This window comes from Clostridium beijerinckii, assembly GCA_003129525.1.
In the GTDB taxonomy this organism is placed as follows: Bacteria; Bacillota; Clostridia; order Clostridiales; family Clostridiaceae; genus Clostridium; species Clostridium beijerinckii_D.
In genome coordinates, this window is sequence record CP029329.1 from 1,262,843 (window position 1) to 1,320,513 (window position 57,671).

Below are 57,671 nucleotides of genomic sequence, written 5' to 3' on the forward strand. Positions count from 1 at the left end.
TTTTAAGAAAAGCTCTGGATTCAGAAGGTCCAGTTCTTATAGATTATTTAGTAAATAGTGATAAAAAAGTTTTTCCTATGGTTGCACCTGGTGCACCAATTAATCAAATAATAAGTGAAGAAGATATCAATAATAATTAGGAGGTCATTAAAATGCCAAAAATGTATTATGAAAAAGACACGGATTTAAATTTATTAAAAGGAAAGAAGGTTGCCGTAATAGGTTACGGTAGCCAAGGTCATGCACATGCATTAAACCTTCATGAAAGTGGAATAGATGTTACTGTTGGTTTATATAATGGAAGTAAATCATGGGCTAAAGCTGAAGCAGCTGGACTAAAGGTTGCAACTGTTGCAGAAGCATCAAAAGCAGCTGATTTTATCATGATTTTATTACCAGATGAAAAACAAGGGAAAATCTATAACGAAGAAATTGCTCCAAACTTAGAAGAAGGAAATGCATTAGTATTTGCTCATGGATTTAACATTCATTATGTACAAATAGTTCCACCTGCATTCGTTGATGTATTCATGGTTGCACCAAAGGGACCAGGACATTTAGTAAGAAGAACATATACTGAAGGCGCTGGAGTACCTTGCTTAATAGCTATACACCAAGATGCATCAGGAAAAGCAAAACAATATGCTTTAGCATATGCAAATGGAATTGGTGGAGCAAGAGCTGGTGTTCTTGAAACTACTTTCAAAGATGAAACAGAAACAGATTTATTTGGAGAACAAGCAGTACTTTGTGGTGGATGTGCAGAACTTATCAAAGCAGGATTTGAAACTTTAGTAGAAGCTGGATATGCTCCAGAAAATGCTTACTTTGAATGTATGCATGAAATGAAATTAATTGTTGATTTATTCTACCAAGGTGGATTAAGTTTAATGAGATATTCAGTATCAGATACTGCTGAATATGGAGATTACCAAGTTGGTAAGAGAATCATCACAGCTGAAACTAAGAAAGAAATGAAAAAGGTTCTTTCTGAAATTCAAGATGGTACTTTTGCAAAGAATTGGTTATTGGAAAACCAAGTTGGAAGACCAAACTTCAATGCAACTAGAAGAATGGAAGCAGAACATCCAATTGAAAAGGTTGGTAAGGAATTAAGAGGAATGATGAGTTGGATTGATACAGCTAAAGTAGATTAGTATTATTATAAATAATAGCTATAATTTTAAAAGAAGACGAGGATTTAGATTTAAATACTCGTCTTCTTCTTTTTAAGGTATAATAGAAATGTAATAATGTATAAATGAGAGGTAATAAATGAATTATGTATATATTGTAGAATGTTCAGATGGGACATTTTATACAGGATGGACTAATAACTTAGAAAAAAGAATTCGTATGCATTCGATTGGAACAGGGGCAAAATATACAAAAGGAAGAGGACCTGTGAAATTGATGCATTATGAAGAATTCGAAGATAAAAAGGATGCAATGAAAAGGGAATATGAGATAAAGAAATTAACAAGAAAAGCAAAGATATCATTAATTAGGTAGGCTATGAAAAAAATAAATTGTCAGCAACTTAATAATAATCTCAACAAAATTTTTAATAGTCATATTCAATAAATTCTAATGCAAACGATTTTATTAAAAAAGCTCTATCTTAGAGTAAATCATAATAAATATAAGAAAATTCATTAAATATGGTAAAAATTAAGAAAAATATCACTTGTAAAAGTTTTCTTAGTTTGATATACTAAAAATATCAAAGAGATGAATAAAGAAAAAGATTAATAAGAAGTCTGAATAGAGGTAGAAAACTATAAAGACTAAATTTTTGCAACTTTCCGCAAACGGTTGCGAAAACGATTTTTTGGTAGAAAGTATATTGGTATTAAGTTTTTATGCAGATTATAAAAGAAGAGCATATATCAAATATTTCAAGTATAAAACCTTTAATATATAATATATATAACTGTTAATAATATATTTAGAATTACTATTTTGAATATATATTATAAATTATAATATTTAAAATTTTTAAAAAATGTCTTAAAAAATTAAATAAATTTTAACGGAGGGGTATTAATATGAAAACAAAAAAGATATTATCAACTATTCTAGCTACTACATTATTAGTTGGAACAATGGTAGGTTGTGGAACAAGTACTAGTTCAGGAAATTCAGCTAAAACTGAAAGTGGAAAAGCGGTTAAAATATTTCAATTAAAAGTTGAAATTAATGATCAACTTCAAGCACTTGCTAAAAAGTATGAAGAAGAAAAGGGTGTTAAAGTTGACATTCAATCAGTTGGTGGAGGTGCTGACTATGGTGCATCTTTAAAAGCAGAATTCGCAAAAGGTGCGGATGCTGAACCTGATGTATTTATGATTCAAGGTGCTGGAGACTATGGAGTTTGGAAACATAAAATTGATGATTTAAGTTCAGAGTCATGGATAAAGAATGCTGTTAAAGGAACACTTGATACAGTAACTATTGATAAAAAAGTATATGGTATGCCAGCAGCAACAGAAGGATATGGATTAGCATATAATAAAGCAATCTTAGATAAGGCTGGAATTGATCCTAAATCTATAGATACATTTGATAAGCTAAAAGCTGCTTTTGAAAAATTAGATAGCAAGAAATCAGAACTTGGACTTGACAATGTCTTATCTTATACAACAAAAGAAACTTGGGTAACTGGTAATCACACATTCAATATACCATTTGCAACACAAGATAATCCTGCCCAATTTGCAAAAGATTATATTGATAAAAAAGCAGATGTAGTAAATAATAAGCAATTTAATGACTGGATGAATTTAGTTGAATTAATGTGTAAATATAGTGGAGGAAAAACATTAGATACTATTGATTATAGTACTCAAGTTGGTAATTTCGCACTTGGAAAGACAGCATTTATTCAACAAGGTAACTGGATTGCTTCAGATTTAAAGAACTTAGAAGCTAATTTTGATATGGGATTCGTTCCATTAGCTATCAATAATGATACAAAAGTAAGTGGATCTATTCCAGTAGGAGTTCCAATGTATTGGGTAGTTAATAAGGATTCTAAAGTTAATAAAGAAGCTAAGGAATTCTTAGATTGGATGGTTACTAGCCCAGCTGGTCAAGAGTCATTAGTTAAAGATATGAATATGATTCCTGCATTTACAAACTTCACAACTGAGAGCGATAATGCATTAAACAAATCAATATCTGAATATAACAAAGCTGGGAAGACTCTTCCATGGGCATTTACTAATTTCCCAGATGGATTCTCTATGAACAATATAGGACCTTTATTCTCTAAATTCCTTTCTACTGATATGGGTGCACAAGCTAAGAAAGATATGTTACAAGGAATTCAAGATGCAAAAAGAGAAAAATAGAAATTAAAATTAATTCATGAGGAAAGTAAAACTTTCTCATGAATATTTTAAACAGAAGATTAATTTGGTACACAATAGTAAGTATCATTAGGAAAGGAGTAATTGTATGAGTAAAAAATCAACAGACAGTAAAAATTTTTGGATTTATGTTGGACCGGCTTTATTTGCTATAATAATGGTTGTATTTATACCATTTATAATTGGTATATATTATACATTCACAAATTACAATGGTGCGAATCCACAATATGATTTTGTAGGAATAAGTAATTATATAAGTCTTTTTGATGATGACCAATTTATATATTCTTTAAAAATAACTATTTTATATACAATTGCAAGTGTAATAACTATTAACATAGTAGGATTTGGATTAGCATATGCTGTTACAAGAAAGTTAAAAACAAGTAATTTCTTAAGAACAGGTTTCTTTATGCCAAATTTAATTGGAGGATTAATCCTAGGATTTATATGGCAATTTATGTTCAATTCAGTATTCACAGGAATAGGGCAAAATTTAGGTAGCAAAGTGCTTGCAACATCACTATTACAAGAACCAACTACAGCAATGTTTGCAATGTTAATTGTTTCAACATGGCAATATGCAGGTTATATAATGGTTATATATGTAGCTGCTCTTGAAACTGTTCCAGCTGATTTAATAGAAGCAGCTCATATTGATGGAGCTAATGGATGGCATACATTTAGACATATAACAATACCTATGGTAAGACAAGGAATGACAATTTGTATGTTCTTAACTTTAGCAAACTCATTTAAATTATTCGATTTAAACTTCTCATTAACACCAGCAAAAACAACAGAAATGTTAGCTTTAAATATCTATAAGGAAGCATTTGTAGTAAATAATATGGGAATAGGACAAGCTAAAGCAATTATATTTTTTATACTTGTAACTGCTGTTTCTTTAATTCAAGTTTACTTTAATAAGAAGAAGGAGGTAGAAGCATAATGGAAACAAATACAAGTGTTAATAATGCAACACAAAGTAGATCACGTAAAAAACTAAAAACAATGGATAGTTATACTAGTAAACTAAAAATATTAGAAGTTTTTGCATGGCTATTACTAATATTATATATGTCACCATTTTATTTAATGTTTATAAATTCATTTAAAACAAGAAGAGAAGTTTTTGCTAATACCACAGGATTACCGGATGTATGGAATTTTCAAAACTATATAGACGCTGCTAACAAAATGGACTTGATAAGTTCTTTTGCTAATTCTATGATAATAACTGTTGGGAGTGTAATATTAATACTTCTATTCTCTTCAATGGCAGCTTGGTTATTAGTACGTGATAAGACAAAAAAAAGTAAAATACTATTTTATGTATTTACAGCAGGAATGATTGTACCATTCCAAGCAGTAATGATACCACTTGTAAAGTGGATGGCTAAAATTCAACTTGGACCAATTAAAATGATAGGAACACGTTATGGTTTAATATTTATGTATATAGGATTTGGTGTAAGTATGAGTATATTCTTATATCATGGATTTATTAAAGGTATACCTCAAGAAGTTGAAGAAGCTGCAACTATTGATGGATGTAGTAAATGGCAAACTTATACAAAGGTAGTATTACCATTGCTAAAACCTACTACTGTTACAGTAGCTGTATTAAATAGCATATGGATATGGAATGATTTCTTATTACCTTTCTTGACATTAGATAAAAATATGAGAACTATACCATTAGCTATGAATAATTTCTTTGGAGCGTTTTCAAAACAATGGGAACTTGCTATGGCAGCATTAATATTAGCTATAATTCCAATCATTATATTCTACTTCTTTGTTCAAAAACATATAATTGCAGGTATTGTTCAAGGATCTATAAAGTAATTTATTTAGATGAATTTATAGACATGTTAAAAGTTTCATTATGTGATTTAATGAATAAGGGTTTTTAATCAAAATTTAATATACAGAATAGATATTTTAATAGTATCATGCATCATAACAAATAATTAGATTTTTAGTTAATTAACCCTAATTTAAATTATATTTTTAAGATAGTGTCTTAATTTTTAACTATGATATATATAATTTATACATAAGTAAAAGTTAAATTATAAGCTGTTATGCAAGCGATTGACCCTAAAAAGACAATATTGTATAATACAAATTTAAAATAAGAGTAAGAAAATGGGAGGAAGATATGAATAGAGGTAGTGGTATTATCATGCACATTGCTTCTCTGCCAGGAAAATATGGAATAGGAACATTTGGTAAGGAAGCTTATGAATTTAGTGATTTTCTACAAAAAGCTGGTCAAAAGTATTGGCAAATATTGCCAATAGGACCTACAAGTTTTGGAGATTCACCATATCAATCTTTTTCAGCTTTTGCTGGAAATCCTTATTTTATAGATTTTGATACTTTGAGAAAAGATGGATTATTGAATGAAAAAGATTATGATTCAATAAATTTCGGAAAAAATTTAGAAAATATAGATTATGGATTAATATTTAACGAAAAATTAAAAATACTAAGAAAAGCATATGAGAATTTTAAATTAAATAAAATTGAAGATTTAAAAGAATTTCAGAAGAAGGAAGCATATTGGCTTGATGATTACTCATTATATATGGCATTAAAAAGTCATTTTGCATTAAAAAGCTGGCAAACTTGGGATGAGGATATAAGATTAAGAAAAAAAGAAGCTATAAGTAGATATGAGGTAATATTAAAAGATGAAATAAATTACTGGAAATTTTTACAATATGAATTTTATAAACAATGGAAAGCATTGAAGTCATATGTGAATGATTTGGGTATTGAAATAATAGGTGATATGCCTATATATGTAGCGGAAGATAGTGCCGATGTATGGGGAAATCCTGAAGCATTTTTACTTGATAAGAAGACATTAAATCCACTACAGGTTGCAGGATGTCCGCCAGATATATTTGCAGCTACAGGTCAACTATGGGGAAATCCAATTTATGATTGGAACTACATGGAGAAAACAGATTATAAATGGTGGGTTGAGCGTATAAGGCAAAGCCTTAATTTATATGATGTGCTTAGAATAGATCATTTTAAAGGATTTGAATCATATTGGTCAATTCCTTATGGTGATCCAACTGCTGAAAATGGTGAATGGGTGAAAGGGCCTGGAATAAAAATATTTAATGCAATTAAAGATGAACTTGGAGATGTAAATATAATTGCAGAGGACTTAGGAACATTAACTGAAGAAACTATAAAACTTAGGGATGATACAGGGTTCCCTGGTATGAAAATATTAACATTTGGATTTGATACGGATAGCTCTAACCCTTTTTTACCTCATAATTATGAGAAAAATTTTATAGTTTACACAGGTACTCATGATAATGATACTGTCAGAGGTTGGATGGAAACAACTGCTCCAAAGGAAGAAGTTAAAAATGCAATAGAATATTTAAGTTTGACTAAGGAAGAAGGTTATAACTGGGGCTTCATTAGAGGAGCATGGAGTAGCATTGGCGATATATCAATAGCACAAATGCAAGATTTCTTAAACCTAGGGAATAAATCAAGGATTAATTTACCATCAACACTTGGGGATAATTGGAGATGGAGAGCAAAAGAAGACGTATTAACTGATGAATTAGCTAAAAGGATTTATAGAATAACTAAAATTTATGGAAGATGCAAATAAGATTAAATAAAGGGACAATAAAATATCAATAGTAAGGCACAGAAATAAATATAATTTCTGTGCTTTTTTTAAAAACTAAATAAGCAATATACTGTTTGTAACATCAAGTTAAATATGATAATATTAGCATTATTAGTGTGTTGTGGTTGTATAAAAATAAACTAAGGCCATATGATTAAAAGAATAGTATAAATAGAAGTTTTAATAATTTCACAATAGATTTCAAAACATAGAATAGGAGGAAATCATGAAAGTTACAATTAAAGAAGTGGCAAAAGAAGCAAAGGTTTCTACTTCAACTGTGTCTAGAGTTATATCTGATAGTCCTCAAATAAGTGAAAAGACAAAGGAACAGGTTAGAGAAGTAATAAATAAACTTAAATATAAGCCCAATGCGATAGCTAGAAGTTTAGCAAATAGTAAAAGCAGAATTATAGGAGTAGTTCTACCCAATGAATCACAAGATTTAATAACAAATCCTTTCTTTATACAAGCGATGAAAGGTATGAGTGGTTATGCTCAAAGTAAAAAGTATTATATTATGTATGCATTTAGTGAAGATGAAAAAAGTGAATCAGATTATATAAATAATTTTATAACGAGCAATTTAGTTGATGGAGTATGTTTATTACGTGCAAGGTCAGATGATAAAAGTATTAAAGATCTTAAAAAATGGGGATTTCCATTTGTCGTAATAGGAAGACCAGAAGAATCTGAAGATATGCTTTGGGTAGATAATGATAATTTTCAAGCTACATATAACTTAGTAAATGAGTTCATAAAAAAAGGACATAAAGACATTGCGTTTTTAGGTGCAAAGAATGAATGGAATGTAACAAAAGACAGATTAAAGGGATTTAAAGTTGCATGTGAAATTAATGGAATTTTAGTACAGGATAAAAACATCGCAACGCGAAATGAATTTAGTGAACAAGAAGGTATTGATGGTGCTATTGAATTATTAAAAAACAGTAGTCCAACAGCTATAATAGTAGAAGATGATATATTAGCTTTTGGTGTACTTAAAGTGCTTAAGCAAAGAAATATTAAGAATATAGAAGTTGTAGGATTTAATAACAGTCCCTTAGCTGAATTTCAGACTCCTCCATTGTCATCAGTTGACATTAATGCGAAAGAGCTTGGATATTATGCTGCAAAAATTTTAATAGATTCATTGGAAAGTAATGAAATAGCAATAAACCATTATATTATTGACTCTAAACTTATAAAAAGAGAATCATTTAAATAGAAACTATACAAAGTTTCCGATTGAATGATTTGTATGATTGCAAGCTATTGCATGGGTTGCTGCTAAAATATGAAAGAAAAAATTTGCACGTTTGAGTATTTAGAGTTTAATAATAAATAAAGGGATTCTATTTAAATTAAAAAAAATATTTTTTTGACTTAAAAGAATTCTTTTTTCTTTATAAATTATCTTAATTAATTATAGTAATTGAAGAAACCATGAGTTATAATTATGTTAACGTTTAACATAATTATAAAAATAAGTAATAAGTTTAAAATAAAAAGTGAAGGAGAGTAATAATGAGAATAACTAGAGAAAAAAGTGTAGTAAAAAAAGATAAGAATAAGGGGACTAGTCTTAAAAGGAAAATAATAATTAGTTATATGATAGTACTAAGTTTCATGCTCATTATTGCAAGCGTTTGCGTAAACCAAATGAAAAATGTTATAACGAAACTTGGAACAACCCAAGATATTATAAATAATGCAGCTGTCCAAACAATGACTAAACAAAACATGAGAGCGTCCATTACAGAACTTGAGGCTTCGGTAAGTAAATTTACAAGCATAACTATCGTAGTTTCAATTATTGGATTCGTAGTTACACTAGGTTTAGCAGTATTAATAATTAGAAGGATACTCAATCCTCTAAAGGATTTAAGCAGACTTGCACAGTCATTAAGAGAAGGTGATTTAACTGCTAAACTTGAGGGAAAAAAATATGATAGGGAAATAGGCGATGTTGTAGATAATTTAAATAATGCGATGAATGCTAATAGATCAATGGTAGGGAATATATATACATATTCAAAGCTAGTAATAAAGTCAAGTGAAGATCTTAATGAAATAGTTAAGTCTATTAATGATAGAATAATAGAAGTTAATTCTGCTACTGAAGTAATATCTAGTGAGGTTGAACAATTAAGTGCAATTTCAGAAGAAGTTAATGCTTCAACATTAGAGATAAAATCTACTATGTCAAGTTTAAATGAAAAAGCACAAATAGATAATAATTCAGCAGATGCTATCAGAAACAAAGCGATTAAAGTTAAAGAAAAAGGACAAACAGCAGCAAAAAATGCAAGAAGAATTTATGCAGAAAAAATTGATAACATCACTAATGCAATTGAACAAGGAAAAGTAGTAAAAGACATTAAAATGATGGCAGATATAATAGCTGGAGTTTCAGAACAAACTAATTTATTAGCACTTAATGCTGCAATAGAAGCAGCTAGAGCAGGCGAACAAGGAAAAGGATTTGCAGTAGTTGCTGATGAAGTGCGGAATTTAGCAGAACAAAGTAAAGAGACTGTTGATAAAATTAAAAAAGTTATTAGTGAAGTACATGGCGCCTTTGATAACTTAAGTGAGCATAGTAAAGATTTATTGACTTTCATAGAGAAAGATGTTGATGGTGATTATGAACTTTTAATTGAAACAGCAACAAGTTATGAAAAAGACTCTAAATTAATTACTAATATGTCAGAAGAGATACAAAATAGGAGTAAAATTATTGAAGATGTTATTAGTCAAATAACTGAGGGTATTAACAATGTAAGCTCAAATGCAGTTGAAACTTCAAGTAAGTCTCAAGATATACAAACAAGTGTAGAAGAAGTTACGAGCCGAGTTCAAACTATTGTTGAAGCAATTCAGCAACAAACTGAACTTGCAGAAGAACTTAAAGATGTTATTAATGTATATAAGATTTAGATATATTAATTTGTTATCATAGTAAAAAGGTAACAAATTTAGAAAAAGAATAGTGTTTTTAAGAGAAAATTCTTATACAAGACATTGCCATAATGTGATATTATTTTGTATATAAACAACTCGAAATTTAAAAATTAGGAGATCTATATATGAAGAAGAGAAACTCCTGTAATAAGCATGAGAAAAAATATCAGGATGGTACAAAAGACAAAAGTAATAATTTATTTAAGAATATTTCTCTAATTATTGTAAGTGCATTAATAGTATGTGGAGTAGCATTCTATCTGAAAAATATAAATAATTCAAAGTTACAAAAAAGTGAAGCTAACAATCAATTGACTGAGGATAATAATGATAAAAATACAAGTGAAAAAAATATAAATCAAGAAGAAACAAAAAAGGAACCTGTTAAAAAGGAGATTATAATTTCAGTAGCAGGAGATTTTACTTTAGGAACAGATACTAAATTTGCATATAATGGTAGTTTGCCAGCAGCATTTATAAATAGTGGAAAGAACTATTCTTATTTCATGCAAAATGTATCTGGCATTTTTACTAAAGATGATTACACCTTAGTGAACCTAGAAACAACATTTACAGACTCAGATGTTAAAATTCATAAAGAAGGAGAGATATTTTATAACTTTAAGGGACCTAAGGAATATGTAAATATTCTCACTAACGCATCTGTTGATGGTGTTACAATAGCTAATAATCATATTTATGATTATGGAAAGCAAGGAATAAATGATACTATAAATACACTAAAGGAAAATAATATAGATATATGTGGAGAAGGTTATCAAATTTTAAAAGAGATACAGGGAGTTAAATTTGGATTTTTAGGGTATACAGGTTGGGAATATTCTAATGGATTAAAAACAAAAATAGCCACTGATATTAATGAACTTCGAAATAAGGGAGCAGAAGTGATTATCCCATATTTTCATTGGGGAATAGAGAAATCATATGAACCATATGAGGTTCAACAAAACTTAGCTAGGTTTGCTATTGATAATGGTGCAAATGCTGTTATAGGTTCACATCCTCATGTAATTCAAAGTATGGAAAATTACAAAGGTAAGCTCATAGCATATTCAATGGGAAATTTCTGTTTTGGAGGAAATTCAAATCCTTCAGATAAAAGAACATTTATACTTCAGGTTAAGGCAAATATGGAAGACAATAAAGTAGTAGATTTTGAATATAAAGTAATTCCAACAATGATTTCTTCAAGAAATGATAGAAATGATTATATTCCAACTTTAGCAACTGGTGACAATAAAATAAATATATTAAATACATTAAATGAATTATCACCAACTTTAAATGGAAATATTAAAGATGAATTTTTCAAATTATATTTAAAATAATGTTTAATCATATAGAAAGTTGATAAGTTTACTAATATTTATTGACAAGAGAATTTAACTATGTATAATTAATAGTAATAAATTAAATATTTAAATAAGTTAATCTTATTAAGAGTGGTGGAGGGACTGGCCCTTTGAAACCCGGCAACCTGAAAAAAATTTCATGGGAATTTTTTCGTTGGTGCTAAATCCTGCAAGAGAATATCTTGAAAAATGAGAGGGAAATTAAGTTTTATTAGAACTTATCTTATGGCTACAGAGTCACTTCTTATTTTAGAAGTGACTTTTTTATTAATTTAATTAGAGTACTAGAAACAATTAATAAAGCATTAAGCAATAATAATTTAAAGGGGGCAAAAAAATGACTTTAAAAAAATCTTTTGAAACAATTGCAGTTAGTGGAGCATCAGGTGGCGATAAAGCTACAGGAGCAATAAGTTATCCAATATATCAATCAGCCACATTTAAGCATCATGGACTTAATAATAGCACCGGTTATGATTATTCTAGGGCCCAAAATCCAACAAGAGAAGAGGCTGAAAAAACATTGGCAGTTTTAGAAGGTGGAAAAGAGGCAATAGGATTTTCTTCAGGAGTGTCGGCAATTACTGCTTGTATACATTTGTTTAAATCAGGAGACCATATAATTTTATCTGATGATTTGTATGGAGGGACATACAGATTATTTGAAGAAACTTATAAGGACTTTGGATTAAAAGCTACATTTGTTGATACAACAAATACTAAAAATATAATAGCATCTATAAAAGAGAATACAAAAGCTATATTTATTGAGACTCCTTCTAATCCAACGATGAAGGTAACAGACATACGTGCGGTAGGAGAAATAACTAAAAAGAATAAGTTACTATTAATTGTAGACAATACTTTCTTGACACCTTATTATCAAAAACCATTAGAATTAGGTGCTGATTTGGTAATTCATAGTGGAACTAAATATTTAGGTGGACATCATGATTTGCTAGCTGGATTTATAGTAGGAAATGATGAAGAGATTTTACAAAAGCTAAGAAGAATTCATATGTCAACTGGAGCAACATTATCTCCGTTTGATTCATGGTTAATTTTAAGGGGAATTAAAACATTACATATAAGATTAGATAGAGCACAAGAAAATTCAATAAAAATAGCAAAATTTTTAGAGAATAATTCTAATGTAGAAAAAGTTTATTATGTAGGTTTAGAAAACTTTGATGGCTATGAAGTAAATAAAAAACAAGCAACGGGTTTTGGAGCAACATTATCCTTTAGAGTTAAAGATAAAAAATTAATACCTAAAATTTTAGAAAGCGTTAAAGTAATAAGATTTGCAGAAAGTTTAGGTGGAGTAGAAACATTAATAACATATCCAATTACTCAAACTCACTCAGAAATTCCAGAAGAAATTAGGAAAAGATTGGGAGTAGATGAATACTTACTTAGATTATCAATTGGAATAGAGAATATAGATGACTTAATAAAGGATTTAGAAAATGCAATTGGGAAATAAGCTAATAAATATGATTGGGGTGTAAATTATGAATTTTGGAACTAAATTAATACATGCAAGTGGAGATATAGACCCTGCTACAGGTTCTGTAAGTACTCCGATATATCAAACATCAACTTTTCACCAATTTGATATAGAGAACTTTGGAAAATATGATTATGCAAGATCAGGAAATCCAACTAGAGAGGTAGTAGAAAAATTAATAGCAGAACTTGAAGGCGGAGAATGTGGCTTTGCATTTGCTTCAGGTATGGCGGCTATTTGTTCTGTATTATCAATATTCTCAGCAGGAGATCACATTATAATTTGTGGTGATGTATATGGTGGAACATATAGGGCAACAACAAAATTATTTTCAAGATTTAATATTGAATTTACTTTTGTAGATGCATCGAATATTGAAGCTGTGAAAAACGCTTTTAAGGAAAATACAAAGGGACTCTATTTAGAAACTCCTTCAAACCCATTATTAAAAGTTACAGATTTAAGAGCTGCTAGTAAAATAGCTAAAGAAAATGGTGCAATTACAATAGTAGATAATACATTTATGTCACCATATCTACAAAGACCATTAGAGCTTGGTATGGATATAGTTGTACACAGCGCAACTAAGTTTTTAGGTGGACATAGTGATGTTATAGCAGGACTTGTTGTAACTAAAACAAAAGAACTTGGAGATAGAGTTTATCAAATACAAAATACATTTGGAGCTGTACTTGGGCCACAAGATTCATGGCTTTTGGTTAGAGGAATTAAAACTCTGAAAGTTAGATTAGATGCACTACAAAAAAGTGCTCAAAAGCTAGCCGAGTGGCTTGAATCAAGAGAAGAAGTGGAGAAGGTTTATTATCTTGGATTACAGTCAATGGAAGGAAGAGATGTACATTTAGAACAAGCAGATGGTGCAGGTGCAGTTTTATCTTTTAAGTTTAAGACGTTAGAAAGAACTACAATTTTCTTAAACAATGTAAAAAATGTAGCTGTAGCAGTAAGTTTAGGCAGCGTTGAAACTATAGTTTCATATCCAGCTAAAATGAGCCATGCATCAATTCCAAAAGAAGAAAGAGAAGAACTTGGAATTACAGATACATTAATACGAGTATCTGTAGGGCTTGAAGATATAGAAGATTTGATAGAATCGTTTAAAGAAGCAATTGAAAAATAAGTAATCTAGAACTAAAAAACTAGTCAGTATTAATATATTGGCTAGTTTTTTTGATACTTTAATTTAATTTTTTTAATATTGTTATTAAGTTTGATATAGAATCATTTAACATAACTACCTCATCATCAGAAAGAGGAGATATTTTTTCTACAAAAGAATTACAAATCGCAATTCTAAAAGAATCCAATAGTTTGGAAGCCTTATCAGTTAATTCTACTCTGAGAATTCTTCTATCACGAGAATCAGGATATCTATTGACCAGTCCATAGTTAATTAAATTATCTATAATAGGCGTCATGTTAGACTTTGATATTCCTAAATTATCTGCTATTTGTGAAATAGGAGATGAATTAAATTTCAAAAGGTGAAAAATAACTCTAACATGGGATGGAGGAATAGAAAAGTTCGGGACACAATCATCTCCGCAATTTATAGAAGAGTGAAAATTTTTAGTTATATCAGTTTCCTTAAGTATATTATTTTGAATAATCCATAAAAAGTTTACTAGGGAATCTGCAACTTTAAATAAATCATCTTTATCCATAATAAAACAATCCTTCCTACGATAAAATGGTATCTAAATAAAGTATAAACTATTAACAATTTGAAAACAAGAAAAAAGTTATTGACTTATAATAGTTATAAAAATATAATCAATACTATGAATAGAATATATTAGCATATTATCTAAATACTAATCAATAAATTTAAATTATAACTTGGAATTAGGTTTCAGTTAAGGTAAAAATAATCTAAAAATACAACTTAGATTTATTTTATATGATTAAAAATTTTACTTTAAAATTATAAAGGATTATTGATGAATTATTAAAAATTTATAAAAATATCATTTTTAAAATCAGGAGGAAAACATGAAAAAATATTTAGCATTATTTTTAGTACTTAGTTCATTAGGGCTCACAGGATGTGGACAAGCGCCTAAAGAAGAAGAAAAGCCAATAGCTGTATCAGTGCAAATGGCTAAAGGTGGTGGAATAGAAAATACTAATACATTTACTGGAACTACAAAAGTTAAAGAAGAAACATCAGTTACAGTAGAAATAGGTGGAACTATTCAAGAAACATATGTAACGCTAGGTCAAGAAGTGAAAAAAGGAGATAAGCTTTTATCAATTAAAGGTGATGATATACAAAATAGTGTAAAACAAGCAGCAGCAGCTTTAGAGATTGCAAAAGCAAATTATGCCAATACAACAGATGGAAGTATAGAAAGTCAACAAAATTCATTAAATAATTCACTAAAATTAGCACAATTGTCTTATGATGAAGCTAAGAGAAATCATGATCTTAATACTCAACTTTATCAGGCAGAAGCAATAAGTGAAGATGTATATAAAAAATCTGAAGTTTCATTAAATCAAGCTAAACAAGGTTTAGATATGGCACAAAAATCGTATGATACTTCAAATGGGAAAAGCATTCCAGAATTAAAGGAATTAGCTGAAAAACAACTAAATCAATCACAAGTGGCATATGAAGTGGCAACTAGTAATTTAAATAAACTTACATTAGTTGCACCAACAGATGGGACAATAACAGTTAAAAACTTTAATGCAAATGAAATGGCTACGCAACAAAAACCTGCTTTTGTTATTTCTAGTTCCAATATGTTGCAAATAGATTTAAATGTAACTCAATCTGATTTACCTAAGTTTACAGCTGGACAAGAAGTTGAAGTTACAATAAACAATAAATCAGTTAAAGGTACAGTAAGATATGTACCAGCAGTAGTTAATGCAACAACATCACTATATAATATTGAAATACTCGTAGATAATTCACAAGGTGATTTTAAAGCAGGAATGTCAGCAGATGTTCAAATAAGTATAGAAAAACAAGATCAAGCAATAACAATTCCTAAAAAAGCAATATTTGAAGAAGATGGTAAAAAGTATGTATACATAGCAGATTCAAGTAATAAATCAGTTAAAACAGAAATTACAACAGGCATTGAAACAGCTACTACGATGGAAATTAAAAGTGGAATAAGTAAAGATGATACAGTAGTTATTGGTGGATTAAGCCTAATTTCTGATGGAACTAGCATATTCCCAGTAACAAAGGAGGATTAATAATATGGGTTTTACAAAAACTGCAATTAAGCGTCCTCTTACTATAGTTATGTGTTTCTTAGTACTAATTATGTTTGGTCTTATAGGATACTCAAAAATGACGGCAGATACAATGCCAAAGATGGACATACCAGTTTTATCAATTCAAACTGTATGGCAAGGGGCAGGACCAGAGGACATTGACAAGCAAATAAGTGAGAAAATAGAAGAAAAAGTTTCAGCGGTTTCAAAGGTTAGTACAACAGTAACTCAATCACAAGAAAGTGTTTCAGTTGTTGTAATACAATTTGAATATGGAACTGATGTAAATACTGTAATAAATGATGTTAAATCTAAAGTAGATGAAGTTAAAAGTCAATTACCTGATGATGCAGAAACACCATCAGTTATTAAAATGGATGTAACTAGTGCAGGTTCTATAGGGAGATTAGTTATTTCAGGTGGTAAAGATAATGACGACTTAATGAAATATGCAGAAGATGTTGTACAAACAAAAATTAAAACTGTAGATGGCGTTACACAAGCAGATATTGTGGGCGGAGAAAAATCACAGGTTAATATAACAGCAGATCCAGCAGTATTATCTAGTTATAATGTTAGTTTGGCAACAATCAAAGGTGCACTACAAGGCACTAATAAAACTTTCCCATACGGTTCTATTATTGAAGGGGAAGATAAAATTGTTTTAAGAGGAATGGATCAAATAAATTCATTAGAGGATGTAAAGCAAATTCAAATTTCTACCAATAAAGGACAAACGGTTAGATTAGATGAAATTTGTAATGTTGAATATGGTACTGTAGAGAAAAAGGATGTATATAGATTCAACGGCAATGAAAGTTTAATAATAGATGTTAAGAAGCAACAAGATGCTAATACAATAGAAGTTATGGAGGGCGTTAATAAAGCCGTAGCAGAGTTAAGTAAAGGCAATGCACAATATGAGACTAAAGTTGTTAGTGATTCAAGTGAATATATTACAAACTCTATTAATAATGTAATGTCAGAAATATTTATAAGTTCTACTATTGCATTTATTATAATTTTAGTGTTTTTAAAGAACATTAGAGCATCAATTGCTGTATCATTAGCAATTCCTACATCGATAATAGGTGCAATAGCCTTTCTTTATTTTACTGGTGAAACAATAAATATGCTTACTTTAAGTTCATTGGTAATATCGGTTGGACTTGTTGTAGATAATTCAATTGTTGTTATAGAAAATATATTTAAGTATAAGCAAAAAGGAAACTTAACCAATGAAGAATGTGCTTTGGATGGGACAAGAACTGTAACTAGTGCAATTACAGGATCAACACTTACAATAATATGCGTATTTTTACCTATATTATTTACTGATGGTATTACTAAAATAATATTTCAAGCTTTATCCAAAACAATTATTGCTGCGTTAACAGTATCATTAATTGTAGCACTTACACTTGTACCTAGTATGTTTAATAAACTAAGTGGTGGAAAAAATGCTGCAAAAATGAAGGAAAAACCTTCTCCTATTTTTGATAAAATAAGTGAAGCTTATATGAAACTAATAAATGTTTCATTAAAGCATAAAAGCATAGTGGTAATAATAAGTACTGGATTATTTGTTGCTTCTATATTTGGAGCTACATTTTTAGGAATGGAGTTTATGGCAGCATCAGATAAAGGTCAATTAAGTATAAATATAGAATTGCCAGAAGGATTGTCATTAGAACCAAGTGATTATTATGTTTCTATGGCAGAAGAGAAGATTTCTGATATTCCAGAAATAAAAACAGTAATAACAACATTAAAAACATCTAGTAATGAGAATAGTGCTAGCATAAATGTAGAATTAGTTCCAAAAGAAGAAAGAAAAAAATCTACAGATGAAATGGAAAAAGAAATAGCTGATATAATGAGTACTGTGCCAGATTGTAAAGTAACAGTTGCAGCAAGCAGTAGTTACAGTACAGGTAGTAGTTCAGATTATTCTATGCAATTAAAGGGACCTGATTTAGATACATTAGATGTATTAGCAGGACAAGTTCAAGATAAGTTAAGTGGTATAGAAGGATTTGAAAATGTAGAAACATCCATTGCTGATACATCAGAGGAAGCCCAATTCATAATAAATAAGAAAAAAGCAAATGAATATGGTATTAACGCTTCATCAATTGCTTCGCTATTGCACACAGCTGTAGTTGGAGATTCAGTAACAACAGCTAAGATAGATGACTATGAAGTAGATGTTAACTTGAAATTTGAAGGAAATAGCATTGATAATTTAGAAGATATAAAACAAATAAAAGTTATGTCTAAAACTGGTGAAGAAATTCCACTTGGACAAATAGCAGACATAAAAATGGCAGATGGATTGAAGAAAATTAGTAGAACAGATGGAGATTATTCAATAGATATTACAGCTAACCTTGAGGGAGTAGATACAGGAACAGCAACTACAAAATCAAAAGCTGCAATAAATGAATTAAATTTACCACAGGATTATGAAGTAATTACTAGTGGTAACGCAGAAATGATGAATGACTCTATGAGTGGACTTGTATTTGCAATGCTAATTGCAGTAATATTAGTATATATGGTAATGGTAGCTGAATTTGAATCATTTAGTAAGCCATTTATTATAATGACTTGTATTCCATTTGCTTTCGTTGGTGTTGTTGCGATATTGTTAATAACTCAGATAAAAATTAGTATAATAGGTATGTTAGGTATGATTATGCTAGTAGGTATTGTTGTTAATCATGGTATAGTAATGATTGATTATATTGAACAACTGAGAAAATCTATGGAAGGAAAAGCAAGCATAGAAGAAATAGTTTCAAAAGGTTCTTCAGCAAGATTAAGACCAGTTATAATGACAGTTTTAACAGCCACAATGGGTATGATACCAACAGCATTAGCTTTAGAAGAAGGCGGAGAAATGATGCAATCACTAGGGGTAATAATTATAGGTGGTCTTAGTGTTTCAACATTAGTTACATTAGTATTGATTCCAGTCATTTATGTTATTTTCTATAATTTAGAAAGTAAATTTGCTGATAAAATTCATAAAGTAACTGGGAAGATATCAGATAAGTATGAACAATTTAAAAAAGAAAAAATAAGCCCTAAGTTTAGTAAATTTACAAATAATGAAATAGAACCTAAAGTAATAGACAAGAATACAAAGATAGAAAAATAGGTTTGAAAAAATAAAATTAATAAGATAACAAATTAAAAGGTGCTATTTTTGATTTTAATTAATATAAGGTATAATTAAAGAGAATTTGAAATAGTCCCTTTAACTAAGAAAAAAAGATGTATTTAATAATAAGACATATTCAAAAGAGTAAACTTAGTATATAAGCATATTTTTTAATATGCACAAGGTAAAATTTAATGCAGAGGTGAATAGATATGAGAAAGAATATAAATAAATTAGTTGCAGTTGCAATTGGAGTAAGTGTTATGAGTGGGAGTATTATGCCAGTATTTGCAGCAGATTCTACTTCTCAAAAAACTGCGACCGTTAAAACAAGTACACAAGCAAAAATAAAACCAGTACTTACTTTAAGCGATGCCATAGATGCAGGGATAAGTGGTAATGATAAGATAAATTTACAGATAAAAAAGATTAATCTTGAAAAGGACAAGCTTGATATTCAAGAAGATATTGATGATGATGGATATCTATATGACAGTCAAGAAGTAAAAGTAAAGCAAGAAGAGCAAAATAAAGATTTTCTAGAAGATCAAATTTCACAAAATATTACTAATTTATATAATGATTTAGTAACACAAGAAAAAAATCTAGACAAATTAAAAAAACAAATTGAAATTAAAACTAAAGAAATTAATGATGCTCACTTAAAGCAAAGTTTAGGATTAATAACTTCAATAGATATGAAAAGTTCGCAAATTGAACTTGACACTTTAAAGAATAATGAAACAAAAGCAGAAAATAAATTAAAAAACAGTCAAGATTATTTAAAAGTTTTAACAAGTAAAGATTTAAATAATTATGTTTTAGAACAAGATGCTGATTATGAAGTGTTTAGAATAAATGGTTCAGTAGATAATTATTTAGATAAAGTAGTTGAAAAATATTGTGAATATGATAAAGATAGCAGTGATCTGTTAAAAGACTATATAAAAGATCTTAAGAGCAACGATATTGATGTACCACAACAAAGTGAATTTTCAGATGAGGTAGCATCAGTTGTTGGAGTGAATGGAGAGAAAGTAGGGACAGTTACAACTGAAACGGCTAATGAAAAGTATCAAAACGCAGTAGCAAGTTATAAAACATTTTTAGAAACAAAATACAATTCGAGTGCTGCATCAGTTGGGGTAGAAGAAAAGAAAAAGAGTTATAAGAAAATATTAAATGAAAGTTATACAAGTCTTCTTGATTTAGAAAATCAAATTAATGTTATGAAGAGTAATATTGAAGTTAATAATAAGAATCTAAGAAATGCAAAGTTAAAATTGGATTTAGGACTATTAACTAAAACTCAATATAATAGTCAAGTTTTAGCTAACGGAGATTTAGAAACTAATTTAAGAACATTAATTGATAATTATAATAAACTTAAAAATAATATCCAAAAACCATGGTTGATTAATAATTAATTTCCAATTATTAATTGTCAAATAAATATAGAGATTGATTAAATGCAGTTAACAATTAATGAACAACAATTGTTAGCTGCATTTTGTTACTTCTTATAGTTGTTAAAACAAAGAAATACAATAATGATTGTTAGAAATTTTAAATTTGTCATTAAAAACGTAACACAAATTTGAAGTTGTTTAAGTTGAAAAGGTATTCATCATGGGATAGTATAATAAATGAAAGAACTAATATTAATTATAAAAAATTAAATAGGAGGTTTTATTATGGAAAATAACAAATCGTCTCTTAAAGGAAAAGTTCAGAGGTTAGGTAGTTTTTTAAGTGGAATGGTATTACCTAACATTGGAGCATTTATTGCTTGGGGTTTAATAACGGCATTATTTATTCCAACAGGATGGATTCCAAATGAATACTTTGCTAAAATGGTAGGTCCTATGTTAAGTTACTTGTTACCAATACTTATTGGATATACAGGTGGTAAAATGGTATATGGTCAAAGAGGAGCAGTAGTTGGTGCAATAGCAACAACAGGAGTTGTAATCGGTGCTTCTATCCCTATGTTCTTAGGAGCAATGATAGTAGGACCATTAGGTGGATACGTAATTAAAAAAGTAGATCAATTCTTCGAAGGTAAAGTTCCAACTGGTTTTGAGATGTTGGTTAATAACTTTTCAGCAGGAATTTTTGGAGGAATTTTATCACTTTTAGCTTATACATGTATTGAACCAGTAGTTACAGCTTTTTCAAATGGAATGGGAAATTTGGCTACAATAGTTACAAATATGGGATTGTTACCTTTAATAGCTATATTCGTTGAACCAGCTAAGATATTATTTTTAAATAATGCAATTAATCATGGAATATTATCTCCACTTGGAATACAACAAGCAGGTGAAATTGGTAAATCAATATTCTTCTTACTTGAAGCAAATCCAGGTCCAGGTCTTGGTATACTTTTAGCTTATACTTTATACGGAAAAGGAAATGCAAAACAATCAGCTCCAGGAGCTATAATAATTCACTTCCTTGGAGGAATACACGAAATCTATTTCCCATATATTTTAATGAAACCATTATTACTATTAGCAGTAATAGCAGGTGGAATATGTGCAGATTTAACTTTTGTATTAACAGGAGCAGGACTTGCAGCACCAGCTTCACCAGGAAGTATATTTGCAGTAATGGCTATGACACCAAAAGGTGGATTCATGTCTGTTTTAGCAGGTGTTATCGTAGGAACTGTTGTATCATTCTTAGTTGGTTCAATAATTCTTAAGTCTTCAAAAGATGATCAAGAAACAGAAAGCTTTGATGAGGCTCAAGCTAAAATTAAAAATATGAAAGTAGAAAGTAAGGGTGGACAAACTCCACAATCTCAAGCATTAAAAATTGATATTAAATCAATAGTTTTTGCTTGTGATGCAGGTATGGGATCTTCTGCAATGGGAGAATCTATTCTTAAAAAGGCTTTAAAGGATGCTGGAATTAGTGATATTACAGTTAAACATTCATCAGTTGATAGCATTCCAGATGGTACTGATGTAGTATTTACTCAAGAAAACTTATATGAAAGAGCAAGAAATACAGCGGGTAAAGCTGATATAATTACAGTTAAGAACTTTTTAGATCGTTCAAAGTATGATGAATTTATAAACACATTAAAATAATAATAAATAAATTAGATTGAAAATGAGTTGAAAAACATTAAAGGGGAGTGTCGCAAAATGATTAATTTTGCAACAGTCCCTTTTCTATATAGTAAAGAAACAATGAATTTAAAAGCATTTTTATTAAATATTAATAAATTTTAAATTTGTCATTGGAAACGTATCGCAACTTTGAACTTGTTTAAATTGAAAACACATTTAAGATAGTTTAATATAATAAATGAAGGAAATACTATTTAGTATATTAATTAAAATAAGAGATTCTAATTATGAAAACTATTAAGAAGATAACAAATATTCTGTTTAAAGAATGTATTCATCCCTGCAATATTACTTATTAGACTCCAAGGAAGTAATATTGTATATAATATAGGAATTGGAAGTCATGGTATAGTAATCTAAATGTGAAGAATTTATAAATATATTAAATAATAATCAAAAAAATGGGGTGAAATATATGGATAATTTAACTCCTAGACAACAATTTATATTAAATACAGTATTAAGTGAAGGCACTTCTAATATAAAACGTCTTCATAAGGATCTTGATATCAGTGAAAGAACTATTTTAAGAGAAATTTCTTCCATTAATAAGCAGCTAAAGAAAAGTGGAGTACTTATATTTAATGATGAAGATATGAAGTTAAGCATTTCCGGAAATGAAGAAAATATAGAAGAAATAAAAAATTCATTACAGATGGTTCCAATCCCGTGGTTGTTTAGTAAGGAACAAAGGCAAATAATAATTATATGTGAACTCTTAGTTAGTAAGGAGCCGTTAAAAGCTTCATACTTTGGTCATAAATTTAATGTAGTAATGGGTAGTATAAGTCTTGATATAGATAATATTGAAAAAAGACTAGTTTCTAAAAACTTGTGTGTCATTAGAAAAAGAAGTTATGGAATAAGTATTCAAGGGTCAGAGTGGAATAAAAGAAATACATTAGTAGAATTGTTCTTTGATTTTAAACCATTTGAAGATTTATTAGCGTTTCTCTATGATGAAAAAGTTGATCAAATGGTTAGTGCCTTTTTTAATATTGTTTTTGGAAATGAGCTTATCAACTTAGTAAAATCAATACTAAAAGATATAGATTTTAATTACTTAAAAGGAAATGATATTAAATATTTTAGTTTATTTATTCAAGTACTTTTATCTATAAAGAAGGCTGAAGACGATGAAATTATACATTTACCTGATGAAATTAAAAAGAATATTTTATCCCTACAGGAATATAAAAGAATACAGTTTTTGGGGCAGATGTTGGAAAAAAACAATATAAAGATACCAGAAGATGAATTAGTTTATTTATGTTTGTATTTAAGTGACTATAAATTCTTTTTTAATAATAAACATTTTGTAGAATCAGATATTAATTATGAGAGTATATCGAAAGAAGTTACAGAAGATATATCCAAAAAAATACATGTAGATATTGCAAATGATGAGCAATTAATAAAAGATCTAGCCCAACATTTTAGGCAAACATTTTATATGTTAAACTTAGGATTAAAAGTTATTAATCCATTAATTCATGAAATAAAAGAGCATTATTCAGAATTGTATAAGATTATAAAGAATACATGTAGATTTATATTTTCAAGATATAATTTCAAAATTCCTCCTGAAGAGGTAGGATATATAACCATGCATATAGTTGTTGCTATACAAAATCAACAAGCTATGTCAAAGAATATTAAAGTTATCGTTGTATGTCCAAATGGGATAGGTACTTCAAGAATGTTATGTAGTAAAGTAAAAGCTCGTTTTAATGATATAGACATTATTGATTTAGTATCTTTACATGATATTAATAATGTAATTGATGAGGATAAATATGATTTAATCCTATCGACGGTTCCTATTAGATTTAAAATAAAAGAAAAGTTAATCGTAGTTTCTCCTTTTATGACTGAAGCTGATGTTGAAAGAATTAGTAATTTTATATCTAATTTTAAAGTTAATAACAAAAATGAAGTGGAATTATTTGATAAGATAAATGATGATAATGTCACCAATGATGAATATGAACTAGCTAATGTTATGGTTAAGAATTTTCAACTAAAAAAATCAAATAGTGATTTATTTGAAGATTTAATAAATTTCATTGTAGAAGATATTTGTGAAATCAATATTGGAAAAAATAAAGAAGTAATAAGAGAACTTATTTTTAAACGAGAAAAAAATGGAAATGTAGTTATTCCTGGAGCTCATGTGGCTCTTATACATACAAGAAGTGATGAAATTAAGTCTCCATTTGTAGGAGTGTATAGAATAAAAAAGCCATTAGCTATGAAAAGTATAGGATTTTCAACTGAAGAGGTGGATACATTTATAGTTATGTTTGCAAGAAATAATGAAAGTAATTATATACTTAAAGTTCTTGGGAAGATAAGTGTTTCACTAATAGAAAAGAAGGAATTTGTTGAAGTACTAAAATCAAGTAATGCTATAGATATTAGAAACTATTTAATTAATATTATTAATAATGAGGAGGAAGATTAAATGGGAAAAGAAATTTTAGTAAAAGAAGGAATCATATTAAATGTTGCTTCAGAATCTAAAGGTAAGGCAATAGAAAGAGTAGGTACTCTTTTAATTAATGGAGGTTATGTTAAAGAAAATTATATAGAGGGAATGAAAGCTAGAGAAGAGGAAGTTACAACTTACATGGGAAATGGTGTAGCTATTCCTCATGGTATGAATGAATATAAGAAGGAAATAATAGAATCTGGTATAGTTATAGCTCAATATCCTAATGGTGTTGATTTTGGTGAAGGAAACACTGCATATATTGTAATAGGAATAGCTGGAAAAGGTGAAGAACACATGGAAATACTATCTAAAATAGCATTAACGGTTCAATATGAAGAAAATGTTGAAAGACTTAGAAATGCAAAAACTCCAGAAGAAATAATAAAAATTATAGATGAAGGGGAAATGTAATATGAAAGCTATTCAATTTGGTGCAGGAAACATAGGTAGAGGTTTTATAGGAGCACTACTTTCAAAAGCTGGATACAATGTAGTTTTTGCAGATGTAAATAATGAAGTGATAAATAAAATTAATGAAGATAAAAAATATAAAATACATGTTATGGATGTAGAATGTGAAGAAATAGTAGTTGAAAACATAAGTGGAGTTAGTTCAATAACAGATGCAATTTTAGAAGAAATAAAGGAATCTGAAATTATAACAACAGCTGTAGGCCTTGTTGTATTGCCAAGAATAGCACCTGCAATAGCTAAAGGAATACAATTAAGAAAAGAAGCTGGAATTAAAAAAGCATTAAATATTATTGCATGTGAAAATGCTATAAAAGCAAGTTCACAATTAAAAGATGAAGTAGAGAAATGTTTAAATGAAGATGAAAGAGCTTATTTAGAAGAATTTGTTGGATTCCCAGATTGTTCTGTAGATAGAATAGTTCCACCCGTTAAAAGCGAAAACATTTTAGATGTAGTAGTTGAAAAATTCTATGAATGGAATGTTGAAGAAAAAGCATTTAAAGGAAAAATTCCTAAAATAGAAGGAATGAACTTAGCAGGTAATTTAATGTCATATATAGAAAGGAAATTATTCACATTAAATACTGGTCATGCAATTACAGCATATATTGGAAACTTAAAAGGGTATAGTACAATAGATGAAAGTATTGCAGATGAAAAAATATATGATGTTGTTAAAAAAGCTATGACAGAAAGCGGAACAGGATTAGTAGAAAAACATAAACTTGATGCAGAAGCTCATGCTAAATATATAGATAAAATAATTGGAAGATTTAAAAATCCATATTTAAAGGACGATGTATCAAGAGTTGGTAGAGAGCCTCTTAGAAAATTAAGCGATAGCGATAGATTAGTAAAACCATTAATGACTGCTGAAGGATTTGGCTTTAGCGTAGATAATCTATTATTAGGAGTAGGTGCAGCACTTCATTATACTAATGCAGATGATGCACAAAGTGTAAAATTACAAGAGCTAATAAAAGAAAAAGGAATAAAAGGTGCTATAGCAGAAGTAGCCAATATACACGATAATGATTTACTAGAGAAAATAGAGAAAGCATATACAGCTGTTTTAACAATATAGAAATGCGTTTTAAGGTGGATTTTTATCCACCTTAATTTTATTACTATACTTATAGTAATAAAATAATCCATATAAGGTATCATGTCTTATTTGAAGCTACATTTTGTAACAAAAAAGTAAGATTAAAAATATATATATAATATAGACAATTCAAAGAAATATGATAGAATAAGCAGAGAGGTATAAAATAAAGAAAAAAAGGAGTTGGTAAATATAGAAGAGAAAAAATTTTGATGTAAAGAAAGCGCCAGGACATAAGTAATATTCAGTAGAAATTATGTTGTTGAAGAGAGAGTTTGGAAAAGAATTTCTTAAAATGAAACTCTATTCACTAAATTTTTAAAGGAGGTTAACTAGCTAAAGCTAGTTAACTAAGTTAGACTAGCTAAATCATAGATTTAGAGTCTCACTTATCACTTATGTTGACGAGGTTGGGGAGTATCGAAACTTCGGCGGGTGCCCCACGGTATCGCACTACCGTAAACGACTGGTAAAGCTGTAAAGTGATTTGCAGTACAAATTCAGTTTGGTGTTAAAACCTTTATTTTATTTTTAATTCCTAGGATTATTATGCCTTTTTATGCTTGTAGCTAGGATGAAACTAAAAAGAGAATAAAATTAAATATTATGAAAAAAGAGAGGAAGAATAAATATGTGCGGAATAGTTGGATATTTTGGAGAAAAATCAGCAAAATCTTTTTTAATAGATGGATTATCAAAGTTAGAATATAGAGGTTATGATTCAGCTGGTATTGCTGTTGTTAATGAGGGAAAAGTAAATATTGTAAAGCATAAAGGTCGTCTTTCTAATTTAACAGACAATTTAGACGAAAATAAAGCAGAAGGAAATGTTGGTATTGGACATACTAGATGGGCAACTCATGGAGAACCATCAGACGTTAATTCACATCCACATCAAAGTTCTAAAGGAGATATTACTGTAGTTCATAATGGAATTATAGAAAACTATTTAGAACTTAGACAATGGCTTAAAGGAAAAGGATATGAATTCATATCTCAAACAGATACTGAAGTAATACCAAATTTAATACACTACTATTATGAAGGAGATCTCTTCAAAGCAGTAGTAAAAGCTACTGAGAGATTACAAGGAAGTTATGCTTTAGGAGTAGTAAGTGGAGAAGAACCAGACAAGCTAATAGCAGTAAGAAAAGATAGCCCATTGATTATTGGACTTGGAAAAGATGAAACATTTATTGCTTCAGATATTCCAGCAGTAATAAGTTATACAAGAGATATTTATCTTTTAGAAGATAAAGAATTTGTATTAATAACTAAAGATGGTGCTAAAATATTAAATTCAGATGGAACAGAAATAAAAAAAGATGTGTTCAAAGTAACTTGGAATGAAGATGCAGCTGAAAAAGGCGGTTATGATTCATTTATGTTAAAAGAAATCAACGAACAACCAAAGGCTATTAGAGACACAATGACTTCTAGAGTATCAATGGATCACAAGGTTAATCTTGGAGATTTTAAGTTATCAAAAGAAGAACTTAATGAAATAGATAGAATATTTATAGTAGCTTGTGGAACTGCATATAATGCAGGTCTTATGGGAAAAGTAGCTATTGAAAAATTAGCAAGAATTCCTGTAGAAGTTGATATTGCATCAGAATTTAGATATAAAGACCCAATAGTAACTAATAAATCACTTGTAATTACCCTAAGTCAATCAGGAGAAACAGCTGATACACTAGCAGTTCTTAGAGATTGCAAAAAGAGTGGAGCAAGGACTTTAGCTGTAACTAATGTTGTAGGAAGCACAATCTCTAGAGAAGCTCAAAATGTAATATATACAATGGCAGGACCAGAAATAGCAGTAGCTTCTACTAAAGCTTATACAACACAAGTAGTTGTAATGTATTTATTAGGAATGTATTTAAGTGAATTAAAAGGATTGCTATCTAAGGAATTAGAGAAAGAATTAAAAGAAGCGTTATTATTAGTTCCTGAAAAAGTTAAAGAAGTTTTAGATAAAGCGGAAGAAGTTGAAAAAATAGCAAAGCTTTTAGCTAATGAAACAGATGTATTCTATCTAGGTAGAGGTGCAGATTATGCATTATCTGTAGAAGCATCATTAAAGCTTAAAGAAATTTCATATATTCACTCAGAAGCTTATGCCGGTGGAGAGCTTAAACATGGAACAATAGCATTAATAGAAAAAGGAACTAAGGTAATAGCAGTATTAACTCAAAAATCATTAAGAGAAAAGATGATAAGTAATATAGTTGAAGTTAAGGCTAGAGGAGCAGAAGTAATTGCTATTGCTTACGAAGGTGATGAACTAGATGAATCAGTTTTCGATAAAGTAATTAGAATTCCAGAAATTCTTAACTTAGTTTCACCAATAGTAGCTGTGGTTGCATTACAATTATTAGCTTATTATACAGCTAGAGATAAAGGCTGCGATATAGATAAGCCAAGAAATTTAGCTAAATCAGTTACTGTGGAATAAAAAATTATATAATTATAATAATTCATGTTATCGCAAAATAAAGTCGGTAACCGTAAAATAAAGTTGGTAACCGCAAAATAAAATCGGTAACCTATTTGAGAGTATGTTGAAAATAATATATATAAAAATAAGAGAGTTTTCGCTCTCTTATTTTTATATGATGAATAATTATACATATCTAAGATATTCTTTAAATCAATGTTATTAGTATTTTACATAGGTTGGTATTGGAGATTAGTTTGATTTATTTACTCCAAAAAACATCATGTTCGCTATCCATATTACTAACTTGAGCTACAGCACCACATTCACATTCATAATTATCACAGTTAGTATCAGGTTCTTCAATTTTTCCTTTATGTCTCATAAACCGTCCGCAATATTTACATTTTAAATGATGATTATCAATTCCATCATATTCATTAAATTCTATACACATATTAACACCACCTTATATTATTTATAATCTTCATTTTAAGCTATATATATATAATTCTCAATAATATTTCAACATTATATTTAATAAACTAAGGAGAAAATGAATGTTAAGCATATTTTATAATTGCTATCCAAATGAAATCACTTATAGTTGGTTTGCAAGATATTCACATATAAATGGAGATATAGGTCATACTACTATATCAAAAGAACTGTTTGGTAAAGAGTGTGTGAAATCTACAATATTATATCCTACATGTATGGAGAATTTTATTAAACAGCTTCCTATTGAGTGGAACATCACAATAAATGAAGTTATAAACAGGAATACTATAATACCGTTATTTTTACCATTTATGGAAAAAGAGAGAGCTAATAAAATTATTTCTAATATTAAAGATGGAGATACAAGAAGGTTAATAGGGGAAATAGGAATAAATACAGGAGATATATTTAAAGAAGAAGATAATATAAAGATATGTCCTAAATGTTATGAAGAGGATAAAGAAAAATATGGAGAGGCATATATTCATAGAAATTATCAAGTTCCCGGAAACTATATATGTAGTATTCATGAAGAAAGTTTATATAAATGTAGTATCCCATCTAATATACAGAGATGTGAGTATATAGACATCAATAAAATTAACATTAGCAATTTAGAGATGCTGAATATTAATGAGTTGTATAATGATTTATATTTAAATTTATCTAGAGATATTGATTATGTATTAAATGGATGTATGAAAGAATATGACACAAGTTCTATAAAAAGAAAGTACAAAGATAAATTAGAAGAAAAGGGGTTTTCAATATCAGGAGGAAGAATACCAATAAAAAAAATAATAGGTCAGTTTAATGAGTTCTATCCTAAAGAATTTTTGGAACATTTAGAGTCATATATCAATATGGAAAATAGAAAGAATTGGATTGGATTAATGTTAACTGATTGTTGTAGATTTATACATCCAATAAGACAGTTATTGTTTATACGGTTTTTATTTGGTGGGATAGAAGAGTTTATTATATATGAGAAGAAGAATATTAAGCCTTTTGGAGAAGGACCTTGGATGTGCTTAAATCCTGTATGCAGATACTATAAGCAACCTGTTATTAAAGAGATTAAGTATAGAAACTTTAAAAAGAAACCTGTAGGTATATTTACTTGTTTATGTGGGTACTCATATTCTAGAGTAGGTCCTGATAAATGTGAAAGTGATAAGAATAGATGTGGTAAAATAGAGGAGTTTGGAGAAGTATGGGTGAATATTTTAAGGAATTTAATTAAAGAAGGATGCAGTATAAGTGAAATAGCAAGACAAATGAGTTGTTACAGAAATACTATTATTAAACAAGCTACTAAATTAGGCCTTATTGATATGTTAAATACTAAACATAGGATGGAATATAAAACAGTAGAAAAGAAAATATCAAATGAAGTGTTAGATGAATATAAGAATAATATTTTAAATTTTATAAAAGAAAATTCTACAGCCAATAGACAGAAAGTTAAAGAAGCACTATCAAAGGAATGTAGTTTGATTTATATTAGGGATAGAAAATGGTGGAATGAAAATTTACCGAAAGCAATTAAAGTATCAGAATTTACTGTAGATTATAAAGATATAAATTGGGAAGAAAGAGAAAAAGAATTAATCCCATTAATACTAAATGCCATAGAAAAAATAAAAAATGAGGAAAAACCAAGAAGAATAACTAAAACATATATAGCTAAAAAGATGAATCAATATATGATTTGTAATAGGAGGAATTTAGAAAGATTACCACTTGTAAATGAAATTATAAAAAAGAATTGTGAAACAATTAGTGAATTTAATATAAGAAAGAACTTTATAAAGAAACATATGGAAATGAAAGTAAAAAATGAACATAACGTATAATTAATATGTATACTCAAATTAGATATATTAGCTAACAAGAACTATTTTTTATTATTATGGAGGTTGAGTTGTGGTTGGAAATAATTATTTAGATAGATTAAGTAAATATTCAGATGAAAATTTTGCATTGAACATTTTATTGGATGACTTAAATATATTGTCAGATGAGTTTATAGAGTACATGCAAAATAATGTTCCGAATTTGAATGAAATAACTGAGGTTGAGAGAATCTTTTTAACTAAGACTACATGTTTAATAGAATATTTCTTTATAAACAATGATATTAACGTTCCTTTATGGATAACTGATGATAGGCTAGTATTAACTGAACCATATGTTTTTGGGGCTAGGGAAAAGGATATTTGGTATTTAAAGACTATCTTAAGTTCTCCGCCAGTATTTAAGGCTAAGAATGTGTATTTTGATTTAGGTGCTTTGAAAAGAGTTTAAAATAATTCATTTTATTTACAGAGAGATGTGAGTATTCTATAATAATTTTATTTATTATTTTTGCTAAAGGTGGTTTTACTATGGAATTAACGAATGAACAAAGAATGATTTTAAATGAAGTTTGGTTTGAATTAAAAGATAAAATAATAAATTTTGCTATCGCAACCAGAAGCAAAGATGTTACTGTTATAAGTTCGCTAAATAATATTAAAAATGATACTTTAAAATTGTATTCAAATTATAAAGGACAAGAATTTAATATTATTTTAGAATTTGTAACATTTGTTATAGATACTATAATTACTACAAAATCGATAGCCAAAACAAAAGAAAAAGTAGATGCAGTATATAATTTTTCTAGTCTTTAATAATTGTATTGTTATATAATGGTATATTAATTCAGTAACTCAATTAAGTGTAAATTAAAAAACAAACTTTTAATCCTGAAAGATTGAAAAGCAAGTAGATATTCATGGAAAGACAGAAAAAAATCTAAAAGAAAAGTGGTCAGCTATGAAACTACGACTATCCTTTAAATCACAATTAGTATAAGACATAATAAAAAAATTATAGCTATATTAAATAAGTTCTAATTCTACTCAAAATTATTTTTAGATTAAACATTATTTAAAACATAGCTTGAAATTAAAAATGAGAATATAAGCAGATTATCGCTTATTACAAAGTAAATATATGCTCTGAATCATTTGTTTTTTGAACTAGAGAAAAGAATATTTATCTTAATTTAAGAGCTTTGAAAAGAGTTTAAATGAATTAAAATCTAAATATGTTTTTTATGTAACCCTCCAAATTTTTATTGCTGCATATTTCCTTTTAGAATCTCTATAAGCATTTCTTTTGTTAAACAGGGATATGTTCTGTGTATCATTCTATGGCAATTAGAGCAAACCATTAATATGTCTGTGGATTTAATTTTAGTTTCTAATTTTAATTCTGATATAGGATATATATGATGACCTTCTATAAAATTTATTCCAATATCACCGTACTTTTCATAAAAGCTAAAATTGCAAATTTGACAATGTAAGTATTTATCATTCAATGCAAATAATTGCTTGCATTTCTTCATAAATCTTGTATTTCTCTCTCTTTTTAGATGAAGTATTAACTGCTCTTGACCTTCTAATCCTTCTATTATATCTAGGTCTTGTATTTCTTCATCAGGTCCGTCAACATTAATATAATCATCCAATTCTTCATCTTCAATAAGGTTGTTTATTAATTCATTAGAATTTTCCAAACTATTAAGGTTAATTTCACTGATAGAATTAATTTTATCAATCATTGTATCTTTTAAAATTGAATTGCTATTATTTACTTCATATAAAGATAAAACAGATTCAATATTGCTAATAGTTTCAATCTTTAATATACTCATTAAATGGTTCCCCCTTACACTGTGAACAAACTAAATAATAATTATCACTAAAATCAACTTTTGCTAAAGCCCAATTACTGGATATATTTTCATATTCCATTCCACAGTTTGGACATTTAATAAAATAAGTTTCATGTGTCTTAGCAATATCAAGATAACTTAATTTTTTATTTCCAGCATAAACACCTTTAATTCTAAGATACTGTTCGATTTTATCTAAATGGTCAGTAATCATTGCATACGTAGCTTTAAAATTAGCAACTGTCTCTATCTTGGCTAAAAGCTCTTGTATTTTATAATTATATTTTATAACTTTATCTTTTTTTTTGAATACCATATTTTCTTTATCAGCATATTGAGGTAAGCACATTTTAATATCTTGTTTCTGAATATTTAATTGATATAAAATTTCAAAAATATATTCTGTACGAATATTATATTTTATAAATTCCTTTGTATAGTTAAGCTGTACTAAATTTAATGCTTGTGTATCAATATATTTTTTTTCGGGTTTACCCATCTTTAATTCTAATAAATCTTTAAGAAGATTTTCACTAAATATATCTGGATGTTTTTCTATTAAAAATCTTTTGAAGCTATTTATATCAGAAATTATAAAATCAATTCTATTTGTACCAAACTTACTTTCAATCATAGTTTCTATATATTCACTTACATCAGATATATTAAATAAGTTAAAAGGTTTTTTTGCGTATTTATTGAATTTAAAAAAATTTTCTAATGCTTGGTAGTAACCTTCATCATAATCTGTATTTTTCCGGTATTCATTTATCCAATTTTTATTATTTTCTTCAATAAAGTTGTTTAATAACTCCTTTGGGAAGACTGCTTTTTCTCTTTTCTCTGACACTTTTTTGTCCCCCTTTTTTTACCTTTATTTTATAATAACACCTTTTAATATATAATGGTACATATAAAGATTTATTTAACATATAAGCCAAAGTAAATAGTAGCTTTTCAAAGTAGGTGTTTTAGGTGTTCTGCATTTACCAAGTATATCCTCGTAAATATTAATGAAAATTTTTTAGTAAATACTTTAGTAAATATTGAATAAAAATAGAAAAAATTGTATCATTGAGATGAGATAAAAATATTTAGTCTGTAGGTGAATGAATGGAATTAAGAGAATCATTGGTGATGAACAAACCAAGGGAAAACAGTGGAAGTAGTAGTTCAAATAGATTTCAATATCAAAAGGATTGGGCTTTATGTAAATTATTAGAACTGCAATTAAGTGGAAAAGAATATGTATTAATATTAGATTTTCATGATGATATATTAATAATTGATTCTGATAAAGAACCTAATAAAGCAATATTTTATCAAATAAAGACAAAAAAAGATTCAAGTTGGAGCTTAAATGCTTTGATAAAAAGAGGGACAAATGAAATACAATCAATAATTGGGAATTTTGTTTATAATAGAATACTATTTTTAAATCAAAAAATAGAAATTAACTTTATTACTAATGCAAAATATAATTTTAAATTGGCAGAAGTATATGGGGATAGTAAAAATTATAATAATATATGTCTAAGTATAGTAACAGATGCTGAAAAAGATAAGTTGAGAAGAAAATTAACTGAAGAATTTTCGCAAGAAAAAGTTCCGCAAAAGATACGTGAAGAATTTAATGAAGAAATAACAAGCGAAATTTTAGACATAACTAATTTTCAAGTATCTGATTTGGGTATAAATGGACATGATACATATACAATTGGTAAACTTTCAGAAACCTTTAATGATATAAAAGTAGACAATAAAGTTAATGCAACAGTAGCATATAGAATGCTTGCTGGTGAGTTAGAAAAAAGAAATGACTACGAATGGAATTTACAATCATTTGAAGAAATTATAAAGATTAAAGGAATATCGAAAAAGTATTTTACCCAATTAATTGAAAAGTTGATTAATCAAAGTAAGAATTACGAACTTTGGCAAAATATAGAAAATAACTTATTACAGAATGGAATAGGAATACGAAAAGTTAAAAAGTTAAAAGAAAATTGGACTAGCTATGAAATTGAAAGAATGGATGCTAATAATATATATTTGCAAGATGTAAAAAGAGATATATGTAAAATTATTTCTAATATGGATGACTGTAATAGCTATATGAAATTTTGTAATGAAGCATATAGAGTTTTTTTAGATAAATATGGTAAAGATGAAATCTATGATGAAGATTATATAAAATCAATAATATTAATGGAGTTTGCATATGAATAATATAGATATAAAGGAAATAGATAATTTTAAAAAATTGATTAGAAATATGAGGTTAAAAAAAGATGAAAAAATTAAGATTCAAGGAGCTAATAATTCTATCATTAATAGAGAAAAGTGCGAGAAGGATAAACCTTGATGCAGATACAACCGTAATTACAAGTAAAGATAATGATACAGGGAAATCATGTTTAATAAAAAGTATTTACCATGCACTTGGGTGTGACATAGTTCAATTTCATCCAACCTGGAGAAATATAAATCCTATTACATTACTTAAATTTATAAAAGATGGAGCAGAGTATAGCATATTTAGATATGAAAAATTGGTCATATTATTTAATCAAAATTTAGAGATAATAGAAAAATTCACAAGTATAGGAAATGAATTATCAGCTTTTTATGAAGATTTCTTTTCATTTAATATTAAACTTATTCATTCATCATCAAAAGAAATGAAGGTACCATTTCCTTCGCATTATTTTTTACCATTTTATATAGACCAAGATTCATCATGGAAAAAAAGTTGGAATTCATTCGATAAGCTTAATGCGTTTACAAAATGGAAATTAGATTTAATAGAATATCATACAGGGATAAAACCAAACGAATATTATAATCTGAAATCTAAAAAAGCACAAAAAATACAAGAGAGAAAAGAACAGATTGATGAATATAATACAATTAATAGAGTATATTTAAAAAAATTGAACAAAGAAAATGGAATTGCTAAATTAAACATAAATATTAGAGAGTTTAAAGAGCAGATAGATGAATTGATAGAAAATCTAAATAGAATAAAGAATAAAGAAAATTCATATAAAGAAAAGATATTAGAATTAAAATCACAAATACGACTTATTGATAAACAAATATTATTAGCAGAGAAAACTGGTAATAACTTAAATAAAGATTTAGAATATGCAGAGAAATTGGATGAAGAAATAGAGTGTCCGTTATGCGGAACAATACATAAGAACAATTTCTCACAGAGATATGCGATTGCTCAAGACGAAAATAGATGTTATGAATTAATACTTTCATTGAAACAAGATAAAGGTAGAATTGAAAGTAAAATTCAGAAGTTACGGGAAACAATTGAGGATACATCCGAAGATAAATATGTAATAGAAGATATATTAACATATAAGAAAGGCGAAGTTAAATTTAGAGATTATATAGACAATATAGGTGAAAAAAAATTAATACAAAATATTAAATTAGAATTAAATGATATAAACAAAGTAATTGAAAAGTACAATGAACAAGTTAAAAATATAGAAAAAGATATGAGGAAATATACTGATAAGGAAAGAAAAGAGGAAATAGAGAAATATTACATAGAATTAATGACAGATTATTTATATAAATTAAATGTAAATATGTTAGAACAAGAAGATTATAAATCAATAAGTTGTACGATTAAAGAAAATGGAAGTGATTTACCAAGAGCATTATTGGCATATTATTATTCAATACTTCATGTTATGAAAAAGTATTCATCAACATATGATTGTCCTATAGTTATAGATTCACCATTACAAGATGAGCAAAGTGAGGAAAATACTAAAAGGATATTAGAATTTATTAGAGATAATAGACCAGAAAATACGCAATTAATTTTAAGTTGCATGCAAATAGACAGCATGAAATATAATGATAAAATAAAAGAATTAAATTTAAATGGCGTGAAATATGATAAAGTAAACTTGATAGAATTAAAAAATAAATATCAGTTATTAGATAAAGAAAAATATCAATCAATATTTGAAGAGTTTAAAGAGACGATAGAAAAAGGACTTGAATTTAGAGAGTAAATAGTATATTAGGTTGCTAAAAAGACAAGAATAAGTGGAATTATAACTACACTGAGATTCAATTGTAATAAAAATTATTATTTTAAATGATTACTATTTTGCAAACTGTCAATAATTAAGATATAATCATATAGAACTAAATATTGAGATTTTTCAAAACAGTTAAAAAAAAATTTGTGACGTTGACAATAAGCAACGTGAAAATTATTTTTTAACTGTTTTTTTTGTTTTTAGAGAGGAATCGGCATGTCAAAAAATAGAAAGACTGATAAGTATAGACTTATAGAAAAAAGAGGTTTGGGAAAATTTGAAGAGTACAAACCGTGGTTGAAGGTTCATGAATTTGGTTCTTGTGGTAGAGTTCATAGAATTGTTGGTTGGAAGAATAGAAGGATATATCAACTGATGTCTGATTTAGAGCTATATTATTTTGTTCTAGCACAATGGGATGACAATGTGATTGATATTAGAGAGCAATATCCATTATTACCTTTAGAGGAAACCATATTAAGAGCTAATGAGATTGGAGTAAACCATCCTCCAATGAATAGTAAGAAAAAAACTGTAATGACAACAGACTTTTGTAAGCGTAAAAAAATTAACGGATAGATAAATATAAACCTTCATTGTTAAAATTAACATAGATTTTAACAATGGAGGTTTATTTACATGAATAATAATGAAAAGATAAATTGGAGAGAAATTGTTGCTACCTTTTCTTCTTACGAAGGAACGTTAGGAACTTTCTGCAATGCAAATCACATTACTAAAAGTCAATTTCATTACTATAAAAAGAAATTTAAGAATGAAGATAATAATTTACAGTTTCATGCAATTTCAATGAGAGAAGAAAAAGTAACAACTGAAATCACCGTAGTTCCAGCTGATAGACCTAATATAATAATAGAAATAGGAGCCACTAAAATATACGTACCGGCTAATGAAATAGCTGTTTTGAGCACTTTACTTAAGGATTTGATTACAAATGTTTAATCTTAATAAAGTTAATACAGTTTATCTTGCGTGTGGAATAACTGATTTGAGAAAAAGTATTGATGGACTAATCGTGATTGTGCAAACGCAGCTAAAACTGGATCCGTTTGAAAAATCCTTGTTTGTTTTTTGCAATAGGCAAATGAATAGAATTAAGATACTTCACTTTGATGAAGGATTCTGGCTGTACTATTTTCGACTTGAAAATAATAAATTGAAATGGCCGATGACTCCAGACGAAGCTCTTAAAATTAACAAAGAAGAATTGAAATGGCTGCTTATGGGATATGAAGTTAGAACTAAGTCTAAATTTAAGCCAATTGAAGTAAGAAATAGCTTTTAAAACAAATATCGCTGTAAACCCTTAATTTTGAACTTTTACAAGTTTCGGAATTGAGGGTTTTGTGGTAATATATGCCTATATTTGTTGTGAGGTATAGGGATGGATATTTTAGATTTAGAAAATCAACTTGATGAAAAAACAAAATTATTGATTTCTAAAATGGAAAAAGACATTGAATCAAAAGATAAAGAAATTGATGATTTAAAAAAGGAATTGGCTTTTCTTAAAGGACAGATCCTTAATAAAAACAGAAAAATTTTTGGACAATCTAGTGAACAAGTTGATTCGAGACAGCTCTCACTTTTTAATGATGCTGAAAAAAACAGTGATATTAAAATAGATGAGCCTTCCGTTGAAGAAATTACATATACAAGAAAAAAATCATCTTCTCATTTAGGAAAGAAAGATAATTTATCCGGCCTAGATAGAGTTACAATTGAGCATAAACTTACTGACTCTGAAACATTTTGCGATAAATGCGGGAATGTTCTAGTTATAATAGGTAAAAAATCAAAAGAAATTTTAAAATATAAGCCAGCAGAACTTTACATAGAAGAACATGTTTCATATACATATGCTTGCAAAAATTGCGAAGCGGATGCTGATAAAGCCAATATAATTTCTGCAAAAATGCCAAATACTTTCTTATATAAAAGTATGGCTTCAAATGAATTATTAGCTCATGTTGTTAGCATGAAATATCAATATGCAATGCCATTATATAGAATGGAATCATATTTTAAGATGATGAATGTTAATCTTTCAAGACAGACATTATCCAACTGGATAATAAGTTGTGCAAATGAACTTCAGCCTGTTTTTGATTATATGAAAGTGGAACTCTTAAGAAGAAATTATATCCATGCCGATGAAACCTATGTGAAGGTTATTGAAGAAAACGGAAAAGACTCCAACTCAAAAAGGTTCATGTGGCTATATCGCTCCGGAGGCATAGAGAACCACATAATTTTATATGATTATCAGAAAACAAGATCTGGCTCTTGTGCTGAAGAATTTCTTGAAGGTTTTTCTGGATATCTTCAAACAGATGGATATGATGGCTATAATAAAGTTAAGAATATAAAAAGACTATATTGTATGGCCCATATTCGAAGAAAATTCTTTGATATAATATCAACCTTAAACCCTGAAGCTCTAAAGCAGTCTCACGCATTAGAAGGGTTTAATTATTGTGAGCAACTTTATGAAGTTGAAAAGGATCTAAGGGAACAATATATATGTAGTGATGATTATTATGGTGATCGACATGCAATAAGGCTCAAGAGATCTTCACCCATTCTTAGTAAATTTCAAGAATATGTAGATAATGAAATTGTTAATGCGCTTCCTAAAAGTCCTTTAGGTAAAGCTCTTGCATATGCTCAAAAGTTGTTGCCATATATGAGAACTTTCTTGACAAATGGATGTCTTGAAATTGATAATAATGCAGCTGAAAGAGCTATAAAACCATTTGTAATTGGCAGAAAAAACTGGATGTTTTCCAAGACAGTAAAAGGCGCAAAATCAAGTGCAGTACTTTATAGTATTACCGAAACGGCTAAAGCCAATGGCTTAGCAGTGGAAAAGTATTTAGTATATTTATTCGAAATGTTTGCAAATTCAGAAGTTAAGGAAAAGGACATACTAGAAAAATGTATGCCATGGTCTGAAAGCATTCCAGATGAACTGCGCGTTAAGACTACCAAATAATTATTTCTATATAAAATTGTACCCAACAGAGAATATAAGTTTTTCTGTTGGGTTTATTTTATCACTTAAATTATGCTACCGCTACGCGTCGATTCATTGACGCTTACAGACTTTTTAATAAATCGAAAGGTAGATAATAAATATATTGAAGTCGCAAGAGCTATAAAAACACAAACTGATATTGAAAATCCAAGAACGATTGAAAAATTATTGATAGAGAAAAAGTATTGGGAAATTATGGGGATTGATTGGGGTATAGTGACAGAAGATTATATACCTAAAATTAAAGCAATTAATATTTATAGTATATATAATGATTACTTTTGGAAAGAAGAAGGTAATTATAGCGACAAAAGAATTAATGAATTGATATATCAATTTAAGTATATTTTAACAGAAACTAATTATGATGTATTACTTTCGAGTGAAAAATTTCAATTAATAAATAATTTAAATAATGGTGAAGGTTTAAGATTTTTAAGATATTTATTAGCTATAAAAGAATTAAAAACTGATATGAATATAAAATTTAATTTTTCAAAGATGAAAGTATGGTTTTAAAGGAGTGACAATATTGAATAATTACTTAAGAGTTAATGATGTAATAAAATATAATGATAATGATACATTTATACGAATTGTATGGATTGAAAGCGATAATACATATTGTTATACAATAAATTTATTTGTAGAAAAATTAGAAATTAATTATATGAAAATAAGTGAACTATTAGAAGAATTAAAAAATAAAAATGCTGAACTAATAGAATATATTGGATTAAAAATACAACAAGAAGAATCACTTGGAATTAGACAAAGAGAATTGTTAAAGTTAGCAATTAATGTAGTAGAAGATATATTTACGGATGAACCAAATTGTTATAACTCAAATGGAAGAAAAAAAAGATTAACAGAAGTGTCTGAAAAGCATGGAATTGCTGTAAAAACTACTTATAAATATATGAGAAGATACTTACAAGGTGGAAAAATAAAATATGCATTAATAAATGATTTAAATAAATGTGGAGGTAAGGAAAAAGAAAGAAAACCTCAAGAAGAAAAAAGAGGTAGGCCTAGTTATATAAGCGTAATATCCGGAAAGACAATAGGGATAAATGTTGATAGTGATATAGAAAAGAAATTTAAAAAAGCAATTGATAGGTATTACATGAATACGAAAGAACGAAGTCTTCCTAAAGTATATGGGCTTATGCTAAAAGATTACTTTTTTTATGAAGTTAAAGAGAAAGATAAGTTATTAAAAAAAATAAGAGATAGCAATGAAATACCTTCTTTTGGACAATTCAAATATTGGTTCTATAAAAATAAAAAATTAGATGAATTTATTAGTAAAAGAATAGGTCAAAAGAAGTTTGATTTAAATTATAGAAGACTGAAATCAGATTCTATATATGAAACGATGGGTGCAGGAGCCAGATACCAAATAGATGCTACAGTTGCTGATGTTTATTTGATAAATAGTATAGATAGGGGGTCTGTAATTGGTAGACCAATTGTTTATCTAATAATCGATGTATATAGCAGAATGATAACAGGAGTAGCGGTAACGCTTGAAGGGCCATCATGGAATGGAGCATCTTTAGCTTTGTATAATTGTATGGAAGATAAAGTTGAGTTTTGCAAAAAGTATGACATTTTAATAAAAGAAGAAGATTGGGATGTAAGAGGTATTCCACAAGTTCTTATAGCTGATAGAGGCGAAATGGTAGGTCCTATAGCCGAAAAAGTAGTTGAAAATTTAAAAATTTCAATAGAGAATACACCAAGTTACATGGGATGTGCAAAGGGAATCGTTGAACAATATTTTCATGTTATAAATACAGAAATTAAACATTGGCTACCTGGAGAAGTGAAAAAAGAATTTAGGGAACGTGGAGAAAAGGATTATAGATTAGAAGCCACTTTAGATATACAACAATTTACTAAAATTATTATTTTAGCAATATTAAAAAGAAATAGTACATGGGATAAAAACTATCCTTTAACACAAGAAATGATAGATGATAATGTAAAGTCTATACCAAGAGAAATATGGAATTGGGGAATGAAAAATAAAACAGGTAATTTAAGAAAATTGCCTAAAGAAATACTAGCACTAAATCTTTTGAAATCAGGAAAAGCAGCTATTAGAAGGAATGGTATTAATTTTAATGGTGCATTATATACCTGCCCGATAGCAGAAGAAGAAAAGTGGTTTTTAAATGTGCAAGTAAATGGGGTTAGATATGTAGACATAAGGTATGACGATAGAGATATGTCTTATATCTATATAATATTAGATAATAATGAATTTATTACAGCTCATATGATTGAAGAAAAATCATCTAATGAAATTTTTAAATTTAAAACATTACAAGAAATACAGGATTATCAATATAGTAAAACAATAAATGAGTCCAATTATGCAGATACCACAAATGATTTGAATTTAAAGATGAATACAGAAATAGAAAAAATTATAAAACAAGCTAAGATAATTAAAAAAGATAGTAAAAACAATATAGAAGGAATAAAAAACAACAGACGATTAGAAAATGAAAATTATAGAAAAGAACAAACGTTGATGTCTCAAAATGCAGAAGAATCATTTAGATTGCAAGAAGTTAGTAAACATGAAGAGAATGCAGATTATGAAGATGATAACCATAAAAGTGATTTATTAAAGAAAATGAAAATACTAAAAGAGAGGAAAGATAATGAGAAATCCTAAATACTTTAAAAACTATATTAATAACCAATATGAAGAATATTGTGATGGTATATTTAGACATGGTGAACAGGTAAATGCAAGATATATTGAGCAAACAGAGCCGACATTTCAAGGAAATGAATTAATAGAGGCATTACCTCCCGAAAGAGATGTAGAAAAATGTTTTGAAGGATTATATAGACCACCTGTATTTTCAACTATAGAAAGAGGAGAAAGTAAGACGTATAGAATTAATGCAATTTTTAGATTAATGAATTATATTACACCAGTATTAAAAAATTTCGAGATAGATAAACTCTTATCTATAGTTATAAGGCATGGGTATGTGTCAAAAAGAATAAAGTCACCTGAATATATAAAGGAACTAAAAAAACATTCAGATTTATTAAATTCTGAATATATGAAAATGAAAAATAGTTTAAACTGTATATGCGATTCAAGCTTAAGTTCATCAAGTGGATTTTCGCTATTTGGTATTAGTGGAGCTGGAAAAACAACTGCTATAAATAATAGTTTAAACTATTATCCGCAAGTAATAAAACATACTGGGAATGAAGAAGATAGATTTTTGTTTACACAAGTAACATGGATAAAAATAGATTGTAGTTATAATGGTGGATTAAAAGGAGTATGTCAAAAGTTTTTTGAGGAATTAGATAAACTATTGGATACAGATTATTTAAGAAAGCATGGAAATACAAGAAATGGTGTAGAAAGAATGATTATAGCAATGGCTCATTTATCATTACAACATGGATTAGGTATATTTGTAATAGATGAAATCCAACATTTATGTGGGAATATAAATGGGGAGCATCTGTTAAATTATTTTGTTACTATGATGAACGAAATTAAGTTGCCAGTAGTATATATAGGAACATATAAAGCTTATAAAACAATCTTAGCAAAGGATTTTAGACATGCAAGAAGAGCTACTGGAATTAGCAATATTAGATGGGATAGATTAGTAAATAATGAAGAGTGGGATATGTTTATTACTGATTTATGGAAGTATCAATGGACTAGCAAAGAATCGATATTAACACAGGAGATTAAAAATATAATGTATGAAAAAACGGGTGGAATTACGGATAGAATAATAAAATTATTTATGGCTGTTCAAGTTAATGCTATAGAAACTGGAAAAGAAATAATTACTCCCAATATTATAAAAAAAGTTGCTAAGGAGAATTTCGCTTTAACTGTTGATATGATAGAAGCTTTAGAAAATGGAAATTTAAAAAAATTAGCAATGTATGACGATTTATACAGTCCTGATATAAGTAAAATGATAGAAACAGCAAAACAAACGAAACTTCAAGAAGAGGTAAAAGCAATTTATGATAATAATATAAAAAGTAAAAAAGATACAGAATTGCAAATACGAAATAATATAGAAATAGCTCTATGCAAATTTGGATATGATTCGAAGGAAATAAGAAAATCATTAGATGTAGTTATAAAAGCTTATGGAATAAAGAAAGATGAATCTTTCTTGCTAAAACAAACATGTAAAATTTTAATAACAGATGAAGATATGTCAATAAAAAATAAACCAACAGTAAAATCAAAAACAAAAGAAATAACAAAGGAAGAACATGATAACTTTTTAGAAGAAAACATAAAAAAAGATTTTTTAATATAAAAGAAGGCGAGTGTTATTGATTAGATTTTTTCCTAAAATATATAAGGATGAATTGATATATAGTGTAATTGGTAGGCATCACCAATACTGTGGAAATATAAGCACGAAAGACACACTAATGGAATTTTTTAATACAACGGCTATAATACCAACATTAGAGTTTCAAAGTCATCTTAAGGAATTTACCGAAAATCTGAAAAATGAAATAGATATTAATTCTAATGAGATTATAGAAAATAATACTCTAATTCCTTTATACTCATATTTTATGGAGAAAGAAGAAGTTGATAAGATAAAAAATATTATTATAAATTCAGATGGTAGAGCAATAAAATATAAAATTGGATTTATAGCAGGAGGGATTTGTAAAAAAGAGTATATAAATTATTGCCCACTATGTGCAAAAAAAGAAATAAAAGAATATGGAGAAATTTATATACATAGAACACATCAAGTTCAAGGTGTATTAGTTTGTGAAAACCATGGTTGTTTATTAGAGTCATACATTGTAAATTCAAGAAGACAAGAGTATATATTATTAGATGAAAGAAATATTAATTTTAATATTAGGTATCCAAATAAAAATATAGCAAAAAAATTAATTACAGTTGCCAGAGATATTTATTTTCTTCTTAATAATAATGAAAAGTATTATATTAATGATATTAAAAATAAATATAATTATTTATTATATAAGAGGAGTTTAGTAAATATAAATGGAAGAGTTAATCAATTAGAATTACAAAAGCAATTTATAAACTTTTACGGAACAGAGTTTATTAAAAAACTTGAAAGTGATATAGATGAAAATAATGAATTTAATTGGTTAAGATGTATAGTAAGAAAATATAAAAAAACAATACATCCATTAAGACATATATTATTTATTAATTTTTTATGTAAAAATGCTAAAGAGTTTATTAACCAAATGAAAATAGAAGAAGAGTCGGATATTAAAAGACCATGGTTATGTTTAAATCATTGCTGTGTAAATTATAAAAAAGCAGTAATTAGTGATTATAAAATAAAAATAGATAGTAAAAGTAAAAAGATAATAGGAACTTTTAAATGTGATTATTGTGGATTTACTTATTCAAGATGTATAACAGGAGATTTAGAATATAGAGGTAGAGTGAAATGTTATGGGATTGTATGGGAAGGAAAATTAAAAGAACTTATAAACTCGAATATATCTCTTCATGCAATAGCTAAAGAAATGCATTGTGATTCTGCAACTGTTATAAAATATGCAGAAAAATTAGGAATGGAAAAATTATTAAATACCAAAAGAAAACTTCCATTACATCAATACAATAAAAAACCTAAAATTAAATTAGAACTTAGAAGCATATATGTAAATGAAGTCCAAGAGTTAGTTTCATCAAGCCCTAATATAACGAGAAGCGACATACGAAAAAAATTAAGTAAAGAATATATATGGCTATATAGATATGATAAAGAATGGATTGAAAAGATTTTGCCAAGAACAAAAAGAGCTGCACACATAAAGGATTATAGTGAGTATTGGAGAAATAAAGATAAACAAATATTAGTTTTTATAAAAGAAACGTATAGTATACTGATAAAAGCCAAGAAACCAATTAGGATAACAAAATCATTAATTGGTAGGCATATACACAAAGAAGCTTTAATGGAAAAGAAATTAGATAAACTACCCCAGAGTTGTGCATTCTTAGAGTCAATATGTGAAAGTATTGAAGAATTTAGATTTAGAAGATTAGATAAAATATATGCTAATTTAAATGAAGAAAGGATTGAAATGCCTGATTGGAAAATATTGAAAATAGCAGGTCTTAAAGATAAAGCTATATTGGAGAAGTATAACAATGAATATAACAAGAAATAGTCTGATGCTATGTTTTATATCTAATATTACGAGGCATTAGATAAGTTGCAGTAAAGAGTCGACATCAGCATTAAGTATTCAAAATTGAATCCACTTATTAAAGTGTAAGTGGATTATCACAACTTATATAGATAGAGTTAGCCATTAAAACCAAGTTTATTTTATGATAGGGTAACAATCTTAATGTTGAGCAAAGTTCATCATTTTAGTGATAAGCAGATAATAAGTTATATTTGTATATCAATGAAAAATATATAGAATAGGTATTTGAAAAATGGATATAATTTATTGTAAATTAATATTTTCATGCGTTTAAATTTTAAAACTATTGAATTATATATCTACAAGATGTATAATATAAATAACAAAACAAGTAATTTTGAATATTTTATAATACAAAATATAATTTTGTATATAATAATAGATGGTAGACAATGATGTGTGTCTATCAAACGTTGAAGTAATATGCTGTTTCAAGATGCAGTATGTTATGGAGTTTTGTAAGGGTTGTATGTTTACCACAACTTGAATAGGGGAATACCCGAAAGAAAATATACCAAAATGGCACTACTTAAGTAGTGCCATTTTTGTAGAAAGGATTCAAAAGATGGACAAGCTAAAAGAATGTGCTATAGCATTTCAAAATTTGTTAGATAAACAATATAAAATAATACTTGCAAGAAGAGGAAAAGAAACTGAGTTTGTATTAACATTTGATAAGACAGACTTTTATCATTTAATAGGCCTGCAAAAACTTAAGGATTTGGCATATTTAAAGAAAGATAGAGCTAAAATATTTGATGAAATAATGGAAGATAACATTACATATGAAATGATAAGCAAAAGTCCATTTTTTGAAGCGAATGAAGAAAAAAAGCAGTTTGGAATCAAGAAAAGAATTTATTATTTTATAAATATTGAAAAAATATTAGATAGTAATAATTTGGCATTTAAATTTAATAAAAGTAAAAATGCATGGTCTCTAATAGATTCAGAGTATATATTTGAAAATTTAGATTATGACAAAGAAATATATGTATTTATAGATAGTCGGTCTCAAAATGGAGATAAATTTTGTAGGTCGTTTTTCCCAAGAGAAGAGATAAGTTATACTAAAAATCAAACTAAAATGACTTTAATATATAAAGAAAAAATAAATTTAACATTAAGTGAAAGTATAGTACAGTTAGATAATAGGAAAAGAGTTTAAATAGATAGATTTTTAGAGAAGAAATGAATAATATACATTGATAATGTGTATTATTCAAGAAAATGAGTTACCGACTTTATTTTGCTAAAAAGTATAATTTAAAAGTATTATTTGAAAATTGGTTACCGACTTTATTTTACGATTGTAAAAAAATTGAAACATACTTATGCGGTTTATGGGCATAATTGGTTACCAACTTTATTTTACGATAACAATTCAAACAAATATGAGAGTTTATATAAGAATATTAAATATTGTTAACAAACAGCATGAAGGAAATGCAGGAACACCAACCTGCACTCCTTCATTTTTTTTATTCCTTTTGCCCCGATAAGCGAAGATTAGTACCGAGAATATTAGGTTTATGGAATGATAAATTATAAGAATAACTGATAGAAAAAAAGAGACGGATAAATCAACAAAGGCTTGGAAGGATAGGTTTATAGATTAAAGGTAGACAAATTGAATTGCTAAAGATTGAAAAGATAACTAAAGTTATGAACAAAGTTGTCCACAGTAGAACTATAAGGTTTAGTTTTAACGTGGACAAGTTTTCTTAATTTTAATACTTATTGGATTTATAAACAATATATATAAAGATTTGTAAAACTAGCTCGATAATAAACTGAAAGTATAGAACAATGGTGAAAAATATCGAAAGGAGCAGTGGATAATAAATTATTATTGTATTAAAGATAACTAATATTATTTGTAAAAAGGGGAACTTATATGAAAGTACAGTGGGAAAAATTTAAATTTAACAGTATTCGTACTAAATTAATTGCTAGTTTAGTAGGAATTTGTGTAATTCCATTAATTATATTAGGTTTTGGCTCTTATACACAGTCAAAATCAACACTTAATGAAAAATTGAAAGTCACAAGTCAACAAACACTTTTAGAAGTAAATGATGGTATAGATAACTATTTCAATGGATTTGGTAGCATGATTACAATGGTATCAACTAATTATAATGTTGTTAATGGTGATAAGAGTGAACCGGCTTCATATATACCAGAATTGTTACAGAATTTAAAAGAAAGCAATGCTGATATATTTAGTGTATATTTTGCAACTACTGATGGTAAATTTCAAATATATCCTAACGATAAAATGCCTGATGGATATAATCCAATTGAGAGACTTTGGTATACGCAAGCTTTAGAACATAAGGGACAAGTAATAATAACATTACCATTTAAAGATAGTCAGACAGGTAAGAATACCGTATCCATAGCAAGAACAGTAGAAAGAGATGGTAAAGTAATTGGCGTTTGTGCAATGAATGTTTCTTTAGATACACTTACAGATAAAATAGCTACAAAGAAAATTGGCACTACAGGATATGTATTTGTTTCAGACGTAGAGGGTAAAAGTATGATAGCGCATACTAATAAAGAGTTACTTGGTACAGATGCTGCTTCTAAACAATCTTTTTGGAATGATGTAAAAACAACAGAGAGAGGTTTTATAACTTATACTTTTAACGATGCTGACAAGTTCGGTGCATATGAAACAAATAAAGTTACTGGTTGGAAATTAATTGGTACATTAGATGAGAAAGAACTATCTAATGATACACATTCAATATTAGTTACAACATTAACTATAACATTAATTATAGGCTTAATTTCGATAGCTTTATCATTAATACTAAGTAGAGGTATAGCTCAAAATATTAAGAAGTTAAAAGATGTATTTGAAAAAGCTTCAAATGGAGATTTAACCGTTTCTATAACATCAACAACTAAAGATGAATTTAAGGATTTAGCTAGTTCTTTTAATGACATGATGAAAAATATATCAGAGCTTATGAATAGTGTTATGAAATCATCTAAGGAAGTACTAGAAACTTCATCAAGCCTTGCAAGTATGTCAGAAGAAGTAACTGCTTCTATAGGAGAAGTGGCAAAGGCAATAGAAGAAGTTTCTGAAGGGGCAACAAATCAATCTCAAAATGCTCAGAATGGAGTTTCTGAAATGAATGACTTATCAGACAAGCTAGATGAAATAAATTCAAACTCCAATGAAATGGATAAACTATCAATAAACACTAAGGAACTAGGGTCTAAAGGTTTATCAATGATAGATACACTAATAGAAAAATCAAACAAAACTAAAATAGCTACTACAGAAGTTAATGAGATAGTTCAGGATATGAATGAAAGTACTAAACAAATAAACACTATATCGGAAACAATATCTCAAATAACAGAGCAAACTAGCCTTTTATCATTAAATGCAAGTATAGAATCTGCCCGTGCAGGTGAAGCCGGTAAAGGATTTGCTGTAGTGGCGGAAGAGATTAAAAAACTTGCGGAGCAGTCTAAGAATTCTACAAAGGAAATAAAGATAATTATAGAAAGTATACAGAAAAAATCAGAAATAGCAGTAAAGGCTATAAAATCTACAGAGAATATAGTAAATGAACAGGATTTAACTGTAGGTCAAACTCAAAAGGTCTTTAATGAGATTCTTAAATCAATTGGAATAATGATTGATAAGGTCGAAGATGTAAAGCTATCTATTGTTGATATAAATAAAAAGAAGCAAAGTGCAGTATCTGAAATTGAAAATATTTCAGCTATATCACAAGAAACTGCCTCTGCATCAGAAGAGGTTACTGCATCAACAGAAGAAATAACTGCGGCTATGGACAAGTTCACAAAATACGCAGATAATCTTCAATTATTAGCAGAAAAATTAGAAACAGAAATAACTAAATTCAAGATTAAATAAAACAAATTCAATGATTTGTTTATGAAAGCTAGACATTTTGATTTATCTAAAATGTCTAGCTTTATGTTTTATTTGAAGGGATAAGAATATTTCAGAAAAAGAAGATTGAAATAAAAATAAATGAGAATTTCAAAATTCACATGATAAATATACAAAATAGTAGATAAATATACAAAACACTGTAAATTAAATTGATATAATAATGTTAAATTGAAGCTAATGACTAGACAGATATATAGACAAAATTTAATTTAAGGTGGGAAAATTAATATGCTAGAAAAAAAATTAAATGAGATTTTAAAGAAAAGGTTTAACATAGCTGTTGATAAGGCTAGGAATGAAGAAATTTATTTAGCTTTACTAGAATTAACAAAAGGAACAATTAAGAAAAAGGGAACAAACAAGGGAAAGAAAAAGTTATACTACATCTCAGCTGAATTCTTAATTGGTAAATTATTATCTAATAACTTAATTAATTTAGGTCTATATGAAGATGTTAAAGCTGTGTTAGCTAAGAATGGAAAGAATCTACTTGAAATTGAAGAAATTGAATTAGAACCTTCTTTAGGAAATGGTGGCCTTGGAAGATTAGCTGCATGTTTCTTAGATTCAATTGCAACTTTAGGGTTAAAGGGAGATGGTATAGGATTAAATTATCACTTTGGTTTATTTAAGCAAGTTTTTGAAGATCATAAACAAAAGGCTATTAAGAATCCGTGGATTACAAGCGAAAGTTGGTTAAATAAATCTGATGTTAAATTTGAAGTTCCATTTGGTGGTTTCACAGTTAAGTCAACTCTATTTGATATTGATGTAACAGGATATAATCAAAGTTCAAACAAGCTTAGATTATTTGATATTGATACTATAGATGAATCTATAGTTAAAGATGGTATAAATTTCGATAAAGATGATATAACAAAGAATTTAACATTATTCTTATATCCAGATGATAGTGATGAAGCTGGAGAATTACTAAGAATATATCAACAATATTTCATGGTAAGTAATGCTGCTCAATTAATTTTACTTGAAGCTGAAGAAAATGGATACGATCTTCATAAATTAAATGAACATGTAGTAATTCAAATAAATGATACACATCCATCAATGGTTATTCCTGAATTAATAAGACTACTTGGTGAAAATGGAATTGGAATGGATGAAGCTATTGAAATAGTAAGTAAGACTTGCGCTTACACTAACCATACAATACTCGCAGAAGCTTTAGAAAAATGGCCAACAACTTATTTACAAAAAGTTGTTCCTCAGTTATTACCAATAATTAGAGAATTAGATAACAGAACTAAGAAAAAATGCAAAGATGAAAAAGTAGCTATCATAGATAAAGATAAACGTGTACACATGGCTCATATGGATATTCACTATGGATTCAGTGTAAACGGAGTTGCTGCACTGCATACTGAAATCTTAAAAGATGAAGAATTAAAGTCATTCTATGACATTTATCCAGATAAGTTTAACAATAAGACAAATGGCATAACATTTAGAAGATGGTTATTACACTGTAATAATCAATTAGCTGATTATATCACTAAACTTATTGGTGAAGATTTTAAGAAAGATGCTGATAAGTTAGAAGATTTAGCTAAGTATTTAGATGATAAAGCAGTATTAAACAAACTTGGGAAAATTAAGAAAAATAACAAGGTTATATTAAAGAACTACTTAAAGGAAACTCAAGGCATAGAAGTTGATGAAAATTCTATCTTTGATATCCAAATTAAGAGACTTCATGAATATAAGAGACAACAAATGAATGTTCTTTATATTATTAATAAGTATTTAAACATTAAGAAGGGGAACAAGCCAACTACTCCAATCACTATGATATTTGGAGCTAAGGCTGCACCAGCTTATATAATTGCACAAGATATTATACACACTATTCTTTGCTTACAAGAAATCATTAACAATGATCCAGAAGTTAACAAGTACTTAAAGGTGGTTATGGTTGAAAACTATAATGTAACTAAAGCATCTAAGTTAATACCAGCTTGTGATGTATCAGAACAAATTTCTCTTGCATCTAAGGAAGCTAGTGGTACTGGTAATATGAAGTTTATGTTAAATGGTGCATTAACACTTGGAACAGATGATGGAGCTAACGTTGAAATTCATGAATTAGTTGGAGATGATAATATATATATCTTCGGTGAAGCTAGTGAAAAAGTTATAGAACATTACAAGAAAGCTGATTACGTTTCTAAGAAGTTCTATAAGAAACCTGCAATTAAGGAATTAGTAGACTTTATCATAAGCGATGAAATGATCAAAGTTGGAGATGAAGGAAATCTTACAAGACTTCATGAAGAATTAATAAACAAAGATTGGTTTATGACTCTACTTGATATTGAAGATTATATTAAAACTAAGGATAAAGCATTCAAGGATTATGAAGATAGAGAGACTTGGAATAAGAAAGTGTTAGTAAACATCAGCAAAGCTGGTTTCTTCTCTTCAGACCGTACAATTGCTCAATATAATAAAGAAATCTGGAAACTGTAATTTAAAATATAGAATTAATTTTTAATAAAGACTTAAATCAATTGATTAAACTTATTGCAATTATACAAAGTTACAAGAGACTAAAAATTTAAATTATTTGAATTTTAGTCTCTTATATATTTAAAATAAGTTTTAAATTGTCATGATATAAAGATAACTTTTTCTATCCGAAATTTTTGTTCCTATATTCAGAAGGAGAAAGTCCGGTAAATGATTTGAAAACTTTATAAAAATGACTTTGGTCATGAAACCCTAGAGTTAAGGCTATTTCTAAAATACTATTATTTGTAGTGACAAGTAGTACTTTAGATCGATCTATTCTTATTTTTTTTGCATATTTCATAATAGTTATGCCCATATGTTTTTTAAAACAATCAGATATATAACCTTCAGATAAATTTACTTCATTAGCTAATTTCCTTAAGGAGATTTGGCTTTCTATATTAAGATGCAAGTGCTTTAAAATCCTATTTAGAACAAAATTATCTTTTACTTCAATATCATTAATAAGTAAGTTAATATAAGTATCTATCATTTTTATTTCAAGTGATTGAAGTTCGTCTAGAGTATTAATCAATGGAATTAATGTATAAAATTTATTGTATATGGGATGAAGGTATTTTGTTAGAATACCATTTTCAACTATTTCTCGTGTATACATGGCATTCCAAATAATTAAATTGTTTTTTTTATCTTGTATTGATATATTTTCTGATATTTCTTCTAAGTGTTTTTCTTTAATTATTTCTATGATTTGTGGCTTTGCTCTAAGTTTAATAAGAAAAGAGATATCATTACTGAAAAGATTAGAATCTGATTTAAAAGGATGATAATTTTCTGTAAATGAATTATCCAAATAGTCACTCCTTTAATTAAAGTAAATTAATTTGTTAAAATTGTAGTATATATACATATTATATTAAATATGTACAAGTAAAATCAAATATATTTGTTTTTATTACTATAGAAAGTAATAAAAAATAAAAATTCTAGTTAAGAAAATAGTGATAGGAATTATTTTGGTGATATCATAATAAATTAAATATAAGTTAATTAGTAAATAGTAGATAATAATATAGAAAAATTCCCAATATAGTATTATAATTTAATTGTATAGATAAATAAAAATAATCGGTTTGGGAGGAAGAAAGATGAAAAATTTAAAGGGAAGTCAAACAGCAGAAAATTTAATGAAGTCATTTGCAGGTGAATGTCAAGCTAGAACTAGGTATACATATTATTCTAGCATTGCTAAAAAAGAAGGATTTGTACAAATTGCAAATATATTTTTAGAAACAGCAGAGCAAGAAAAAGAACATGCTAAAAGATTTTACAAGTTCCTTAAAGAAGATTTTGTTGATGAAGCAATAGAAATACAAGCATCTTTTCCAGTTTCATTTCATCAAGAAACATTAAAAAATTTACTTGCAGCAGCTGCAGGTGAAAATGAAGAATGGACAGATCTTTATCCAACTTTTGCAAAGGTTGCAGAAGAAGAAGGGTACCCAGAAATTGCAACCGCTTATAGAAGAATAACTGAAGTAGAGGAACGTCATGAAATAAGATACAAAAAACTTGCTGAAAATATTGAAGAAGGAAAAGTATTTAAAAAAGACGAAGTAACTCTTTGGAAATGTGGTAATTGTGGATATATATTTGAAGGTAAAGAAGCACCAGCTGTTTGTCCAGCTTGCATACATCCACAAGCATATTTTGAAGTATTTATAGAAAATTATTAATAGAATTTAAAATATATTCAGAACAAGAAAGAAAATAACAGTCTAAACATACACATATATGTTGTATGTGCTTTAAACTTAAACCAAAGACTTAATATATGTTAATAATAAAATACCATGAATAACTACTATAAGTAGATTTATTCATGGTATTTTATTTTACAAATATAACACAAAATAGAGTAGTATAATGGCTTGCTATTTATTATTTCACTTCACTAATTTTAGACAGTTGGTATTTAAAATGATAGAATATAAAGTGAAACTTTTCAGGTGGAGTTTTTATACTCCAGCTGAATTTAGTTGAACTTATAACCTCAAGGGTCACAATGTCCAGGAGCGTGCAGCCGTTATCTCACACTTGAAGAAGAGGGCGTATTGCGGATGCTAGCTATCGGATAAAAAGGCAAATAAAGTACAAATATAAAAAAATGCTAAGTTAACACATATATAAAAATTTAGACAGATGGTGAGCAAATGATTAAAATAAAATTAGAAGAAAACAAAAGTAGAAAAATAATATTCAAATTAAAAATTGATGATAGCTATAAAGGAAATGTTTTATTTAAGAGAGCACTTATGGAATCAAAAAAGCTTAAAGGAAAATCTATGTATAATTATGAAGTTCCTTTAAGATTTTTTATTCCCATATGCAATAATATAGATAAGAAAAATCTAATATTAGATAAGAAAAGTATATTATCTTATTTAGAATTTTCAGATTGCTATGATCAAAATTACTATACAGAAATATATGCTACGGCGAAATATATGAAAAAGTGGAGAGAAGAAGGTTGTCCGGATATTTATAGAATTACTATAGATCAAGATAATTATGATATAAAAAAAGAGGTAGCTTTCAAGAAACATAAGATAAAAATTGAAGAGTTTACTTTATAATTTACAAATGTAAAATACAAAGGGGTTATTTCAAATTAAAAGGAATAATTTGAGATAGGGCACATTGGAAATATACATCACATCATTTACTTAATGTGCCTATAACTTTCATTAATTATAGATTATGAACGATAAATTATACCTTCTACTATGTTAGTATTTTCTAATGAATTACTGGAAAACATAAATTCATATACAAGATTTAGATTTATACAATTGATTAATAATAAATCATTATGATTAACTTCAAAGACTTTGTTATTTATAGTAGTTTTAAAACTACCATGTACAACATAAAAGCAAATTGCTACTAAATCTTTATTTAATGAAGTTTCATATTTAAAATTAAATTGCTTTTTAGGACTAATATTTAAATAAATTAATTCACCGTGGTAGTTTTCTTTTGTCATCAAATTGAAAACAGAGGCACTGCCATAAGTTTTAGTTTTCCAATCGCCTTCAAAACTATCTTGTTCAAAGGGATTAAGCAATTTTGCATACTTATCTTCATGGTTAAGAGTGATTTGTCCATCAATAACCATAAGTTTTCTTGATACATTTGGAAGATTACTAAAAGTGGATTGTAATATATCAATTTTAGCAACTCCTAATCTCCATAAAAAATTTCTACTTGCATAATCAGAATTTAATGGGTATGTTATTAATTCTGTAGCCATACCTCCAGACCAAAATGTTGGTTTGTAATCTTCTTGCTTTATTAATTCAACGCTATAGTTCATAAATTAGCACCCCTTTTATCTAGTATATATTTTATTCTATATGCAATATATTCATTATATTAAACAGAATGTATATAATCAAGGGAAGTTAAGGCAAGTGAAAGAAACTTATTACTTAGATAAATGTATAGATATAATAAAGTTAAATAAGTAAAATTATGATTTATAGCTAGATTAAAGGATATGCAAAGCATAAAGGTTTAATATTATAAGTGCAAGTTAGAAAGTTGTTGAAACTGAAATTAAATACTAAATATAATTATATGAGGTGATGTTATGGCAATTTTTAATGATAAAAAAAACTTAAGAAAAGAAATTCTAACAAAACGTAAAAATATAGATAGTGTTGAAAAAGAAAAAATGGACCAAAAGATATTAGATGAATTTTATGAAAATAAATATTATAAAGAAGCAAAAAATATATTCATTTATATATCCTATGATTCAGAAATAAATACCAGAGGCATAATAAATAAGGCTTTAAAGGACAATAAAAAAATTTATGTTCCAAGAACAGAATTTAAAACTAGATTTATGGATGCAGTAGAAATTACATCATTAGATAATTTAGTAGAAAGTGAATATGGAATATTAGAGCCATCAATGGAAGAACCACATATTGAGCCTAATGAACTTGATTTAATTGTAGTTCCAGGAGTAGCTTTCGATAGAAATGGTGGGAGAATAGGTTATGGAGCAGGTTTTTACGATAGATATTTTAAGAGAATTAGTGATGATAGAATAAAAAGAGTTCCCAAATTAGCATTAGCTTATGATTTTCAAATATTAGAGAAGATACCAATGAATGAGAAAGATGTACCGGTTAACTATATTATAACTGAAAAGGAATATATACACTGATAAAAAAAGGCACACACTGCTGAAAAAAGTAATCAATTATGAAAAGAGTGTGAAGCGCAATTAGGAACTTTTAGGCACAACCAAGAACTATTAACTTAATGTTATGAAAGATACCTATTTTTATATGAAAGATATATATAACTAAAGAAAATTTTAGTATATAATTAAATTAATTTTTTTATTTAGGAGGGCTATTATATTATGAAAATTGAAACAAAATGTTTGCATGAAGGTTATAAACCAAAGAATGGGGAGCCAGTAGCATTACCAATATATCAAAGTACAACTTACAGATATGATTCTACAGAAGAAATAGGAAAGTTATTTGACTTAACTTCTGATGGACATATGTATTCACGTATATCAAATCCAACAGTTGGCGCTGTTGAGGCTAAAATAGCAGCACTAGAAGGTGGGGTAGG

The 57,671-nt window shown here is 27.7% G+C and carries 46 protein-coding genes and 1 riboswitch (2 of these 47 running past the window's edge); of the genes, 40 read left to right on the forward strand and 6 right to left on the reverse strand.

Going from position 1 to position 57,671, the window contains the following annotated elements; genetic code table 11:
• The 12 genes from ilvB to DIC82_05545 form a co-directional block, all read left to right on the forward strand.
• A protein-coding gene (gene ilvB, locus DIC82_05490) for a biosynthetic-type acetolactate synthase large subunit (GenBank protein AWK50519.1) crosses the window boundary here: on the forward strand, nt 1-140 show its end. 1,534 nt of this gene lie to the left of the window's left edge; 140 of the gene's 1,674 nt are visible here — the last part of the coding sequence; its start codon lies off the left edge, out of view; it ends in the stop codon at nt 138-140.
• Nucleotides 141-152: 12 nt separating this feature from the next.
• Nucleotides 153-1,157, forward strand: coding sequence for a ketol-acid reductoisomerase (locus DIC82_05495; protein ID AWK50520.1), 1,005 nt, complete (start codon nt 153-155; stop codon nt 1,155-1,157).
• Between the two features lie 118 nt (nt 1,158-1,275).
• Complete coding sequence (locus DIC82_05500) at nt 1,276-1,512, forward strand: hypothetical protein (GenBank protein AWK50521.1); 237 nt, start codon at nt 1,276-1,278, stop codon at nt 1,510-1,512.
• 536 nt (nt 1,513-2,048) lie between these two features.
• Nucleotides 2,049-3,353, forward strand: coding sequence for an ABC transporter substrate-binding protein (locus tag DIC82_05505; GenBank protein ID AWK50522.1), 1,305 nt, complete (start codon nt 2,049-2,051; stop codon nt 3,351-3,353).
• Between the two features lie 106 nt (nt 3,354-3,459).
• Nucleotides 3,460-4,326, forward strand: a complete 867-nt coding sequence (locus DIC82_05510) for an ABC transporter permease (GenBank protein AWK50523.1) — start codon at nt 3,460-3,462, stop codon at nt 4,324-4,326.
• Complete coding sequence (locus tag DIC82_05515) at nt 4,326-5,225, forward strand: sugar ABC transporter permease (protein AWK50524.1); 900 nt, start codon at nt 4,326-4,328, stop codon at nt 5,223-5,225. Before DIC82_05510 ends, DIC82_05515 begins: the two co-directional genes overlap by 1 nt.
• A 316-nt stretch (nt 5,226-5,541) precedes the next feature.
• Entirely contained in the window at nt 5,542-7,029 is a 1,488-nt protein-coding gene (malQ, locus tag DIC82_05520; GenBank protein ID AWK50525.1) for a 4-alpha-glucanotransferase, read from the forward strand.
• A gap of 247 nt (nt 7,030-7,276) precedes the next feature.
• Nucleotides 7,277-8,278, forward strand: coding sequence for a LacI family transcriptional regulator (locus DIC82_05525; protein ID AWK50526.1), 1,002 nt, complete (start codon nt 7,277-7,279; stop codon nt 8,276-8,278).
• Nucleotides 8,279-8,577: 299 nt separating this feature from the next.
• Nucleotides 8,578-9,990 (forward strand): methyl-accepting chemotaxis protein, encoded by a 1,413-nt coding sequence (locus DIC82_05530; protein ID AWK50527.1) that lies wholly within the window; start codon nt 8,578-8,580, stop codon nt 9,988-9,990.
• Nucleotides 9,991-10,139: 149 nt separating this feature from the next.
• Nucleotides 10,140-11,363 carry a capsule biosynthesis protein CapA gene (locus tag DIC82_05535; GenBank protein AWK50528.1) on the forward strand — a complete coding sequence of 408 codons (1,224 nt, stop codon included), beginning with the start codon at nt 10,140-10,142 and terminating at the stop codon, nt 11,361-11,363.
• Between the two features lie 102 nt (nt 11,364-11,465).
• Nucleotides 11,466-11,583, forward strand: a riboswitch (SAM riboswitch).
• Nucleotides 11,584-11,724: 141 nt separating this feature from the next.
• On the forward strand, nt 11,725-12,873 hold the full coding sequence (locus DIC82_05540) for a cystathionine gamma-synthase (protein ID AWK50529.1): 1,149 nt from the start codon (nt 11,725-11,727) through the stop codon (nt 12,871-12,873).
• A 28-nt stretch (nt 12,874-12,901) separates the two neighbouring features.
• A complete protein-coding gene (locus DIC82_05545; protein AWK50530.1) occupies nt 12,902-14,038 on the forward strand; it encodes a methionine biosynthesis PLP-dependent protein in 1,137 nt (378 codons plus the stop codon).
• Nucleotides 14,039-14,096: 58 nt separating this feature from the next.
• Here DIC82_05545 and DIC82_05550 read toward each other — a convergent pair whose 3' ends face one another.
• On the reverse strand, nt 14,097-14,582 hold the full coding sequence (locus DIC82_05550; GenBank protein ID AWK50531.1) for a transcriptional regulator: 486 nt from the start codon (nt 14,580-14,582) through the stop codon (nt 14,097-14,099).
• Nucleotides 14,583-14,910: 328 nt separating this feature from the next.
• Here DIC82_05550 and DIC82_05555 point away from each other — a divergent pair, with 328 nt between their 5' ends.
• The 8 genes from DIC82_05555 (at nt 14,911) to glmS (ending at nt 28,989) form a co-directional block, all read left to right on the forward strand.
• Complete coding sequence (locus DIC82_05555) at nt 14,911-16,131, forward strand: efflux RND transporter periplasmic adaptor subunit (protein AWK50532.1); 1,221 nt, start codon at nt 14,911-14,913, stop codon at nt 16,129-16,131.
• A 4-nt stretch (nt 16,132-16,135) separates the two neighbouring features.
• On the forward strand, nt 16,136-19,315 hold the full coding sequence (locus DIC82_05560; protein AWK50533.1) for an AcrB/AcrD/AcrF family protein: 3,180 nt from the start codon (nt 16,136-16,138) through the stop codon (nt 19,313-19,315).
• Nucleotides 19,316-19,530: 215 nt separating this feature from the next.
• A complete protein-coding gene (locus DIC82_05565) occupies nt 19,531-20,745 on the forward strand; it encodes a hypothetical protein (GenBank protein AWK50534.1) in 1,215 nt (404 codons plus the stop codon).
• Between the two features lie 267 nt (nt 20,746-21,012).
• Nucleotides 21,013-22,416: a PTS mannitol transporter subunit IIBC gene (locus DIC82_05570; protein AWK50535.1), complete on the forward strand. Its 1,404-nt coding sequence runs from the start codon at nt 21,013-21,015 to the stop codon at nt 22,414-22,416.
• Between the two features lie 457 nt (nt 22,417-22,873).
• Nucleotides 22,874-24,922, forward strand: a complete 2,049-nt coding sequence (locus DIC82_05575) for a transcription antiterminator BglG (GenBank protein AWK50536.1) — start codon at nt 22,874-22,876, stop codon at nt 24,920-24,922.
• Nucleotides 24,923-25,363 carry a PTS mannitol transporter subunit IIA gene (locus tag DIC82_05580; GenBank protein ID AWK50537.1) on the forward strand — a complete coding sequence of 147 codons (441 nt, stop codon included), beginning with the start codon at nt 24,923-24,925 and terminating at the stop codon, nt 25,361-25,363. It abuts the gene before it with no gap.
• Between the two features lies 1 nt (nt 25,364).
• Nucleotides 25,365-26,510, forward strand: coding sequence for a mannitol-1-phosphate 5-dehydrogenase (locus DIC82_05585; GenBank protein AWK50538.1), 1,146 nt, complete (start codon nt 25,365-25,367; stop codon nt 26,508-26,510).
• 652 nt (nt 26,511-27,162) lie between these two features.
• On the forward strand, nt 27,163-28,989 hold the full coding sequence (glmS, locus tag DIC82_05590) for a glutamine--fructose-6-phosphate transaminase (isomerizing) (GenBank protein AWK50539.1): 1,827 nt from the start codon (nt 27,163-27,165) through the stop codon (nt 28,987-28,989).
• A gap of 244 nt (nt 28,990-29,233) precedes the next feature.
• On the opposite strand, the gene DIC82_05595 is transcribed toward glmS, so the two are convergent.
• Entirely contained in the window at nt 29,234-29,428 is a 195-nt protein-coding gene (locus DIC82_05595; GenBank protein AWK50540.1) for a hypothetical protein, read from the reverse strand.
• 103 nt (nt 29,429-29,531) lie between these two features.
• On the opposite strand from DIC82_05595, the gene DIC82_05600 reads away from it, so the two are divergent.
• From DIC82_05600 to DIC82_05610, 3 genes are all read left to right on the forward strand, one after another.
• A complete protein-coding gene (locus DIC82_05600; GenBank protein ID AWK50541.1) occupies nt 29,532-31,328 on the forward strand; it encodes a hypothetical protein in 1,797 nt (598 codons plus the stop codon).
• 70 nt (nt 31,329-31,398) lie between these two features.
• A complete protein-coding gene (locus tag DIC82_05605) occupies nt 31,399-31,779 on the forward strand; it encodes a hypothetical protein (protein AWK50542.1) in 381 nt (126 codons plus the stop codon).
• Between the two features lie 80 nt (nt 31,780-31,859).
• A complete protein-coding gene (locus tag DIC82_05610; protein AWK50543.1) occupies nt 31,860-32,147 on the forward strand; it encodes a hypothetical protein in 288 nt (95 codons plus the stop codon).
• 446 nt (nt 32,148-32,593) lie between these two features.
• Here the strand turns inward: DIC82_05610 and DIC82_05615 are convergent, their stop codons facing one another.
• A complete protein-coding gene (locus tag DIC82_05615; protein AWK50544.1) occupies nt 32,594-33,178 on the reverse strand; it encodes a hypothetical protein in 585 nt (194 codons plus the stop codon).
• Nucleotides 33,159-34,049 (reverse strand): hypothetical protein, encoded by an 891-nt coding sequence (locus DIC82_05620; protein ID AWK50545.1) that lies wholly within the window; start codon nt 34,047-34,049, stop codon nt 33,159-33,161. Before DIC82_05620 ends, DIC82_05615 begins: the two co-directional genes overlap by 20 nt.
• Nucleotides 34,050-34,312: 263 nt before the next feature.
• Here DIC82_05620 and DIC82_05625 point away from each other — a divergent pair, with 263 nt between their 5' ends.
• The 13 genes from DIC82_05625 (at nt 34,313) to DIC82_05685 (ending at nt 53,009) form a co-directional block, all read left to right on the forward strand.
• Nucleotides 34,313-35,428, forward strand: coding sequence for a hypothetical protein (locus tag DIC82_05625; GenBank protein AWK50546.1), 1,116 nt, complete (start codon nt 34,313-34,315; stop codon nt 35,426-35,428).
• Between the two features lie 62 nt (nt 35,429-35,490).
• Nucleotides 35,491-37,242, forward strand: coding sequence for a hypothetical protein (locus DIC82_05630; GenBank protein ID AWK50547.1), 1,752 nt, complete (start codon nt 35,491-35,493; stop codon nt 37,240-37,242).
• Between the two features lie 246 nt (nt 37,243-37,488).
• Nucleotides 37,489-37,851 carry a transposase gene (locus DIC82_05635; GenBank protein AWK50548.1) on the forward strand — a complete coding sequence of 121 codons (363 nt, stop codon included), beginning with the start codon at nt 37,489-37,491 and terminating at the stop codon, nt 37,849-37,851.
• 60 nt (nt 37,852-37,911) lie between these two features.
• Nucleotides 37,912-38,235, forward strand: a complete 324-nt coding sequence (locus DIC82_05640) for a hypothetical protein (GenBank protein ID AWK50549.1) — start codon at nt 37,912-37,914, stop codon at nt 38,233-38,235.
• On the forward strand, nt 38,228-38,578 hold the full coding sequence (locus DIC82_05645; protein ID AWK50550.1) for an IS66 family insertion sequence hypothetical protein: 351 nt from the start codon (nt 38,228-38,230) through the stop codon (nt 38,576-38,578). The genes DIC82_05640 and DIC82_05645 overlap by 8 nt, the downstream gene beginning before the upstream one ends.
• Before the next feature lie 99 nt (nt 38,579-38,677).
• Nucleotides 38,678-40,288, forward strand: coding sequence for an IS66 family transposase (locus DIC82_05650; protein ID AWK50551.1), 1,611 nt, complete (start codon nt 38,678-38,680; stop codon nt 40,286-40,288).
• Between the two features lie 72 nt (nt 40,289-40,360).
• Nucleotides 40,361-40,849 (forward strand): hypothetical protein, encoded by a 489-nt coding sequence (locus DIC82_05655; protein AWK50552.1) that lies wholly within the window; start codon nt 40,361-40,363, stop codon nt 40,847-40,849.
• A gap of 13 nt (nt 40,850-40,862) precedes the next feature.
• Complete coding sequence (locus DIC82_05660) at nt 40,863-43,019, forward strand: hypothetical protein (protein ID AWK50553.1); 2,157 nt, start codon at nt 40,863-40,865, stop codon at nt 43,017-43,019.
• Complete coding sequence (locus DIC82_05665; protein ID AWK50554.1) at nt 43,006-44,664, forward strand: hypothetical protein; 1,659 nt, start codon at nt 43,006-43,008, stop codon at nt 44,662-44,664. The genes DIC82_05660 and DIC82_05665 overlap by 14 nt, the downstream gene beginning before the upstream one ends.
• 10 nt (nt 44,665-44,674) lie before the next feature.
• On the forward strand, nt 44,675-46,531 hold the full coding sequence (locus DIC82_05670; GenBank protein AWK50555.1) for a hypothetical protein: 1,857 nt from the start codon (nt 44,675-44,677) through the stop codon (nt 46,529-46,531).
• 607 nt (nt 46,532-47,138) lie between these two features.
• Nucleotides 47,139-47,741, forward strand: coding sequence for a hypothetical protein (locus tag DIC82_05675; protein AWK50556.1), 603 nt, complete (start codon nt 47,139-47,141; stop codon nt 47,739-47,741).
• A 729-nt stretch (nt 47,742-48,470) separates the two neighbouring features.
• Nucleotides 48,471-50,480, forward strand: a complete 2,010-nt coding sequence (locus DIC82_05680) for a chemotaxis protein (protein ID AWK50557.1) — start codon at nt 48,471-48,473, stop codon at nt 50,478-50,480.
• A gap of 270 nt (nt 50,481-50,750) precedes the next feature.
• A complete protein-coding gene (locus DIC82_05685; GenBank protein ID AWK50558.1) occupies nt 50,751-53,009 on the forward strand; it encodes a maltose phosphorylase in 2,259 nt (752 codons plus the stop codon).
• Between the two features lie 163 nt (nt 53,010-53,172).
• Here DIC82_05685 and DIC82_05690 read toward each other — a convergent pair whose 3' ends face one another.
• Nucleotides 53,173-53,865 (reverse strand): AraC family transcriptional regulator, encoded by a 693-nt coding sequence (locus DIC82_05690; GenBank protein AWK50559.1) that lies wholly within the window; start codon nt 53,863-53,865, stop codon nt 53,173-53,175.
• A 295-nt stretch (nt 53,866-54,160) separates the two neighbouring features.
• Here DIC82_05690 and DIC82_05695 point away from each other — a divergent pair, with 295 nt between their 5' ends.
• Both DIC82_05695 and DIC82_05700 read left to right on the forward strand, forming a co-directional pair.
• Nucleotides 54,161-54,748 (forward strand): rubrerythrin family protein, encoded by a 588-nt coding sequence (locus DIC82_05695; protein AWK50560.1) that lies wholly within the window; start codon nt 54,161-54,163, stop codon nt 54,746-54,748.
• 477 nt (nt 54,749-55,225) lie between these two features.
• Entirely contained in the window at nt 55,226-55,648 is a 423-nt protein-coding gene (locus tag DIC82_05700) for a hypothetical protein (protein ID AWK50561.1), read from the forward strand.
• A gap of 122 nt (nt 55,649-55,770) precedes the next feature.
• Here the strand turns inward: DIC82_05700 and DIC82_05705 are convergent, their stop codons facing one another.
• Complete coding sequence (locus DIC82_05705; protein ID AWK50562.1) at nt 55,771-56,388, reverse strand: HutD-family protein; 618 nt, start codon at nt 56,386-56,388, stop codon at nt 55,771-55,773.
• A gap of 276 nt (nt 56,389-56,664) precedes the next feature.
• Between DIC82_05705 and DIC82_05710 the strand changes: the two genes are divergently transcribed.
• Nucleotides 56,665-57,249 carry a 5-formyltetrahydrofolate cyclo-ligase gene (locus DIC82_05710; protein ID AWK50563.1) on the forward strand — a complete coding sequence of 195 codons (585 nt, stop codon included), beginning with the start codon at nt 56,665-56,667 and terminating at the stop codon, nt 57,247-57,249.
• A 201-nt stretch (nt 57,250-57,450) separates the two neighbouring features.
• Nucleotides 57,451-57,671: the 5' end (the start) of a bifunctional O-acetylhomoserine aminocarboxypropyltransferase/cysteine synthase gene (locus tag DIC82_05715; protein AWK50564.1), read on the forward strand. 1,051 nt of this gene lie beyond the right edge of the window; 221 of the gene's 1,272 nt are visible here — the first part of the coding sequence; it begins with the start codon at nt 57,451-57,453; its stop codon lies beyond the right edge, outside the window.

What these genes read in the sequence shown, in the direction of transcription:
- DIC82_05500 (AWK50521.1), top strand. Translation starts at nt 1,276, where the DNA reads ATGAATTATGTATATATTGTAGAATGTTCAGATGGGACATTTTATACA.
- DIC82_05495 (AWK50520.1), top strand. Translation starts at nt 153, where the DNA reads ATGCCAAAAATGTATTATGAAAAAGACACGGATTTAAATTTATTAAAA.
- DIC82_05625 (AWK50546.1), top strand. Translation starts at nt 34,313, where the DNA reads ATGGAATTAAGAGAATCATTGGTGATGAACAAACCAAGGGAAAACAGT.
- DIC82_05530 (AWK50527.1), top strand. Translation starts at nt 8,578, where the DNA reads ATGAGAATAACTAGAGAAAAAAGTGTAGTAAAAAAAGATAAGAATAAG.
- DIC82_05525 (AWK50526.1), top strand. Translation starts at nt 7,277, where the DNA reads ATGAAAGTTACAATTAAAGAAGTGGCAAAAGAAGCAAAGGTTTCTACT.
- DIC82_05585 (AWK50538.1), top strand. Translation starts at nt 25,365, where the DNA reads ATGAAAGCTATTCAATTTGGTGCAGGAAACATAGGTAGAGGTTTTATA.
- DIC82_05700 (AWK50561.1), top strand. Translation starts at nt 55,226, where the DNA reads ATGATTAAAATAAAATTAGAAGAAAACAAAAGTAGAAAAATAATATTC.
- DIC82_05630 (AWK50547.1), top strand. Translation starts at nt 35,491, where the DNA reads ATGAAAAAATTAAGATTCAAGGAGCTAATAATTCTATCATTAATAGAG.
- DIC82_05685 (AWK50558.1), top strand. Translation starts at nt 50,751, where the DNA reads ATGCTAGAAAAAAAATTAAATGAGATTTTAAAGAAAAGGTTTAACATA.
- DIC82_05595 (AWK50540.1), bottom strand. Translation starts at nt 29,428, where the DNA reads ATGTGTATAGAATTTAATGAATATGATGGAATTGATAATCATCATTTA.
- DIC82_05705 (AWK50562.1), bottom strand. Translation starts at nt 56,388, where the DNA reads ATGAACTATAGCGTTGAATTAATAAAGCAAGAAGATTACAAACCAACA.
- DIC82_05665 (AWK50554.1), top strand. Translation starts at nt 43,006, where the DNA reads ATGAGAAATCCTAAATACTTTAAAAACTATATTAATAACCAATATGAA.
- DIC82_05675 (AWK50556.1), top strand. Translation starts at nt 47,139, where the DNA reads ATGGACAAGCTAAAAGAATGTGCTATAGCATTTCAAAATTTGTTAGAT.
- DIC82_05650 (AWK50551.1), top strand. Translation starts at nt 38,678, where the DNA reads ATGGATATTTTAGATTTAGAAAATCAACTTGATGAAAAAACAAAATTA.
- DIC82_05560 (AWK50533.1), top strand. Translation starts at nt 16,136, where the DNA reads ATGGGTTTTACAAAAACTGCAATTAAGCGTCCTCTTACTATAGTTATG.
- glmS (AWK50539.1), top strand. Translation starts at nt 27,163, where the DNA reads ATGTGCGGAATAGTTGGATATTTTGGAGAAAAATCAGCAAAATCTTTT.
- DIC82_05515 (AWK50524.1), top strand. Translation starts at nt 4,326, where the DNA reads ATGGAAACAAATACAAGTGTTAATAATGCAACACAAAGTAGATCACGT.
- DIC82_05710 (AWK50563.1), top strand. Translation starts at nt 56,665, where the DNA reads ATGGCAATTTTTAATGATAAAAAAAACTTAAGAAAAGAAATTCTAACA.
- DIC82_05505 (AWK50522.1), top strand. Translation starts at nt 2,049, where the DNA reads ATGAAAACAAAAAAGATATTATCAACTATTCTAGCTACTACATTATTA.
- DIC82_05545 (AWK50530.1), top strand. Translation starts at nt 12,902, where the DNA reads ATGAATTTTGGAACTAAATTAATACATGCAAGTGGAGATATAGACCCT.
- DIC82_05600 (AWK50541.1), top strand. Translation starts at nt 29,532, where the DNA reads ATGTTAAGCATATTTTATAATTGCTATCCAAATGAAATCACTTATAGT.
- DIC82_05640 (AWK50549.1), top strand. Translation starts at nt 37,912, where the DNA reads ATGAATAATAATGAAAAGATAAATTGGAGAGAAATTGTTGCTACCTTT.
- DIC82_05555 (AWK50532.1), top strand. Translation starts at nt 14,911, where the DNA reads ATGAAAAAATATTTAGCATTATTTTTAGTACTTAGTTCATTAGGGCTC.
- DIC82_05610 (AWK50543.1), top strand. Translation starts at nt 31,860, where the DNA reads ATGGAATTAACGAATGAACAAAGAATGATTTTAAATGAAGTTTGGTTT.
- DIC82_05655 (AWK50552.1), top strand. Translation starts at nt 40,361, where the DNA reads ATGCTACCGCTACGCGTCGATTCATTGACGCTTACAGACTTTTTAATA.
- DIC82_05615 (AWK50544.1), bottom strand. Translation starts at nt 33,178, where the DNA reads ATGAGTATATTAAAGATTGAAACTATTAGCAATATTGAATCTGTTTTA.
- DIC82_05575 (AWK50536.1), top strand. Translation starts at nt 22,874, where the DNA reads ATGGATAATTTAACTCCTAGACAACAATTTATATTAAATACAGTATTA.
- DIC82_05695 (AWK50560.1), top strand. Translation starts at nt 54,161, where the DNA reads ATGAAAAATTTAAAGGGAAGTCAAACAGCAGAAAATTTAATGAAGTCA.
- DIC82_05535 (AWK50528.1), top strand. Translation starts at nt 10,140, where the DNA reads ATGAAGAAGAGAAACTCCTGTAATAAGCATGAGAAAAAATATCAGGAT.
- DIC82_05540 (AWK50529.1), top strand. Translation starts at nt 11,725, where the DNA reads ATGACTTTAAAAAAATCTTTTGAAACAATTGCAGTTAGTGGAGCATCA.
- DIC82_05550 (AWK50531.1), bottom strand. Translation starts at nt 14,582, where the DNA reads ATGGATAAAGATGATTTATTTAAAGTTGCAGATTCCCTAGTAAACTTT.
- DIC82_05680 (AWK50557.1), top strand. Translation starts at nt 48,471, where the DNA reads ATGAAAGTACAGTGGGAAAAATTTAAATTTAACAGTATTCGTACTAAA.
- DIC82_05565 (AWK50534.1), top strand. Translation starts at nt 19,531, where the DNA reads ATGAGAAAGAATATAAATAAATTAGTTGCAGTTGCAATTGGAGTAAGT.
- DIC82_05645 (AWK50550.1), top strand. Translation starts at nt 38,228, where the DNA reads ATGTTTAATCTTAATAAAGTTAATACAGTTTATCTTGCGTGTGGAATA.
- malQ (AWK50525.1), top strand. Translation starts at nt 5,542, where the DNA reads ATGAATAGAGGTAGTGGTATTATCATGCACATTGCTTCTCTGCCAGGA.
- DIC82_05580 (AWK50537.1), top strand. Translation starts at nt 24,923, where the DNA reads ATGGGAAAAGAAATTTTAGTAAAAGAAGGAATCATATTAAATGTTGCT.
- DIC82_05510 (AWK50523.1), top strand. Translation starts at nt 3,460, where the DNA reads ATGAGTAAAAAATCAACAGACAGTAAAAATTTTTGGATTTATGTTGGA.
- DIC82_05635 (AWK50548.1), top strand. Translation starts at nt 37,489, where the DNA reads ATGTCAAAAAATAGAAAGACTGATAAGTATAGACTTATAGAAAAAAGA.
- DIC82_05570 (AWK50535.1), top strand. Translation starts at nt 21,013, where the DNA reads ATGGAAAATAACAAATCGTCTCTTAAAGGAAAAGTTCAGAGGTTAGGT.